The organism is Terrilactibacillus laevilacticus, from assembly GCF_006517395.1.
Lineage (GTDB): Bacteria > Bacillota > Bacilli > Bacillales > Sporolactobacillaceae > Terrilactibacillus > Terrilactibacillus laevilacticus.
Map to the genome: position 1 here is coordinate 1 of NZ_VDCY01000020.1, position 44,613 is coordinate 44,613.

Annotated in this window: 37 protein-coding genes, 1 rRNA gene, 1 pseudogene and 2 other annotated features; of the genes and pseudogenes, 32 read left to right on the plus strand and 7 right to left on the minus strand. The window is 36.7% G+C overall.

The window, feature by feature from the left end; genetic code table 11:
- The first annotated feature begins 276 nt into the window (after positions 1-276).
- From FG390_RS14455 to bcaP, 5 genes are all read left to right on the plus strand, one after another.
- On the plus strand, positions 277-993 hold the full coding sequence (locus tag FG390_RS14455; protein ID WP_141191747.1) for a FadR/GntR family transcriptional regulator: 717 nt from the start codon (positions 277-279) through the stop codon (positions 991-993).
- A 184-nt stretch (positions 994-1,177) separates the two neighbouring features.
- A complete protein-coding gene (locus FG390_RS14460; protein WP_141191748.1) occupies positions 1,178-1,945 on the plus strand; it encodes a (Fe-S)-binding protein in 768 nt (255 codons plus the stop codon).
- Entirely contained in the window at positions 1,911-3,353 is a 1,443-nt protein-coding gene (locus tag FG390_RS14465; RefSeq protein ID WP_141191749.1) for a LutB/LldF family L-lactate oxidation iron-sulfur protein, read from the plus strand. Before FG390_RS14460 ends, FG390_RS14465 begins: the two co-directional genes overlap by 35 nt.
- The gene (locus FG390_RS14470; RefSeq protein WP_181406514.1) at positions 3,350-4,051 is read left to right on the plus strand and encodes a LutC/YkgG family protein; all 702 of its coding nucleotides are present in this window, start codon (positions 3,350-3,352) and stop codon (positions 4,049-4,051) included. Before FG390_RS14465 ends, FG390_RS14470 begins: the two co-directional genes overlap by 4 nt.
- A gap of 612 nt (positions 4,052-4,663) precedes the next feature.
- Positions 4,664-6,070, plus strand: coding sequence for a branched-chain amino acid transporter BcaP (gene bcaP, locus FG390_RS14475; protein ID WP_141191750.1), 1,407 nt, complete (start codon positions 4,664-4,666; stop codon positions 6,068-6,070).
- A 237-nt stretch (positions 6,071-6,307) separates the two neighbouring features.
- Here bcaP and FG390_RS14480 read toward each other — a convergent pair whose 3' ends face one another.
- Both FG390_RS14480 and proB read right to left on the minus strand, forming a co-directional pair.
- Entirely contained in the window at positions 6,308-7,552 is a 1,245-nt protein-coding gene (locus FG390_RS14480) for a glutamate-5-semialdehyde dehydrogenase (RefSeq protein WP_141191751.1), read from the minus strand.
- Positions 7,553-7,572: 20 nt separating this feature from the next.
- Positions 7,573-8,697 carry a glutamate 5-kinase gene (gene proB, locus FG390_RS14485; RefSeq protein WP_141191752.1) on the minus strand — a complete coding sequence of 375 codons (1,125 nt, stop codon included), beginning with the start codon at positions 8,695-8,697 and terminating at the stop codon, positions 7,573-7,575.
- A 76-nt stretch (positions 8,698-8,773) separates the two neighbouring features.
- Positions 8,774-8,994, minus strand: a binding site (T-box leader).
- A 159-nt stretch (positions 8,995-9,153) separates the two neighbouring features.
- On the opposite strand from proB, the gene FG390_RS14490 reads away from it, so the two are divergent.
- From FG390_RS14490 to FG390_RS15860, 7 genes are all read left to right on the plus strand, one after another.
- Positions 9,154-10,530, plus strand: a complete 1,377-nt coding sequence (locus tag FG390_RS14490; RefSeq protein WP_141191753.1) for a M20/M25/M40 family metallo-hydrolase — start codon at positions 9,154-9,156, stop codon at positions 10,528-10,530.
- Between the two features lie 111 nt (positions 10,531-10,641).
- The gene (locus tag FG390_RS14495; RefSeq protein WP_246092854.1) at positions 10,642-11,067 is read left to right on the plus strand and encodes a VOC family protein; all 426 of its coding nucleotides are present in this window, start codon (positions 10,642-10,644) and stop codon (positions 11,065-11,067) included.
- A 228-nt stretch (positions 11,068-11,295) separates the two neighbouring features.
- Positions 11,296-12,486, plus strand: coding sequence for a MalY/PatB family protein (locus FG390_RS14500; protein ID WP_141191754.1), 1,191 nt, complete (start codon positions 11,296-11,298; stop codon positions 12,484-12,486).
- 115 nt (positions 12,487-12,601) lie between these two features.
- The gene (locus FG390_RS14505; RefSeq protein ID WP_141191755.1) at positions 12,602-13,582 is read left to right on the plus strand and encodes a ketoacyl-ACP synthase III; all 981 of its coding nucleotides are present in this window, start codon (positions 12,602-12,604) and stop codon (positions 13,580-13,582) included.
- A 134-nt stretch (positions 13,583-13,716) separates the two neighbouring features.
- On the plus strand, positions 13,717-14,151 hold the full coding sequence (locus FG390_RS14510) for a hypothetical protein (RefSeq protein WP_258311688.1): 435 nt from the start codon (positions 13,717-13,719) through the stop codon (positions 14,149-14,151).
- Positions 14,136-14,426 carry a YxcD family protein gene (locus tag FG390_RS14515; protein WP_141191756.1) on the plus strand — a complete coding sequence of 97 codons (291 nt, stop codon included), beginning with the start codon at positions 14,136-14,138 and terminating at the stop codon, positions 14,424-14,426. The genes FG390_RS14510 and FG390_RS14515 overlap by 16 nt, the downstream gene beginning before the upstream one ends.
- A gap of 97 nt (positions 14,427-14,523) precedes the next feature.
- A complete protein-coding gene (locus FG390_RS15860) occupies positions 14,524-14,673 on the plus strand; it encodes a hypothetical protein (RefSeq protein ID WP_181406515.1) in 150 nt (49 codons plus the stop codon).
- Positions 14,674-15,037: 364 nt separating this feature from the next.
- Here FG390_RS15860 and gabR read toward each other — a convergent pair whose 3' ends face one another.
- The gene (gene gabR / locus FG390_RS14520; protein ID WP_141191757.1) at positions 15,038-16,447 is read right to left on the minus strand and encodes a MocR-like transcriptional regulator GabR; all 1,410 of its coding nucleotides are present in this window, start codon (positions 16,445-16,447) and stop codon (positions 15,038-15,040) included.
- A 107-nt stretch (positions 16,448-16,554) separates the two neighbouring features.
- Between gabR and gabT the strand changes: the two genes are divergently transcribed.
- The 9 genes from gabT to FG390_RS14565 all read left to right on the plus strand — a co-directional run bounded on the left by gabT (position 16,555) and on the right by FG390_RS14565 (position 26,460).
- Entirely contained in the window at positions 16,555-17,871 is a 1,317-nt protein-coding gene (gene gabT / locus FG390_RS14525; protein ID WP_141191758.1) for a 4-aminobutyrate--2-oxoglutarate transaminase, read from the plus strand.
- A 544-nt stretch (positions 17,872-18,415) separates the two neighbouring features.
- Positions 18,416-19,102 (plus strand): RNA polymerase sigma factor, encoded by a 687-nt coding sequence (locus FG390_RS14530; RefSeq protein WP_141191759.1) that lies wholly within the window; start codon positions 18,416-18,418, stop codon positions 19,100-19,102.
- Positions 19,103-19,132: 30 nt separating this feature from the next.
- Complete coding sequence (gene clpP, locus FG390_RS14535) at positions 19,133-19,717, plus strand: ATP-dependent Clp endopeptidase proteolytic subunit ClpP (protein ID WP_141191760.1); 585 nt, start codon at positions 19,133-19,135, stop codon at positions 19,715-19,717.
- Between the two features lie 211 nt (positions 19,718-19,928).
- Positions 19,929-20,156 (plus strand): FeoA family protein, encoded by a 228-nt coding sequence (locus FG390_RS14540; RefSeq protein WP_141191761.1) that lies wholly within the window; start codon positions 19,929-19,931, stop codon positions 20,154-20,156.
- On the plus strand, positions 20,156-22,153 hold the full coding sequence (feoB, locus tag FG390_RS14545) for a ferrous iron transport protein B (protein ID WP_141191762.1): 1,998 nt from the start codon (positions 20,156-20,158) through the stop codon (positions 22,151-22,153). The genes FG390_RS14540 and feoB overlap by 1 nt, the downstream gene beginning before the upstream one ends.
- Before the next feature lie 26 nt (positions 22,154-22,179).
- Positions 22,180-22,380 (plus strand): FeoB-associated Cys-rich membrane protein, encoded by a 201-nt coding sequence (locus tag FG390_RS14550; protein ID WP_141191763.1) that lies wholly within the window; start codon positions 22,180-22,182, stop codon positions 22,378-22,380.
- Between the two features lie 172 nt (positions 22,381-22,552).
- Positions 22,553-22,827 (plus strand) — a binding site (T-box leader).
- 57 nt (positions 22,828-22,884) lie between these two features.
- Positions 22,885-24,525 (plus strand): methionine--tRNA ligase, encoded by a 1,641-nt coding sequence (metG, locus tag FG390_RS14555; RefSeq protein WP_141191764.1) that lies wholly within the window; start codon positions 22,885-22,887, stop codon positions 24,523-24,525.
- A gap of 636 nt (positions 24,526-25,161) precedes the next feature.
- A complete protein-coding gene (locus FG390_RS14560) occupies positions 25,162-25,920 on the plus strand; it encodes a threonine/serine exporter family protein (RefSeq protein ID WP_141191765.1) in 759 nt (252 codons plus the stop codon).
- 84 nt (positions 25,921-26,004) lie between these two features.
- Positions 26,005-26,460, plus strand: a complete 456-nt coding sequence (locus FG390_RS14565) for a threonine/serine exporter family protein (protein WP_141191766.1) — start codon at positions 26,005-26,007, stop codon at positions 26,458-26,460.
- A gap of 446 nt (positions 26,461-26,906) precedes the next feature.
- Here FG390_RS14565 and FG390_RS14570 read toward each other — a convergent pair whose 3' ends face one another.
- The gene (locus FG390_RS14570; protein ID WP_181406516.1) at positions 26,907-27,269 is read right to left on the minus strand and encodes a GRAM domain-containing protein; all 363 of its coding nucleotides are present in this window, start codon (positions 27,267-27,269) and stop codon (positions 26,907-26,909) included.
- A 178-nt stretch (positions 27,270-27,447) separates the two neighbouring features.
- Here FG390_RS14570 and FG390_RS14575 point away from each other — a divergent pair.
- Positions 27,448-27,639 (plus strand): annotated as a pseudogene (locus tag FG390_RS14575) (DUF2188 domain-containing protein); the annotation flags it as partial.
- A gap of 183 nt (positions 27,640-27,822) precedes the next feature.
- On the opposite strand, the gene FG390_RS14580 reads toward FG390_RS14575, so the two are convergent.
- Positions 27,823-29,904, minus strand: a complete 2,082-nt coding sequence (locus tag FG390_RS14580; RefSeq protein WP_141191769.1) for a DNA topoisomerase III — start codon at positions 29,902-29,904, stop codon at positions 27,823-27,825.
- A gap of 584 nt (positions 29,905-30,488) precedes the next feature.
- Here FG390_RS14580 and FG390_RS14585 point away from each other — a divergent pair.
- The 3 genes from FG390_RS14585 (at position 30,489) to FG390_RS14595 (ending at position 34,449) form a co-directional block, all read left to right on the plus strand.
- On the plus strand, positions 30,489-32,246 hold the full coding sequence (locus tag FG390_RS14585; RefSeq protein WP_141191770.1) for an ABC transporter transmembrane domain-containing protein: 1,758 nt from the start codon (positions 30,489-30,491) through the stop codon (positions 32,244-32,246).
- A gap of 62 nt (positions 32,247-32,308) precedes the next feature.
- Positions 32,309-34,039: an ABC transporter ATP-binding protein gene (locus tag FG390_RS14590; RefSeq protein WP_246092858.1), complete on the plus strand. Its 1,731-nt coding sequence runs from the start codon at positions 32,309-32,311 to the stop codon at positions 34,037-34,039.
- A gap of 134 nt (positions 34,040-34,173) precedes the next feature.
- Positions 34,174-34,449 (plus strand): hypothetical protein, encoded by a 276-nt coding sequence (locus FG390_RS14595; RefSeq protein ID WP_141191772.1) that lies wholly within the window; start codon positions 34,174-34,176, stop codon positions 34,447-34,449.
- A 279-nt stretch (positions 34,450-34,728) separates the two neighbouring features.
- Here the strand turns inward: FG390_RS14595 and FG390_RS14600 are convergent, their stop codons facing one another.
- Complete coding sequence (locus FG390_RS14600; RefSeq protein WP_141191773.1) at positions 34,729-35,238, minus strand: spore coat protein; 510 nt, start codon at positions 35,236-35,238, stop codon at positions 34,729-34,731.
- Between the two features lie 189 nt (positions 35,239-35,427).
- On the opposite strand from FG390_RS14600, the gene cypC reads away from it, so the two are divergent.
- Entirely contained in the window at positions 35,428-36,681 is a 1,254-nt protein-coding gene (gene cypC, locus FG390_RS14605; RefSeq protein ID WP_141191783.1) for a CYP152 family fatty-acid peroxygenase CypC, read from the plus strand.
- Between the two features lie 23 nt (positions 36,682-36,704).
- On the opposite strand, the gene FG390_RS14610 is transcribed toward cypC, so the two are convergent.
- Positions 36,705-37,838 (minus strand): mechanosensitive ion channel family protein, encoded by a 1,134-nt coding sequence (locus tag FG390_RS14610; protein ID WP_141191774.1) that lies wholly within the window; start codon positions 37,836-37,838, stop codon positions 36,705-36,707.
- 278 nt (positions 37,839-38,116) lie between these two features.
- Here FG390_RS14610 and lpdA point away from each other — a divergent pair, with 278 nt between their 5' ends.
- The 6 genes from lpdA to FG390_RS15935 all read left to right on the plus strand — a co-directional run.
- A complete protein-coding gene (gene lpdA / locus FG390_RS14615; protein ID WP_141191775.1) occupies positions 38,117-39,538 on the plus strand; it encodes a dihydrolipoyl dehydrogenase in 1,422 nt (473 codons plus the stop codon).
- Positions 39,539-39,705: 167 nt separating this feature from the next.
- On the plus strand, positions 39,706-40,707 hold the full coding sequence (locus tag FG390_RS14620; RefSeq protein WP_141191776.1) for a thiamine pyrophosphate-dependent dehydrogenase E1 component subunit alpha: 1,002 nt from the start codon (positions 39,706-39,708) through the stop codon (positions 40,705-40,707).
- Between the two features lies 1 nt (position 40,708).
- The gene (locus FG390_RS14625; RefSeq protein WP_141191777.1) at positions 40,709-41,692 is read left to right on the plus strand and encodes an alpha-ketoacid dehydrogenase subunit beta; all 984 of its coding nucleotides are present in this window, start codon (positions 40,709-40,711) and stop codon (positions 41,690-41,692) included.
- 36 nt (positions 41,693-41,728) lie between these two features.
- On the plus strand, positions 41,729-42,982 hold the full coding sequence (locus tag FG390_RS14630; RefSeq protein WP_373681556.1) for a dihydrolipoamide acetyltransferase family protein: 1,254 nt from the start codon (positions 41,729-41,731) through the stop codon (positions 42,980-42,982).
- Between the two features lie 122 nt (positions 42,983-43,104).
- Entirely contained in the window at positions 43,105-43,941 is an 837-nt protein-coding gene (locus tag FG390_RS14635) for an alpha/beta hydrolase (RefSeq protein WP_141191779.1), read from the plus strand.
- Positions 43,942-44,529: 588 nt separating this feature from the next.
- A 16S ribosomal RNA gene (locus tag FG390_RS15935) occupies positions 44,530-44,613 on the plus strand; the annotation flags it as partial.

Here is a 44,613-nt window from a genome sequence, read left to right on the forward strand (position 1 = left end):
TAAAACGGAAAGTAGCTCAATAAAACGGAAAGTAGCTCAATAAAACGGAAAGTAGCTCAATAAAACGGAAAGTAGCTCAATAAAACGGAAAGTAGCTCAATAAAACGGAAAGTCGCGCAAATCGTTATCAAATAACTCGTTGTAAACCAACAGTCTAGTATTAAATCCATAATTAATTAATAAAAGAAGTTTGTCCATAGAAAAATACTTAAAATAAGGTTTATAATAATGATATTATCATTAGATCATAAACAATAATATGTAAGGGTGAATGTGGTGTCCTATAAAATTATTAAGAGCAAGAAGATATATGAAGAAGTAGCCGATCAATTGTTGAATATGATTTCAACAGGTGTATTAAAGCCAGGTGATAAATTAGATTCTGTTCAGAAATTATCTGAAAAATTTGAAGTTGGACGTTCAGCAATAAGGGAGGCTCTTAGTGCGTTAAGAGCAATGGGACTTGTAGAAATGAAGCAAGGCGAGGGCACGTTTATAAAATATTATAATCCTCAATCCTTTTCACAATCACTGACCAATCTACTACTTATGGAGAAAAAGGATTTAGAAGATTTGTTGGATGTAAGAAAAATATTAGAATTAGGGGCGGTAGAATCAGCGGCTTTAAAACGAAATGAAGAAGACTTAAACGCCATTAAAGCAGTTTTAAACAATATGAAAGTTTCAACCATGGAGAGTTCAGATATTGGTGAGAAAGCGGATATTGATTTTCACATTGCAATCGCTAGAGCTGCTCATAATCCATTATTGGAGAATCTCATGTTAAGTGTGTCGGAAGCTATTTCAAAATCAATGAAAGAAACGCGACGTATTTGGATTTTTTCAAAAACAACAACGCTTGAAAAGCTCTTTGAACAGCATCAAAATATTTATGAAGCTATAAAAAGAAAAGATGTAGAAGAATCAAAAACACTAATGGAGTATCATTTAAACAGTGTTCAAAAAACATTATTAACGTATATGCATGAATGATTAAGATTGATTTAATCTTAATCTTTTAAATCTAAAAGCTTGATTTTTGAATAAAATATGTATAAATTGTGTATATTGGATGACTTTTTATAATCAGGTCATCAGATGACCTGATTATAAAAAGATGTTAAATATTTGTGGTACAAAACAATCCAATACTAGAGTTATAGAAAGGGTGATTAGATTGAAAGTTTCCTTATTCATTACGTGTTTAGGAGAACTTTTCTATGCAAAAGTTGGGAAAGATGTCACGGAAATTCTTGAAAGGCTTGGTTGTGAAGTTAATTTTCCAAAAGGTCAAATTTGTTGCGGACAACCGGCTTTTAATAGTGGGTATCTAAATGACGCCAAAAAAGCAGCTAAACAAATGATCCGTGCATTTGAAGATGCTGATTATATTGTTAGTCCATCTGGTTCCTGTACGACTATGTTTCGTGAATATCCTAAAATGTTTGTTGATGAGCCAGGTTGGAAATTAAAAGCTGAAGCAATGGCTGACAAGACATATGAATTCACCCAATTTATTGTTCATGTTCTTGGTGTTGAAGATTTGGGGGCAGAATACGAAGCAAAAGCAACCGTTCATACATCTTGTCATATGTCACGTTTACTTGGTGAAAAAGAAGCGCCTTTTAGACTATTAAAACATGTCAAAGGTTTAGAGGTTATACCGCTTCCTAACAATTACGATTGTTGCGGTTTTGGAGGAACTTTTTCTGTTAAAATGTCACCAATATCAGAAGAAATGGTTGATGAAAAGGTGAGACACATTGAAGAAACTGAGGCAGATTTGGTTATAGGATCCGATTGTAGCTGTCTCATGAATATTGGTGGACGAATAAATCGAAAAGGAAAGAAAATAGAAGTAAAGCATATTGCAGAGATATTAAATCACCATGTAAAGGGAGGCTCTCATCATGCCAATGAAAATAGGGAATCAACCCTTCTTTGATCGTGTTGATGAAGGAATAAACAATGATTTTATGCAAAATGCGGTATCTTCTGCACAAGATGGCTTGCGTGGAAGAAAGTTAAATGCAACAATCTATGATAAATCATTGGTAGATTGGGAAATATGGCGTAGTGCAGGTGAAGAGATTAGACGTCATACATTAGAAAATCTTGATTACTATCTTAAGCAATTAAGTGACAATTGGGCAGCAAAAGGTGGCCATGTCTATTTCGCTGAAACGGTAGAAGATGCACAACATTATATCCAAAAAGTTGTCAAACAAAAAAACGCCAAAAAAGTCGTTAAAGCAAAGTCAATGGTAACAGAAGAAATAAGTCTAAATGAAGCACTTGAAGATATTGGATGTACAGTATTAGAAACAGATCTAGCTGAATACATTCTTCAAGTTGATAATCATGATAGTCCATCACACATCGTGGTTCCATCATTACATAAAAATAGAGGACAAATGCGAGATGCACTACGAAAAGTTGGGTATAAAAACTCAGATAAACCAGAAGAGATTGCAGCTTTTGCAAGAGAAACGCTTAGGCAAGAATTTTTGGATGCTGAAGTGGGTGTCACAGGCTGCAACTTTGCCATTGCGAATACGGGAAGTGTCTCACTTGTTACCAACGAAGGAAATGCTAATATGGTCACTTCATTCCCTGAAACACAAATTACAGTCATGGGGATGGAAAGAATCGTACCTTCATGGGAAGAACTTGATATATTAGTAACTTTACTCTGTAGAAGTTCTGTTGGCCAAAAATTAACAACCTATGTAACAGGTATTACTCCAGGGGAAAATATAGAAGATGTTGATAGTCCAAAAGATTTTCACCTCGTGATCGTTGATGCGGGTCGATCAAATGCCTTAGGTACTGAATTTCAAAGTGCACTGCACTGTATTCGTTGTGCAGCATGCGTGAATGTTTGTCCAGTTTATCGTCATATTGGTGGGCATGCTTATGGATCAATCTATCCAGGGCCTATTGGTGCCGTTTTATCACCCATTCTTGGTGGATATGAAGAATACGGAAAATTACCCTATGCATCAAGCTTATGCGCGGCTTGTACCGAAGCTTGTCCTGTGAAAATTCCTTTACATGAGCTGTTGATCAAACATCGTCAGCATATCGTTAATGGTGAAGGTCATGCTCCATTAAGTGAAAAACTTGCTATGAAAGGTTTTGGAATAGGAGCAAGTTCGCCATCGTTATTTAAAATGGCAACCAAATTAGCTCCAAAAGCAATGAAACCTTTAGTTAAGGATGGGAAAATAAGTAAGGGACCAGGACCAATGAAACCATGGACACATGGTCGAGATTTCCCAGCTCCAAGTTCTGAAAACTTTAGAGAATGGTTCAAAAATCATAAAAAGGAAACAAAAAAGGGTGAAGAATGATGCCGGGTACTGTTGAAAATCAAGATACATTTCTTAATAAAATAGCCTCAAAATTAGGCAGAGAGCGAACTCAACAGGTAAAAAAACCAGAATGGAATTTTCAACCTCAATGGGATGTTTATCAATCCTATTCTCAAGATGAACTTTTAGATATTCTTAAGAAATCTTGTAAACCTCTACATACAAAAGTGTATGAGACTAGTCTAAGTGAACTTCCAGATACATTGCAGAATGTCATTCAAGATTATGATGGTGGTCCCATCGTCGCATGTAAAGATGATCGTTTTGATGAATATGGGCTATCAGAAGCCTTAGATAAATTAAATGTATTTACTTGGGATTTGAATGAGGGACCAACAAACATTGAAAAAGCACAGTCTGCAAATATTGGTCTTGTTTTTAGTGATATAACCCTAGCAGAATCTGGAACGGCTATGCTTATGAATGATGCTGAGAAAGCTCGATCAGTGAGTTTATTGCCGGTTACATCTGTTGTGATTATCCCAAAGAGTTCTATAGTTCCTCGTTTAAGTCAAGCCACTCGAAAAATTAACGAGTTTGCAAAAGAAGGAAAATCAATACCTAACTATATTAACTTCATTTCAGGTCCAAGTAACAGTGCCGATATCGAGATGAATCTAGTCGTTGGTGTTCACGGTCCAATTAAAGTTGCCTTTATTATTGTAAATGATAAATAATAATTTAAAGTTTAGAGAGAGCTAAGTGTTTAATTAAGATAATAAACCAAAGGATAGTTAGTCCATAATAAGGACTGATTATCCTTTTTTATTCTTAATTATAAATCAAAATTCTCAATTAGCAAATGACGATTTTATGAATTTTTTATATTAATCCTTATTGTTTCTCAAGAAAATGATTAACCGTTTCTACAACAATATTGTTCATTTATAAAGTGAAACTTCAATCAGTAGGGTTTATTTCATCCCCCACCTAGGAATGCTCGTTTACACTCATTACCTTGAGGTGGGATCTTTACTAGTCGTTAATGTGGGATAAATTGTTAAGTATTTACAATAGACCTTCATTTTGTTTATAAATAATCTAAATTCTAAAATTTCTCTTTACATGTTGTGTCGAATTATGTAGAATACTAACTATTCATGTTGTTTTATTATTGCTTATAGATTTTATATAAAAGATCAATTTTTCAAAAAAAGGCGCCTTGAAGAGATCTTGAAAAATTTATATAGCCTTTATGTTTTGAGAATAATTGGGGAAAATAGGCATGTTAAAGATTCTAATGTACCCTAAAAATTCATACTATTCATACAGCAGTGAGGAGTCATAAAGTGGAATTATTTAGAAAGAAATCGATACCTTATTTAATCAAACAAGGACAAGGAAAATCACAATTAAGTAAATCGTTAGGTGCTTTTGATTTAACGATGTTAGGAGTAGGCGCAGTTATAGGTACAGGAATATTTGTTTTAACAGGTATTGTGGCTGCGACGGATTCCGGGCCGGGAATTATATTATCTTTCATATTATCGGGAATAGCCTGTGTATTTGCGGCATTATGTTATGCAGAATTTGCCTCAATCGTACCTGTCTCTGGTAGTGCATATACGTATAGCTATGCTGCTTTTGGTGAAGTGATAGCATGGATCTTAGGTTGGGATTTAATTCTAGAATATGGACTTGCTTCTTCAGTAGTTGCTAGCGGTTGGTCAGGATACTTTCAAGGATTATTAGCTGGGTTTGGAATACATATTCCAAAAGCCATAAGCAGTGCTTATAATCCGGGAACTGGCACTTATGTGGATGTTTTAGCCATTGTGATCGTTGGAATTATTACACTTGTTTTATTGGCAGGAGTGAAGCAATCGACGAGAATTAATAATATAATGGTATTGGTTAAAATAGCCGTCGTTCTTTTATTCATTGTTGTCGGGGCTTTCTTTGTAAAACCAGATAATTGGACCCCATTTATGCCGTTTGGTTTTTCCGGAGTTTTAAATGGCGCAGCAACAGCCTTTTTAGCGTATATCGGTTTCGATGCTGTGTCTTCGGCAGCTGAAGAAGTGAAAAATCCACAAAAAAATATGCCAATTGGAATCATTTCTTCATTATTAATTTGTACAGTTTTGTATGTAGCCGTTTCCGCTATTTTAACAGGGATGGTTCCTTACACAGACCTTAATGTAAAAAACCCTGTTGCTTTTGCTCTTCAAGTCGTTGATCAAAACTGGGTGGCTGGTTTTGTTTCTCTTGGTGCTATTATTGGTATAACCACGGTACTATTTGTTATGATGTATGGTCAAACACGATTATTTTTTGCCATTAGTCGAGATGGTTTATTGCCAAAAAAACTATCTAAAGTTCATCCGAAACGTAAAACACCTACACTAACCATTATTTTGACTTTTATTATGGCCTCAGTATTTTCTGGCTTAGTGCCACTTAATCATTTAGCCGAATTAACGAATATCGGTACAATGTTTGCCTTTATCGTTGTCGCCATTGGTGTGGTTGTTTTAAGATATACACAACCTAATTTAAAAAGAAACTTTAAAGTGCCGTTCGTTCCAGTTATACCTTTACTAGCCGTTCTTTCTTGTGGGTATCTGATGCTTAATTTGAAATCGGTAACGTGGAAAGCGTTTGGTATTTGGTTCATCATTGGAATAGTCATTTATTTCATTTACTCAAGGAAACACAGTGAATTAAACAAAAATGCAAGTCAACAAAATAGATAACCATTTTTAAAAAGAAGAGTCAAATACAAATCGTGTTTGGCTCTTCTTCAAGTTTTGATCATTTTACAAAAAAAGGCCGATTAAAACCTTTTCAACTCTATAAAATTATAAACTTAAAAAGTAATTAAAGCCTCAATTAGGTAATAGAAAAAGCCATCAGCTAATTTAAATGATATCTAAAGTGAAGGTTTATACTTTAGATATCATTTAAATTTTTTGGATGGCTTTTTACAATCATTATCTTATTTGCCCCTGTCCATTGACGAGATATTTAATGGTCGTAAGGACGGGAAGCCCCATTGGGCCACGGGCATGGAGTTTTTGCGTACTAATGCCAATTTCTGCACCAAACCCAAATTCTTCACCATCTGTAAAGCGTGTAGAGGCATTATGGTAAAGAGTGGATGCATCAACTTCTTGAAAGAAGCGATCAACATGTTCTTGAGTTTCAGAGACAATAGCCTCTGAATGCTTCGTCGAATAGCGATTAATATGTTCAATTGCTTTATCTAAATGTTCAACAATTTTTATAGCGACAATATAGTCGTTATACTCGGTTTCCCAGTCTTCTTCAGTTGCTACAGGAAAGTCAGGGTATAATCCAGCAACCGTTTGATCAAGTCTGCATTCTACGTTTGCATCGGTTAGCTTCTTTAGGAGACTCTCTCCATATGAATCAAACCATGATCGATGAATAATAATCGTTTCGACTGAATTACAGACAGATGGACGTTGTACTTTGGCATTTAAAGAAATTGAAACGGCCATGTCAAAAGACGCACTATCGTCAATATACAGGTGGCAATTACCGGCACCTGTTTCGATGACAGGTACACTTGCTTGATTCAAAACAGCTTGTATCAAGGATGCACTACCTCTAGGAATCAAAACATCCAAATACTTTTTTAGTTGGAAAAATTGAGTGGCAGTCTCTCTACTTACATCTTCAAGTAATTGAACGGCATCAGACGGAATGGCTGTTTTTTTCAAAGCGTTTTGGATGATTTTAACGAGGCACTTATTCGTATTTAAAGCTGATGAACTGCCTCTTAAATAAACGGCATTCCCGGTTTTTAAGCAAAGACCAGTCGCATCAACAGTGACATTTGGTCTTGCTTCATAAACCATTCCAACAACACCGAGAGGGACTCGAACCTTTCTAATTTGCATATGATTTGGATGAGACCACTCTTCGAGAACATCGCCGATTGGATCTGGTAAATTTACGAGTTTTCGCAAAGCATTTGAAATATCGGATATGCGTTCTTCTGTTAATCTTAAACGGTCAAGATAAGAATGATTTGAGCCATTTTCTTCAGCGAGTTGAAGATCTTTAAGATTAGCTTTTATAATTTCTGGTATCGAATTTTGAAGAGCATCTGCGATTTGCAACAACGCATCATTCTTTTCTTCAGTTGATAATTTTGTCATTTGTCTAGCGGCACTTTTTACAAGTGCGGCTTTTTGTAATAAATCACTCATACACTTCACACCTCATCTTTTTAATCTGTCCATTTTTTATAAGAAACCCAATTATCTCGATGAATGACTTCCGGATGCTGTTTAGGGATAAATTCTAATGAATCTTGATTTGAAAGCTGTTTCATGGCTCTTAACGTATCGGATGAATAATTGACTTGACCTTTTCCAAGGACATGGTTATTTCGATCTAATAATTGGATCACCTCGCCAGCGGAAAAATGTCCGTTAATGTGTTTAATTCCCGCTGGTAAAAGGCTTTTTCCTTGTTCAAGAAGGGCTTTCACGGCTCCATCATCAATTTCGATATTACCGGATACTGGAGAGTGTAAGGCAATCCACTGTTCTGGTACCTTTAATGACGGTTTTAGATTTTCATCACCAATATATGTGCCATCGCCATGACCTTGAAGAATTTGAAGACATTTATTTGCTCCTTCTCCCGTCCCAATGAACGTACGGACTCCAAGTGAAAGGGCTGTTTGCGCAGCGAGTAACTTTGATTTCATTCCACCGGTACCCACTTTTGAGCGGGAAGTACTTTTAGCAAACCCAAGTAGTTCATTCGTAATATCTGGTAAAAAGTTATATCGCTTGGCATTAGGATTGTGATGAGGATTGTCATCATACAAACCATTAATATCTGTTAATATGATGAGCAGATCTGCATGCACGAGTCCGCTAACAAGGGCAGAAAGCATATCATTATCCCCAAAAGTTAATTCTTCAAGAGAAACCGAGTCGTTTTCATTAATAATAGGAATGACATTTCTTTTAAGTAATTCTGATAATGCAGAATAGGCATGGGTCATTTGTTCACGTTTTTGAAAATCTTGTCTCGTTAACAAAAGCTGAGCGCAAACAAGGTCGTGTTTCAGAAATTGGGTTGCATATGCATTTAAGAGTCTAACTTGACCAACGGCAGCTGCAGCTTGTTTACCAGCAATGGTCACGGGTCTTGCGGGATAACCAAGACCGCTATACCCACTGGCAACAGCACCAGACGATACAATAATAACGTCATGCCCGTTTTGTTTTAATCGGCTAATTGCATCGGTATGATCTTTTAATTTAAAATCACTAACTTCACCTTGACTGTTCGTAAGTGAACTACTACCGATTTTAACGACGATTCTTTTTTTTCTCATCAGTTCCGTTTCCTTTCAATCTCTGTCTCTAAGGGCATTTTATTAAAGTAAATAAAAAAGTCACTCTTCCATCCTTTATAAGGACGGGAGAGTGACTTACCCGCGGTACCACCTTGATTAGCATTATTGTTTAATGCTCACTTTCATCTCTGTAACGTAGAGGACGATTAGGTTATTTAGCCTAATGGCTCAAGGGGCAGGTTCAATGGGTGATGACAATGGAATCTTTCAGCCGGTGAATTCCAATCTCTTTTGCTCTCAAGGTCGCCATTTACTATTCCCTATCAATGCATTCCGATATCTTATTTTCTACATATTATGTTCAATAATCTTATGGTTGTCAAGTAATATTTTTGTTAGCCAAAATAAATTGACAGAAAAAAAGAAAAGTAAAAGGAATTTATCGTTTTTAAGTCGAAGTCTAAAAAAGTATAATGTAAAAGGGGATTTGACCATATGACGGATAAGATACGCAAGGAAACAAAAAAATTGATAGATCAAGCTTTGGACAAGTTATATGCCTATTTACGTTTTCCCACGATTTCAGCTCAACATACAGCTATTCATGAAACTGTGGATTTTGTAAAAGAAATGATCGAAGAACTTGGTGGAGAGGTAAAAATTCTAGATGATTGCGGAGGAAATCCAGTGATTTATGCCTGTTTCGAAGCAGGAGAAAAAGCAGATTCTACTAAAACTCTCTTATTCTATAATCATTATGATGTTCAACCACCAGAGCCATTAGAGGAATGGGTCACTCCACCATTTGAACCTACATTAATTGGCGATATTCTTTATGCTAGAGGAACATCGGATAACAAGGGATCCTTATTAACTCGTTTATTGGCTATTCGAGTCTTGCAGTCCTTAGATGGCGGTCTTCCCTGTCAAGTGAAATTTCTGATTGAAGGGGAGGAAGAGGTTGGCAGCCCCAGTCTTGAAGGCTATCTTCAAAAATATCAGGATCTATTTCAATCAGATGCTTGCATTTGGGAATTTGGAAGTAAAGATGAAAAGGAACGGGTTGTTATGGATGCGGGTATTAAAGGGATGGCTTACTTTGAGATAACTTGCACGGGTGAAGATATTGATATGCATTCTTCTTTAGGGGCTTATGTAGATAATGCAGCTTGGCGTCTTGTTCAAGCATTATCGAGTATGAAAAATAAAGAGAACGAAATTTTAGTTGAAGGATTTTTTGATGGAATAACAGAACCAACATTAAGGGAAAAAGAGGTCGTAAAAACACTTCCGTTTGATAAAGATACGATAGCTAAAATTTATGGATTGAAACGTCCATTAATTACAGAGTCTAAAGAAAAAGATCCCAGAATAGCCATGGTTTTTGAACCTACAATGACGATATGTGGAATGTACAGTGGTTATACAGGGGAAGGGTCTAAAACAGTTTTACCAAAACAAGCAAAAGCCAAATTAGATTGTCGCTTAGTCCTTGGTCAAGATCCCGAACATGTTCGGGATTGTATTCGAGTCCATCTTGATAAGGAAGGATTTACAGATGTTCAAATTGAACTCATTAATGGCCAAAAAGCCTATCGTTCAGATTATGATCATCCTTTTTTATCACTCGTAAAAAAATCGGCAGAAGATGCCTATCAATCAGACATTGTTCTATGGCCTAATTCAGCTGGAACAGGCCCAATGTATCTATTTGGTGAAAATCTATCTTTACCAATTGTAAGTACAGGAGTTGGTTGGGTTGAATCGAAAGCCCATGCACCTAATGAATCCATACGTATAAAAGACTTTGAAGATTGCGCGGTGCACATGGCTTATATCATGAAAGGTTTTTCTAAAGCACTGGATCAATAATCTGATGTCTATGAGAATTATACACTTAGTTAAGTGGATTTGTTTGGCACTGAAATGATTTTGTATAATAATAAATTGAGTAGGCTATGCTCCTTTTTAGGAAGGCATATTATGTACTTAATACTATTTGGAGGACTTATGAAACGGATTATTCCACATATCATGATTGAAAATTGCAAAGAAGCTACCCGGTATTATCATTCCATCTTCGGTGGAGAAATAAAAAACACGCAATTATCTGATGGAATTGAGATGTTTAAAGGACAAGAAGGAAAATACATCCACGCTGAATTGCACATAAATAACGTCTGTGTCCTATATTTTGCTGATATTTTTAATAGCCATATAAGTCAAGGAAGTCAAATTCAGCTGGCTTTAGATCTTGAAAGTGAATCAGAAATTCGTACTCTCTATGAGGCACTTGCCAAAGATGGCCAAATAAAAATGGAATTACAGGAAACCTTTTGGGGGGCTACCTTTGGTGTTGTGTTGGATAAATATGGAGTAACATGGGAATTGAATTATCAAAAAGAGTAGGTGAATAAAAAGGCGCTGAATGGGGCGCCTTTTGTTTACAATCCAGATAATAGACGATTGACTTTTGTTTGTTAAAAATATCATTTTTAAAACTTTTAAAAAATTTATTCGGGTAGTCATTAACGGTATATCATTTTACTGTTCGCTGTCCACATCTCTTTTAAAATATATGTTATAGTATGTAAAAGAAATAATCCAGTCACCGATGAGACGAATGGGGGAAATGGAATGGTTTACAATTTTGATGAAGTGATTGACCGGTTTGGAACAGGAAGTTCAAAATGGGACAAACTTGAACAATTATTTGGCAGCAAAGAAGTGCTACCGGTATGGGTGGCAGATATGGACTTCCGAGTACCAGAGCAAGTAGTTAACGCATTAAAAGAAAGGGTCGACCATGGGATATTTGGCTATACAAACAACACGGAGCCGTATTTTAATGCAGTGATTAATTGGATGAAAAGAAGACATGATTGGCAGATCAAGAAAGAGTGGATCTGTCATAGTCCTGGGATTGTAACGGCACTAAATCTTATTGTTTCCGGCTTTACTGAACCAGGAGATCATGTTTTGATTCAGACTCCTGTCTATCATCCATTTAAACATGCGATCGAAAATCATGATCGCATTTGTGTCACCAATTCTTTAAAAGTTGAAGATGGTAAATATAAAATGGATTTAGAAGACCTCGAAGACAAATTTAAAAAATACGATGTTAAATGTATGATTCTTTGCAGTCCACATAATCCTGTAGGTCGCGTTTGGACAAAAGATGAACTCTTGGCATTAGCGGATCTTTGTCTTAAATATGACGTATTGGTTGTAGCAGATGAAATTCATGCTGATTTAGTATTTGTAGGTTCGAAGCACATCTGTTTTGCAAGTCTATCCGATGAGATAAAAAATAAGACCATCGTATGTACAGCTCCAAGCAAAACGTTTAATATTGCAGGTCTGCAGCATTCAAATATTATCATTCCAAATCCTAAATTAAGATCACAATTTAAAAAAGAAGCGAATAAATTTGAGTTGTCACAACCCAATTCTTTTGGTCCGACGGCGACCGAAGTGGCATATAATGAAGGTGAAGAATGGCTTGATGCTTGTATTGATTATATTTATGAAAATTACAAGTACGCCAAAGACTATTTTAAAAATAATATTCCGGAATTTTCTATGTCTGAACTAGAGGGAACTTATTTAGCATGGGTTGATTGCCGAAAACTTGGCTTAAATCGAAAAGAACTTGAGCAGTTTATGCTAAAAGAAGCTAAAGTCGGTTTTAATCAAGGAGCTATGTTTGGAGACGAAGGCGAAGGATTTGTTCGGTTTAACTTAGCTTGCCCACGTCAAATTGTTAAAGAAGCCTTACAGCGATTGGAAGTAGCTCTAAAAGCCCAACGTTCGAATTTGGTATAATTTTGTATAAAAGGATCTATCTTAACACATAGATCCTTTTATAAATAGATAATATTAGTACCTAGTCATAATAACTGATATAACGTCTAGATATAAAATATGGATGGTGATCAAAATGAACTCAAAAGCGAGAATAGCGGGTTTAGGAACCTACGTCCCGGGCAATATATTAACTAATCATGATTTAGAAGAGATGGTCGATACGTCTGATGAGTGGATTGTTCGTGTAACCGGTATTCATGAAAGAAGAATAGCGGATCAAAATCAATTTACGAGTGATCTTGCAAAAGAAGCCGTTAAATCGTTGATGAGACAATGTCATGTTACTGTTGAAGATGTCGATCTCATTATAGTGTGTACGACGACACCAGATTTTTCTTTTCCTAATGTAGCTTCACAAATTCAAGATGCATTTAGAATAAAATCGGCAGGTGCGATGGATCTTAGCGCCGCATGCGCTGGCTTTACTTACGGGCTTCATGTAGCTAATGGCTTGATAAGTAGCGGTTTACATCGTAAAGTATTGGTCATTGGAGCAGAAACAATATCAAAAATTACCGATTATACTGATCGTACAACTTGTATTCTGTTTGGTGATGGTGCAGGTGCAGCACTACTAGAGTTTGATGAAGAGCACCCTAGTTTTATTCAAACGATTATGGGAACAGATGGAAGTGGAGGAGAGCATGTCTATCGTTCAGCCATGTCAAATACTATGAACGGGACAACATTAAAGGGAACAGATAAACTTGTGCAAAATGGACGCGAGGTATATAAATGGGCTCTAAAAACCATTCCAGAAAAAGTGACAGAGTTATTAAATTTGGCTAATTTGACAATTGATGATATTGACTGGTTTATACCGCACAGTGCTAATTTACGTATGATAGAAGCCATTTGCGAGAGACTAAATATGCCAATGGAGAAAACGTTATATAGTGTTGATCAATTCGGAAATACATCACTTGCATCTATTCCACTTGCGTTAGAAAAAGGTATTAAATCAGGACAAATTAAGAAAAATGATAAGATTATTCTATATGGGTTTGGTGGTGGCTTAACTCATTGTGGTCAATTAATCACATGGCCATATTAATCACGTTGATGGATTCATAGTTGAAAAGAAGAGACAAAAAGTGAAAAAATAATTTTTTTGAAACCTTTATATTATATTAACCGTATGTATAGGTGTCATATTACTTGTGACTAAATAGAGGAGGATAAATATTCATGATGAAAAAAATTGCTGCAGCGTTTCTTGCTTTAACATTGGTATTTACACCTATTGCAAGTTCCTTTATCTTCTTTGAGCCAAATACGGCAAGTGCCAAAGGCTATCGCTCAGGAGTTAAGTCATTTAAAAGTAATAATAATTCAGGTTCATTCTTTAATAGGAATAAAACTCAAAGAAATAACTCGACCGCAACACGCACAAATGGATCTATGTTTAATAAAGGCGGATTTATGAGAGGCATGTTCCTTGGTGGTTTATCTGGATTACTATTTGGAAGTATGCTAGCGAACATGGGAGCGTTTGGCCAGATGGCAGGGTTATTAATCAATGTACTAGCGATTGTAGCCATCATTGCTCTTATTCGTTACATCTTCTTTGGTCGCAAGCGAAACCGTAGAAATGAGGATGATCGCCCGTGGGGGAACAAATAATAACAGAGCAAGATATTATCAACGCCATTTGTTTGTTCCAAGCAAACAAGAAAGACGTAAGACCTGAAACAGTCGAAGCTGAACTTATATATGATGACGAATATGGATTTTCTGCAGAAACTTATGTAAATGGTAGAAAAATCGTGTTGATTGAGTCCAATCTAATTGAAGCGATACGCTATTGGTTAGACACTGAAATGGGTGTTGATCCATATTCAGCTGCTCTGGAATTGGTTTTAGATGATGATCAAGGCATTATTGCTTATATGAAATAAAAAAACTTGAAGTCGATCATATTCCTTCATAAAGTGATTGTACCCGAATAATTAACCATCTTTCAGTAAAGCATAATATTGAAAGAGGGCAAAAAGTATGAAAGACAAAAAAATGAATCAACCGACCATAGCAGAAGGTATGGACACCGAAGATGAATTAAAAAAACCAGCAACCAAAAGAGAAATTAAAAAAGGTGACTATACAAAAGTCACGACCGTGTCATTAGATGAAAATGATCCAAGCTAGCTAAGTACACCGTAATTGAAACGGTGTACTTTTTTATGAGGTTGCTTGAAAAAGTCACCAAATGATAAGCTGCGAATCTCGTCGCCCGCTCGTTTTTCCGGTCCTCATGTAGTAAATACAAGAGGATCGCTGGCTAAAATCGCTCACGCTGGCGCCTGAAGCCACCACAACGCGAGGAATGCGGGTCCTAATGAAGAAAAAAACTGTCCACCCATACTACGACGCCCAGGACGGGCTAGTTCTGGCGTTTCTTGCAGGATGGCCAGCGTACTTAGCCATTAACCCTTTTCATTTAGCCGCCTTTTTGAACACGCTCTTTAAGTATATTTTCATGGTCATTGACCGATTTTTACTTCGATAATTCCTAACCGTAAATGGCACGATATAGTCGCTTGACACCTTCATGAATGTGCTCTTTAGGTAATTTAGCAAATCCAAGAATAAATGAGGTCTCTTGATTTGATTCTGTATTCGTTAAATAAAAGGGGTTCATGCTATAAAGTTCTATTTTCTCTTCTTTTGCCCGTTTCAAAATGTGTTCAGTCGTTCGACCTGTCGTAAACGTGATTCGAAAATGTAAACCAGCATTAGCGCCTTCAATCGTCATTTGATCACCAAAATGTATTTCTAGGGTTTTAATAAGCATTTCTCTTCGTTCTTGATAAAGCTGTTTCATACGTTTAATATGCTTTTGATATTCTCCAGAATCAATAAATTCTTGCAATGTTAATTGTGTTAACACACTACAGCTTTGAAAAAAGTCGGCATACTTTTTACGAAAAACATATAAGAGATGCTGGGGTAGAATCATATAACTCACTCGAAGTCCAGGCATTAAGGATTTTGAAAAACAACCCATGTAGATAACTTTCTCAAAGGTATCCAAACTTTGCAGGGCAGGTATTGTATCACTTTCATACTTAAATTCACTATCGTAATCATCTTCTAGTATATAGCGATGATTTGATTCCATCGCCCAATTTAATATCTGGACGCGCCTTGCAATAGGCATTAATCGACCAGTAGGAAATTGATGAGAAGGGGTAATATACACGATATTGGGGTTAAGTCGGCGAATATCATTTATCGAGGCCCCTTTTTCATCAATACCAAAGGTTTTGACATGAACTTGTTCATTTTTCAGAAAGGTATAGATACGCTTATACCCTGGATCTTCCATGGAGAATGTTGAATTCTCAGGTAATAAGCGAATGAACATTTGCATTAGAAAGTGTGTACCAGCGCCAAGAACAACTTGTTCTGGAAAGCATTTTACACCTCGGGTTAGAGAGATCAGTCTGCAAATGCTCTCTCGTACAGAATATAGGCCTTGGGGATGCTTAATATTATTCATTTGTTCACGTGAATGTTTAATCACTCTTTGTTCACAATGAACCCAACGATCAAATGGGAATTGCGTCGTATCTGTAGCCATATGTGAAAAGGATATCCAATGTTTCATAGAATTTTCATCCTTTTCAATAAGGTCCTGATGAAGCGGCTTTGAAATGACTTGTTGATTGAATGAATCAATATGCTCAATATAAAATCCACTACGTTCTTTTGAATAAATATAGCCTTCTTCTAATAACTGTTGATAGGCATTATTGACTGAATTAACACTCACACTCAATTCTTTAGCCAAGTCACGTTTAGATGGCAATTGTTGATGTGGCAGGTAATGATGTTGTAAAATTTCAGCCTTGATTTGTTCATATATTTGACGATAGAGAGGTACTTTCTTCTTAGAAGTATTTAGACGAATTGTTAGCATATGATCACCCTCTGGTACCTAAAAAATTTGAAAATTGATACTTTTCATCATATCAAAAATAATGCAAGATGAACATACAGAGAATGATGAAAAGGAGATGATTTTGAATGACAGAAAATTTAGTAAAAAGTTCAAAAACAAAAGAACTTCAAGAAAAACGCGATCGTTATGTCGCTAGAGGCGTTGGGAATGGGAATCGTCGTTTAGCAGCAAAAGCAAAAGGAGCCATTGTAACAGACTTGGATGGTAAACGGTTTATTGATTTTGCGGGTGCGATTGGAACTTTGAATGTGGGTCACTCTCATCCGAAAGTTGTAGAGGCAGTAAAAAAACAGTTAGATGACTATATCCATCCTGGATTCAATGTCATGATGTATCCATCCTATATTGAACTCGCTGAAAAATTATGTGAATTAGCGCCTGGAGAGGATGAAAAACAAGTCATTTTATTAAATTCAGGTGCAGAAGCCGTTGAAAATGCTGTAAAAATAGCCAGGCGATATACAGGAAGACAAGCGGTGGTCACTTTTGACCGTGCCTTTCATGGTCGAACAAATTTAACAATGGGTATGACGGCGAAAGTTAATCCTTATAAAACAGGCTTTGGTCCATTCAGCCCTGAAACCTATAAAGCGCCATTCCCTTATTATTACCAAAAACCAAAAGGTATGACAGACGACGAATATGATGAATTTGTGATTGAACAATTTGAAGCCTTTTTTGTGGGTGTTGTATCTCCTGAATCTGTGGCTTGCGTTGTTATGGAGCCTGTTCAAGGTGAAGGGGGTTTTATTATTCCTTCAAAACGGTTTGTTCAATATGTACGTGACTTCTGTACGAAACATGGTATTTTATTTGTAGCTGATGAAATTCAGACTGGTTTTGCTAGAACAGGGAAAACATTTGCCATTGAACACTTCGATGTTGTACCTGACTTAATGACGATTTCGAAATCACTTGCAGCAGGATTTCCTCTGAGTGGTGTTATCGGAAAAAAAGAATATGTTGATGCATGTAATCCGGGTGAACTAGGTGGAACATATTGCGGAAGTCCTCTTGGATGTGTAGCGGCATTAGCCGTCCTCGATATTTTGGAAGAAGAAAAGCTAAATGAAAGATCTGAAGAGATTGGTGCGTTAATTGAAAAACAAGCACTAAAATGGCAAGAACAATATGAATTTATTGGTGATGTGAGAAGACTAGGCGCAATGGTGGCTGTAGAACTTGTTGAAGACCGTGCAACTCGAAAACCTGGCAAAGAAAAAACAAGTGCTATCGTTAAGTATGCTAATGAAAATGGACTATTACTTTTAAATGCAGGGATTAAAGGAAATATTATTCGATTCTTGACGCCACTTGTTATAACAAATGATCAACTTAAAGAAGGATTCTCTATTATAGAAGATGCATTAGCAGCCCTCTAAAACATTTAAAAGTTCGTCTATCTTGAATACGAATTTTGTTTCGAGTTATTTATTTTAAATGAATGTTTATAACTTTGACATACATGCCATTTTTACATGATGTAAAATGGCATGTATGTCTTTATCTTTAAGAGGTTGCTTGAAAAAGTCACCAAATGATAGTGCGAATCTCGGCGCCCGCTTATTTTTCCGGTCCTCATGCAGTGGATACAAGAGGATCGCTAGCTAAAATCGTTCACGTCCTGTTCCTGTGGAATGCCTGTCCTAAGAAACTGTACCGCTCTTATCCTCCGACGCCCAGGACGGGCTAGTACTGGCATTCTGGCAGGATGCCAGCGTACTTAGCCAGTAACCCTTTTCATTTGTCACCTTTTTGAACACGCACTATGAGTATCACATTTTTTAGGTTGTTTTCTTAGGCTGTTCTCGTCTTCTGATTCATTAAAAGTGTCTTTTATGTAATAAAATTAATATATTACATTTAAGATGTAACAAATGTGGTTAAGAATTCGTTATACATCATGACAGGGTGATTGAAAGGAGGATGATGAAACTGCTATATAAAACAGAGCCCATTAAACAGATTGATTCTAATTCTTTTGAAAAGGCAATAAAAACGTATCAGACACATCTGAAGGGATACTGTGTATCCATAGCTAAATGCAGGTGGGATGGTGAGGATCTTTATCAAGAAACCTTATTGAAAGCTTTCAAAAGATGGAAAAAGGACCCTTCTTTTCAATTAACAAAAGCCTATTTGTTTCGAATTGCCTCAAATTCATGGATTGATCAATGCAGAAAGAAGTCCATAGATATCGATCATCATGTAAATATCCAAAGCATTACATCAAATGAAGGTATTAAAATCGAAGAAATACATGATGTCATGGAACGAATGATGACTGTATTAACACCAAAGCAGAGAACGGTCTTTCTATTAGTTGAAGGATTCCAATTGTCTCATGACGAAATTGCTAAAATGATAAACAGTACAGAAGGGGCTGTTCGTGTGACTTATCATCGCGCCAACAGAAAACTGCAGCAGGATCATCTTATTGATCAATTTCGTTCAAAAGATGATAAATACGTTATCGAGGACTATATTCATGCCATTCATACGAACAACTTAAAAGAGATTGTCCGATTGTATGAAAAACAGTCTGTCCTTCAATTAAAGACTCATAAAATGACGAAGCTAAGTGATTCCTCAATGATGGTGTGTGCGGCTTAATTTAAATCAAAGATTAAATGAGGTGATAATATGGCAGGCTTTATCCCGTATGTGATTGAACGTTCAAGTACTGGAGAACGCTCATATGATATTTATTCAAGATTATTAAAAGATCGAGTGGTATTTTTAGGAAGTGAAATAGACGATCATCTAGCCAATGCTTTAGTCGCACAGCTTTTGTTTCTTGCCGCCGAAGATCCAGAAAAGGATATTTCGCTATATATCAATAGTCCTGGCGGGTCAACAACAGCAGGCTTTGCTATTTACGACACCATGAAATTTATTAAACCTGACGTTCAAACCATTTGTGTCGGTATGGCAGCTTCTATGGCTGCGGTCCTGCTTACGTCTGGAGCGAAAGGGAAAAGACTCGCTCTTCCAAATAGTGAAGTGATGATTCATCAGCCATTAGGGGGAGCTAGAGGTCAGGCAACGGATATTGAAATTACAGCTAAACGTATTCTTAAAACCAAAAAGCATATTAATAAAATTATTGCAGAGACATCAGGTCAACCTCTAAGTAAAGTTGAACAAGATACCGAACGTGATCACTTCTTATCAGCTGAGGAAGCAAAGGAATATGGTTTAGTGGATAAAATTATAACAAATGTATAATAGGGATTTAAAGATGCGAGGATATTTTTTATCCTAGCATCTTTTTAACTATCATAAAGATATTTAAAGAGACGAAGTCACTAAATCTTCTTCGTCATATATTTATCACTAAAAATTCGAAAAATACATATTGTCTTCTGCCTAATTAACATTTATAATTGTACTTGAGAATAATTATCATTTTCATGGCTTGTACGATAGGAGGAACGACATGATCCTAACAGAATTAAAAAAAGGTGAGAAAGCGACCATATTAAATTTATCTGGAACAACAGAACTTGTCCAACAGAGATTGCTTGACTTAGGCATAACTGAAGGAGAAGAAGTTTGTTATAAATGTGCTCTACCCTTTGGCGGTCCATGTATGCTTGAAGTATGTGGTCAATGCATTGGATTAAGAAGAAGAGAAGCAAAAGAAATACAGGTGGTGCGAACCTAATGGAAGTAGCATTACTCGGTAACCCAAATACAGGAAAAACATCACTTTTTAATGAATTGACTGGTTCTTATGAATATGTTGGTAACTGGACAGGGGTTACTGTTGATAAAAAGGTTGGAACATTAAAAAAACAGATTGGCCAATTAATTGATTTGCCTGGAGTTTATGCACTAAATCCGATTTCTAAGGACGAAGGAATTGCAAGTCAATATTTGTTAGAGAATCGTTGTACGTCTACTTTAAATATTGTTGATGCTTCCGGCCTTTCAAGAAACTTACATCTTACAATTCAGCTTCTTGAATTTGGAAAACCGTTAGTTATTGGTTTAAATATGGTGGATGTAGCAAAATCACGTGGCATTGCGATAGATGTTCATCAATTAAGTGAAGAATTAAATGTACCTGTTCTTCCCATAATTGCCCGGACAGGTAAGGGATGCCGTGATATTCTTGACTATTTCTCACTAGAAAATCAACACGTATCCCATTTTTCAATTGATTATGGAGAAAAAATTGAAAAAGCAATTGAAAATATCAGTGATTTATTGCATGAAGAACAACTCAATCATCGCTGGTTAGCCTTGCAATTGTTACAAGGAAATCAGATTGTTCTTGATCATATTAAGACCAATAAAGGGATCGATTTAGAAAGAATACAACGAATCATTCAAGAGCTTGATAAACAAATTGAAGAAGTTGAAAAGTGTTCTCTGGCTCGCGCTATTTATTCGAAGAGAAAACAAATTATTAATGATATATTGGAAAAAGTCATTACAAAAGAAAAGAACAGTGACCGTACATTTACGGATATTATAGATAGTATCGTAACGAATAAATTTTTAGGGATTCCGATTTTTTTAAGCATTATGTATTTTATTTTTCACATGACATTCAATTGGATTGGGACACCTGTTTCTGATTGGTTGGATGGTTTCTTTTCTGGGTCTTTAAGTGAGTGGATAGGTCAAGGACTGCAAGCTGTGCATGCAACCCCGTTTATACGAGCCTTAATTTTAAATGGTCTCATTGCTGGTGTGGGTGGAGTTATTGTGTTTGTCCCTCAGATGATTGTCCTATTTTTCTTTATTTCTCTCATTGAGGATTCAGGATATATGGCACGTGTTGCCCTTGTTATGGATCGGATCATGCAAGTGGCGGGGTTAAATGGAAAATCCTTTATTCCTCTAGTTATTGGTTTTGGGTGTAATATTCCTGGCATAATGGCGTCAAGATCCATTGAACAACCTAAAGAACGTCTAATAACCGTTTTAATTACTCCGCTAATGTCGTGTTCAGCTAGACTTGCGGTTTATAGTTTATTTGCTGGCGCTTTTTTTGCAGAGTACCAGGCTCTCGTTGTACTCTCGTTGTATGTTCTTGGCGTTATCCTTGCTCTTGTTATGGCGAAGGTTTTTTCCTTCTTCCTTAAACATGAACATTCTGTTTTTATTGTAGAGTTGCCGCCATATCGCGTTCCTAATGCAAAAACACTGTTTAGAAGTACATGGGATAAGTCGAAAGGGTTTGTGAAAAAAGCAACAACCTTTATTCTGGGTGGAACAGTGGTGATTTGGTTATTATCTTATGCAGGACCACATGGTTTAAATGTAAATATTGATCAAAGCTTTCTAGCGCTCGTTTGTGGTTATATTGCTCCACTTGTTGCACCACTTGGATTTGGTACTTGGCAGGCAGGAACAGCTCTAGTGAGCGGATTTCTTGCTAAAGAAGCCGTTGTATCAACGATGAGTATCGTTTATCATGCTCCGCATAGCGGAACTTTAACGGGTGTTATTAGTCAAGCATTTACACCACTTCAAGCTTATACTTTCATGGTGTTCTCTTTATTATATATTCCTTGCTTATCCACAGTTCCTGCGATTTATAAAGAAGTTGGAACTCGGAAGTTAACGTGGTTTACGGTGATGTACTGCGTTGCTTTAGCCTATATCGTTTCTCTAGTCATTTATCAAGTAGGTCGTCTGATGGGATTTTAAACAATTTCAAAAAAGGGTGAATGTTAATGCTATTTAGTTATATTTTCGGGATTCTTATTTTTGGTTATGCCGCCTTAACAATAACTCGGTTTATTAAAAAGAGCAGGCAGGGTCGATGTGCCGCTTGTGCCCTTCAAAAAGCGTGTGAACAAAAGCCAAACACTTGCTCAAATATCGTCCAAATACAGAAAAATGAGCCGCAATTAATTAGGAATCAACATATTTGAAGATATTTAAACGTCTGTTTTTATGGGCGTTTTTTTGGTGGGATAGCGATTGAAACTATTAAATATCCAAAATATTCATGATTTATGAACTCCATTTAAATAGATGATATAAATTAGGAGTTGCAATTTATCCTTATATAGGAATATAATATAAAGAAATTATTGGAATAAGTAAAACGCGATGAAGAGAAAAAGTAGATGCTTATTTCTTTTTTACAGAGAGCTTCGATTCGGTGAAAGAAGTAAAGAAAGAGTATTGAAAAATGGCCTCGGAGCGTCGTACCGAGCAGCATCATAGTGCCTGTTAGACTACGACAAGTATTGGTTCTTGTTATCAAAAACCACAGTATAAGAGCATTGATAAGTTGCTCCGTACTTGATGAGGCTAATGATTTAGATCATTAGTGAAAATAGGTGGTACCACGTGGGTTAACCCTCGTCCTTATTATTTTTTTAATAAGGGCGAGGGTTTTTTTATATTATTTTTTAGAAAGGATGAGGAACATGCCAATTTTAATTTCTGGGGCTTGGCCATATGCAAATGGTCCATTACATTTAGGACATATTTCAAGTTTATTACCTGGCGATATTTTAGCTCGTTATTTTAGACAGAAAGGAGAGAAAGTACTCTATGTATCTGGTAGTGATTGCAATGGGACACCGATTGCGATTCGAGCCAAACAGGAAGGGGTTGATCCTAAGATCATTGCGGACCGATACCATGCCTCTTTTAACGATTGTTTTAAACAATTAGGTTTCACATATGATTGCTATACTCGAACAGATCATTCACATCATCATCAAATCGTCCAAAATATTTTCCTTGAGTTATATAAAACTGGATACATTTATCGGAAAACAGTCGAACAACTTTATTGTGAATATGATCAACAATTTCTTCCTGATCGATATGTTGAGGGAATTTGTCCAGTTTGTGGTTCCGATGCACGCGGAGACCAATGTGATCATTGTTCCACTATTTTGGATCCAATGGATTTAATTAATCGAAAGTGTAAGCTTTGCGGCCATACACCTGTTGTTAAAAAAAATGAGCACTTGTATTTTCGATTAAGTGCCTTTCAAAAGCAACTGACCCAGTATGTTGACCACGCAGAAAAAAATAAAACGTGGCGAGAGAACGCGATTCAATTAACCAAACGTTATATTCATGAAGGTCTGCAAGATCGAGCTGTTAGTCGAGATCTTCCTATTGGAGTCAATGTTCCTATTAAGGAATTTGAAGATAAGAAAATTTATGTATGGATTGAAGCCGTTTCAGGATACTATTCGGCAAGTCAATTATGGGCAAAGCAAACAGGTAAAAGTACAGATTGCTATTGGAATGAGAATACCATCTCATATTATGTTCATGGAAAAGATAACATTCCTTTTCATACTGTGATCTGGCCCGCGATTCTATTAGGTATCCACAAACCAGCTTTACCGACACATATCGTTTCTAATGAATATGTCACTTTAGAAAAACGCAAATTATCCACTAGTAAAAATTGGGCAGTGTGGATTCCTGATATCATTAAGCGATATCATCCAGATTCGATACGTTATTTCCTTACCATCAATGCCCCTGAAAATCGTGATACTGATTTTTCATGGCGAGAATTTATATTAAGTCATAATAGCGAGCTGCTTGGTGCGTATGGAAATTTTGTTAATCGAACACTGAAATTTGTTGATAAAATATCAGATTTTAACACTATTCATTATGAACTTGAACCCACGCTTCAAGAGAAAATAAATCGTTTATATAAGAGCGTAGGAAAAAATATTGAAGAAGCGCATTTTAAGCAAGGACTAGAAGACATATTTCGATTTATTCGTGAATCAAATAAGTACTTTGATGATAAAAAACCATGGATACAACTTCAAACAGATAAGAAAGGATGTATATCCACTCTTGGAAATTGTTTATCTATCATAGCCAATTTAGCACAATTATTATCACCATTTATACCATTCTCAAGTAGAGAAGTACAAAAAATGTTAGATTTAGATAACTTTTCATGGCAACCCATACAAAAAGAAATTCTAAAGCCAAAGTTGATTAAAACACTTTTTGAAAGAATTGATCTTGTCCAAATTCAGGAAGAACTTGACAACTTATATAAACAAGAAAAAAATGAATGAACTCACCCGCAATCTGAAACTTCGGAGAATCAGGTGGAGACTTTAACTTTACCTAGAAAACAACCTCTAAAAGAAAAGTTTCAGTAGAGAATTCAAGGAAGTTAGTGAACTATCTAGATAGGGAAAATATTGAAAATGCATTGATATTATCGTTCACATTCGTTAGAATATGTAAACTGATACTTATATAAATGACTATAGAAATTGTTTGTTTCAGAAGATGAATGAGTCATGACTCGGATGACGACCTAAGAAAATCATCCAAATAATTGATCAGAAGAGTAAAATGGTTCTTTGTAGTCGTCTTTTTATATAAGAGGTTGTTCAAAAAGTCACCAAATGATAAGCTGCGAATCTCGGCGCCCGCTTGTTTTTCCGGTCCTCATGTAGCGGATACAAGAGGATCGCTGGCTAAAACCGCTCACGTCCTGTGGCTGGCGCCTGAAGCTACCACATCATGTGGAATGCCGGTCCTAAAACAGCGCCGCTCTTTTCCTTCCGACGCCCAGGACGGGCTAGTACTGGCGTTCTGGCAGGATGCCAGCGTACTTAGCCAGTAACCCTTTTCATTTGTCACCTTTTTGAACACGCACTATAAATATATTGGAGAAAATTTTATTTCTGGAGAGAGACCTTATGATCGCACAACAGTCAGAATTAAAGCAAGATGTCGCAAAAGTATGTATGCTTGCTGGGAAAATAATGTTACAAAATGGAGCGGAAACCTATCGGGTTGAAGATACGATGAATAGGATTGCTGCTAGTTACCATTATCCTGATGCAAATAGTTTTGTTACACCAACAGGGATTATTTTTTCAATTGAAGGCATTAACACGACAAGATTATATCGAATTAAAGATCGCGGGACCGATTTATACAAAGTGACCTTAGTTAATAGTCTATCCAGAGTGATCTCAGAAGGGCAGTTGTCAGTAAGTGCTGCATACGAAAAATTAAAAAATATTGAAGAAAATACAAATACCTATCCTAAATGGCTTCATGTCCTTTCAGCTTCTATCATAAGTGGTTGTTTCCTTATTATGTTTAATGGAACATGGAATGACTTTATTCCAGCCATGCTGTCAGGAGGTATCGGCTATGCAATCAACTTATATACTCATGCTATGATAAAAGTTCGCTTTCTAAGTGAGATGTTCTCGGCTTTTATCATCGCTGTTATTGCTTTTGTCATAGTCGCTATCCATTATGGTACGGGTCTTGATGTCATTATCATCTCATCTTTAATGCCGCTTGTACCAGGTGTATTAATCACAAATGCCGTACGAGACCTGATGGCAGGAGATCTGGTATCTGGCTTATCAAAGGGTGCTGAGTCTATGTTAACCGCACTTGCTATGGGTGTCGGCGTTGCCTTAGTATTTAGTATTTTTTAGTCATAAAGTGAATGGTAACATACAAACCAATGACTGAAAGAGATGAGTAAGGAATTTAGCTAATAATTTAGGGAGAGGTGAGAGATTATTTTACTATCGTTTCTTCAACAACTTGTGACAAGTCTCATCGCAACAGGTGCTTTCGGAATTTTGTTTAATATTGAGAGAAATCGATTAATTCATGGTGGTATCGTTGGTATGATTGGGTGGTTGCTCTACTATTTTTTAATAGAATATCGCGTGAATTCATTAATCGCCATTGTGGCCGCATCTCTTGTTATAGGTGTTATTAGTCATATTTTTGCAAAAAAGTTCAAGACACCTATTATTATTTTTAGTGTCTCAGGTATTATTCCACTTGTCCCAGGGGGACTTGCCTATGATGCTATGCGTCATTTTGTCGTAAATGATTATAATACCGCGATACAACTGGCGGCTCAAGCATTTTTGTTCTCGGGAGCTATTGGATTTGGACTGATACTAGCTGAAGTGTTCAATCAGTTTTTGGGGAAAACACATTTAGCGAACCGAGTTAAATAACGTGTTAGGTTCGTAGGATTTAAGTTCTTTTAGGAAAAAAGAACAAGTGTTCTCATTAATTTTAGATGATTAATATTGTGATTTTCCCAATTTTTTTTCGCCTGTGATATGTTAATATTTATATATAGAGTATTAGATTTTGTGGATTCATGTGCAGGAGTCTTACAATATCAGTAGATTTTTGGGATCTTCATTGAATGACTCAAATTTAACAATGCTCTCTACCCCCATATTTAATTATTTACTCATCCTAATATTGTTAAAATAACAAAGATAAGTTATATCCGTCAGTTCAAGCAACTGACGAATCGATATTTCTTGTACCTTTTGACAATATGATGGATGGGTACTTTTTTGTTTTCTTTAAAATAACTACCAAGAAAAATGAACAGAAAAAACTAATGTTAGTGACAGGAGAAGACCTCCTGTCACATTTTATGATGGGATTAATCGATTATATGAATGTGGTTTTTAAAATTCGTGATCATAGAGTCTAGTGGAGTAGTAGAAAAAAATTCGAAGTAATGTTTTTCGCCTTGTGATGAAACAATAAGCTCGTGTGTGGTTGTTTCCGGTTTAATTTTTAACATACCGAATTCAACATTTTCATAATCGATAAACTGATAATAGGGGGTAATGAGGGATGAGAAAAAAATAATACGTTGATTTGTTAAAAATAAACTTCCATGATAGGGAATATTGTGATTAACAAGATGCATGTGATATGAAGAGGATAATCTTGCTTCAATAGTTTCATTTTCTCTAAGTTTCAAACTTTCAAATTCAAACTCATTTCTTGCTATTGACATAATTTCAACTCCCATTTACTTAACCATACTATTATTATACTAAAGAAATAGAAAAAACATCAAAATTATTTTAGATTGGTACAAAAACAACAAATATCAACTCCAGTTATGAATACTAAAGTTTAAGAAACGATTAATTAGGGAAATCACTTATAAATTGTTTTAGGAGGGTCAACAAATGCCTTGGACGATGAATAATTACCCTAATTCATTTAAAAATTTTGATACCCCCGTTCGAAAAAAAGCAATTGAAATTGCCAATGCCATGCTAGATGAGGGTTATGAAGAGGAAAGAGCGATTCCAATAGCGACCAGCCAAGCGAAAAAATGGTATCGACGAGCGAATGATGATGAAGTGAAACAATATATGAAGGAATGAAACTGAATTGAATACGAATTAAAGCCACAAGTATTATTAAAATGTACCCTTTGTAAGGACATTTAACATAATAATGGATACTTGTGGCTTTTTCTTATACTATTAGAAAGTATAAAAATTTGTGCAACTTGACCTCTGTCTGCGCCTTATAGCACCGTAATCGGCAAGTTTTCTTTATTTTTTCTCCTCTAAAGCTTGTTTTAAAGCATCAGCGAGACTATTACCAACGGTGCTATTGTTTTTCTGACTGTATTTGTTTAACAATTGTCGTTCTTCACGTTTAGAGACTTTCTTTTTCTTTTCGTCTGCTTTTTGAACCACATTACACGGTTTGCATTGAAAATAGGCACCTGCTTTACCTTGATGAAATTCCATTTTTTTATGGCAATGTGGACACCGCCGATTAGATAATTTCGGGCCTTTATGTTTTCTGTGTCCACATTCATGATTAGAACATACAAGGATCTTACCATTTCTTACTTTAATTTCTTTCATGAGTGAACCACATTCGGGACATTTTGAACCAGTTAAATTGTGTAATTTATACGATTGATCACTATGTTTAATATCTTGGATAAGTTGTTTTGTTTGATTGACAATGTCTTTTAAGAAAATATCTGGATTTTCTTTTCCTTTGGCAATGTTTTCTAGTTTCCTCTCCCATTCCGCTGTCAAATCAGGTGATTTTAATGATGGATGCACGAGGTCGATCAATTGTTTTCCTTTTGGTGTCACAATCAATCGGTCATTTGTTCTTTCAATGGTCTCTTGAGAGAGTAATCTTTCGATAATTTCAGCACGTGTTGCAGGCGTACCCAGATGATATTTCTCCATTTTGGATAAAAGATCAGCTTCTGAAAATCGAAGAGGGGGTTCGGTCATTTTTCTTTCTGAATAGACCTCTTGAATAGAAAGCGTTTTTCCGACTCGCCACTGATCAAGTGGTAGAGACGAATCCTCGACTCTTGTCTTTTCTAATTTTTTAAAGCCATCCTCAATAATCTGCTTTTCTTTGAGCTGAAATTGTTCTCCAGCAATCTCTAAATGAACCTGTATCATCTCATATTTAAAAGAAGGATAGAAAAGACATAAAAAGCGTAAGGCGATCAACCGATACAGTTTTTGTTCGTCTGAATCTAAATCACTGAAATATACCGGTTGTTCTGTCGGAATGATCGCGTGGTGATCCGTTACCTTTGCATCATTAAAAACAGATTTGGCTACGACATTTCCTTTGTTTTTTAAAACCGGTTGAACTTCTTGTTGGAATGCACTTGAAACGGCTTTTAAACGATCCAACATCGTTTGTTTCATATCCTGCGATAAGTACCGTGAATCGGTTCGTGGATAAGTGACAAGCTTATGTCGTTCGTATAAGTTTTGTAACACGTTCGATGTCTTTTTAGCAGAAAATCCGAATCGTCGATTGGCATCCCTTTGTAATTCAGTTAAATCATAAGGTAGAGGCTGGCGTTCTGTTTTTGCTTTTCGTGTTATATCCTTAATAACAGCTCGTTGATCTTTTGTTTTCGCAAGAATGTCTTTAACTTCTTGTTCTTGATAAAGATTCTTTTTATAAGTTGCCTTAATCCCTCCAATGGTAGCGAAAATAGTCCAATAGGGTTCCGGTTTGAACGCTTTAATTAATTTTTCACGTTCGTAGTTTAGAAATAAGGTTGGTGTTTGAACACGTCCTGCAGATAAGGAATCATGATACTTTGTTGTCAAAGCTCTAGAGACATTTAATCCGATGAGCCAGTCTGCTTTTGCTCGGCAAACGGCAGATTGATAGAGATCGTGATAATTTTTTGATGGTTTTAAATGACGAAAACCATCGCGAATGGCACGGTCTGTTTGCGATGAGATCCAAAGCCGCTGAATGGGTTTCTTCCATTTTATTTTTTCAAGAATCCATCTTGCTACAAGTTCTCCTTCTCGCCCTGCATCTGTGGCTATAATGAAGTCTTTAATATCCGAACGTTTAGCTAATTGCTGAATGGCTTGAAATTGATGTCTCGTATTTTTTATAGGTTTAATGCCCATGTGTTTTGGAATAATGGGTAAGTCTTCCATTTTCCATGTTTTATACCCGCTATCATAGTCTTCTGGCATTTTTAATTCCATTAGGTGACCAAGAGCCCAAGTGACAATATAACGATCACCTTCTATATAGTGTTTATTTTTTCTATTTGATCCAAGAACCCGTGCAATTTCCCGGGCTACACTTGGTTTTTCTGCTAAAACAAGTGATTTCATAACAATCTCCTTTCGTTACGTCCTATTATACCGAAAAAAGGAAGTAAAAAAAGTTTTTAACTCAAAGTGGTCATGTATAAGACTAAAAGAGGTTGTTCAAAAAGTCACCAAATGATAAGCTACGAATCTCGGCGCCCACTTGTTTTTCCGGTCCTCATGTAGTAAAAACCTACATTCTGGTCCTCAAAACAGCGCCGCTCTTAGCCTTCCGACGCCCAGGACGGGCAAGTAACTGGCGTTTCTTGCAGGATTCTAGCGTACTTAGCCAGTAACCCTTTTCATTTGCCGCCTTTTTGAACACGCACTAAAAGAAAAAAATTCATATTTTTTCAAAATGAACTTTACTAATTTTAGAAATATTTGTATACTTATATTGTGCTAAAAAATCGAAGGAGGTGTGTATCATGATTAAAGTTTTTTTAATCTTTACCAAAGAGCATATAAACAAGTTATATGATACACATCTCCTACAGCTGGTCGAATAAACAGATATTAGTCTGTATAAACGTGAATTGGACTTATTTGCCATGGGAGGTTGCTCCCATGGTTTTTTTGCGTTTTCAGGTAACAAAGGGGGAGTTATTTTGCGAATTTTTTTGGATTTGTGGTGGTTTTTTAAGAAAGAAAAATGGCGGTATATTGGAGGGATTATCACTTTATGCATGTCTAGTTTACTCGCCATGATTCCACCTTATCTCATCGGTGTCATTGTTGATGATATAAGAACGAGAACACTAACACCTAGTCAGCTGATCAAATGGTTACTTTTTCTCGCGGTGATTGGTGTCATGTATTATATTGTTAGTTTTATATGGCGTCAGTTTATATTTGGAGCATCGCTTAGATTATCAAAATTAATGAGAGATCGTCTCTATGCTCATTTTACAAAATTGTCACCTGATTTCTATCATAAAAATAGAATTGGAGATTTAATGGCACATGCAACAAATGATGTATCAGCGGTTGAGGATGCAGCTGGAGATGGCGTTTTTACGTTAGTTGATTCGCTAGTGATGGGCGCTCTGGTCATTATCTCCATGGCATCTTTAATTAGTTGGAAATTGACGATTATTGCTCTTATCCCAATGCCGATTATTGGAATTATGACTAATTACTATGGCTCCTTGCTACATAAACGATTTCATAAGGCTCAGGAAGCTTTTTCAAATTTAAATGATAAGGTTCAAGAAAGTATTTCTGGCACCCGTGTCATTAAAGCATTTGGACAACAAAAGGCTCAAAAGGACATTTTTCAAATAGAATCAGATGATGTCGTAAAGAAAAACCTTGCAGTAGCGAAGGTGGATGCGTTGTTTGATCCGACAATTACGTTTGTTGTTGTCATTTGTTATTTTCTTGCTCTCGTGTTTGGTTCTATGTTTGTGGTTCAGGGTTCTATGACTATAGGGGGTTTAACAAGTTTCACACTGTATTTAGGACAATTAGTTTGGCCTATGCTGGCCTTTGGTTTTCTTTTTAATATTGTGGAACGAGGAAGTGCGTCTTATGATCGTATTCGTAAACTCCTAGCGATTCAACCAGACATTGTCGACCAGGCGGGTGCATCAAAAAACATTCCTTCGGGTGAGGTTACATACAATATTCATCAATTCGTATATCAAGAAAGTGAGTCACCTGCTCTTAAAGATATCCGATTTACGATAAAACAAGGTCAAACGTTAGGTATCGTAGGGAAAACAGGTAGTGGAAAAACAACCCTTCTGAAGGCGATGATTCGGGAATTCGATTGTCTTGATGGTGAAATCACAATTGGAGGGACGTCCATTTATGATATGACGTTATCAGCTCTTCGCGGGGCAATCGGTTATGTTCCGCAGGATCATTTCTTATTCTCGGCTACTATTGGAGAAAACATCGCTTTTGCTAAACCCGATGCCTCAAGAGAAGAAATTGAACATGCCGCTAAACTGGCTCATGTTCATGAAGATATTATGCGCTTTGAAGAAGGTTATGCAACTTTAGTTGGCGAGCGTGGTGTCACTTTGTCTGGAGGTCAAAAACAGAGAATATCGATTGCACGGGCACTCATTATTGATCCAGAAATTCTCATTCTCGATGATTCATTATCGGCTGTCGATGCTCAGACAGAGGAAACTATACTAACTAATCTTAAAGAGAATCGTAAGAATAAAACGACTTTCATTTCTGCTCACCGGTTAAGCGCTATAGAGCATGCAGATTTAATTGTTGTACTCGAAGACGGAAAAATTGTTGAACGAGGGACACATGAGGAACTTATGAAAGATAATGGATGGTATGCGGAGATGTATCAAAATCAGCAACTAGAATCTCTTGTAGAGGAAGGGGGAAAAATCTCTTGAGTACGCCATATACAAAAGAAAATTTATCAAAGAAGAGGGTTGTTTTAAGATTAGCTAGCTATATGAAACCACATAAAAAAGCCCTCATGTATGCTTTTATTATGCTTTGTATCGCGACAGCAGCTGATGTACTTGGCCCTATTTTAATGAAAATCTATATCGATAATTATTTAACGCCACGTAACTTTTCTTGGCAACCCTTAACCGTTCTTGCTGTTTCATTTATTTTGGCTTATATGATATCTGTCGTATTAAACTATTTTCAACTTATTTCATTTCAAGTGATCGCTCTTAAGATCATCCAAAAGCTAAGAATGGATGTTTTTGGGAAAGTTCAGGAGCTTGGTTTGAAATTTTTCGATCAAACACCTGGTGGAAGTATTGTTTCTAGGATAACTAATGATACGGAAGGGATAAAGGATTTGTATGTGAGTGTTCTATCGACCTTTATCCAAAGTACCATATCATTAATTGGAATCTTTGTTGGGATGTTTATCTTAGATGTGAGATTAGCTACTTTTTGTTTGCTTCTTATGCCTTTAATTTTTTTACTCATGCAAACATATCGACATTTTAGTGCTAAAGTTTTTCGGGTTACACGGGAGAAAGTGAGCCAAATGAATGCTAAACTAAGCGAATCGCTTCAAGGAATGAACATGATTCAAGCGATGCGTCAACAAAAACGGTTAAAAAAAGAATTCGGTGCCATTAGTTCTCAGTATTTAGTTTCTCAAATGAAGAATATTCGTTTAATCAGTTTCTTAGTTCGTCCGGCTGTATACTCTTTTTACTTAATCACCATCATGATTATGCTCAGTTTCTTCGGAATTCAATCTTTTGAGAGTGTAGTAAAAATTGGTGTGCTTTATGCATTCGTCAATTATTTGGACCGTTTTTTTGATCCGATAAACTCAGTCATGTTTCAGCTCACACGATTTCAACAAGCGGTGGTTTCTGCGGAAAGGGTATTCGGCTTATTAGATGATAAACGAATGGCTCCTGTAAAAGAAGGCACGAGTGATCCGAAAATTACTGAGGGTCTTGTTGAATTTCGCCATGTTACCTTCTCCTATGATGGTAAGAAGGATGTTTTGAAAAATATATCATTTGAAGCGAAACCCGGTGAAACGGTCGCATTGGTAGGTCATACAGGGAGTGGAAAAAGCTCTATCATTAATTTATTAATGCGTTTTTATTCCATTGAACATGGCGAGATTTATATTGATGGGGAGCCGTTAAAAACTTTTTTCGATCAGGAATTACGAGAAAAATGTGGTCTTGTTTTGCAGGATTCTTTTCTTTTCGCCAGTGATGTGATGGAAAACATTAGACTAGGTAAAAAAAGTATAACAGAAGAACAAGTAATGGAAGCAGCTAAATTTGTTCAAGCTGATCAATTCATCGAAAAACTTCCAGGAAAATATCATGAACCTATTGGGGAACGAGGAGCTACGTTTTCCAGTGGTCAGAGACAACTCCTATCATTTGCAAGAACGATGGCGATTGACCCGAAAATTCTCGTTCTTGATGAAGCGACAGCCAGTGTCGATACGGAGACGGAAGAAGCGATCCAAGAAGCCTTGCAAAAAATGCGTAAAGGGAGAACGACCATCGCCATTGCTCACCGTCTGTCTACTATACAAGATGCAGATCAGATTCTTGTCCTACATCAAGGCGAAATCGTGGAACGTGGAACACATCAAGAGTTATTAAAACAAGAAGGTTTGTATCACAAAATGTATCAACTTCAATTAGGTGATGTGAAAAATCAGTCTGGGTCGGTTGTAAGTTAATTATAAAACTTGAGTTATGTATGTATATTTATACATAATTCGGTTTAATTCCTATAATATTTATTCTGCCTTACGAAAGATTAAATAAGATCATTAATAAGTAAAATCTTGCTATTAAGGTGGATGATGAAAAAATGAAAAAAATACTTTCAATTAAAATACCTATTCATTTCTTTACATTTAAAAGAAGTGTGTCATTATTTGATGTAATGAAAAAAAGTAAAAGTCAACTTTATATGTTAAATAATGGAATATACGAGAAAATGACGAAACGTTCAAAGCTTATTTCCTTCTTATTAAATACAAAGGATGAAGACGTCCTAATCGTTATTGAAGGGGAAGATGCATCAAATATACAGCATCATCTCCAAAAATGGTTAAAACCGGTGTCTCATATTTCGTTTGGTTAAATCTTAGTAGTGAATATGAAAGTAAAAAGCCCCTTCTGTGTGTACTGTACCCTAAAAATTAGAGTAAAAATCTACTTTTGAGGGTCACCTCAGTGACACACACAGGAGAGGGCCTTTTTGTTTGCTTACACTTATACATGTAAAATCATTTTTAATAGTGCGTGTTCATAAAGGTGACAAATGAAAAGGGTCTCTGGCTAAGTACGCTGGTATGCTGCTAGAACGAGAGTAACTAGCCCGTCCTAGGCGTCGGAAGGCTAAGAGCGGCGCAGTTCACCTCTAATAAGGAAAAGAGAGTGCTTTTTTAGCAAGATTCATATCATTTTGAAGTAACCGATTTAAATCGTAGGAAGGATAGAAGCCTCTTTGATACATATAATTAAATACTTTGGCATGTGTTTCGATCGCTCCGAGTAACTGGCGCCTTAGAACATTTCTTAAAGATGGCGTTGCCGTTTCTGTAATGGCAATGGCATAATTCCGTACAGAGGTTTTTGCAAAAGCTAGCAAATCTCCTGAATAAAAAGCCAAATCGTCTGGAAGGGCTCTCTCATCACGTTGCGGGCGGGGTGCCATGGGATAAAAACGAAGAAGTTCGTTAATATTTTTGCTAATACTTTCTATGGTTTGTTTATATAAGCTTTTTAGCACTGGATCTCTTACGTCTGAATATGTTTTCTTTAATTTCATCAGACCAACTGATTGAAAAGCTACTAATTCATGTATTTCCATTGTCTCATGCCATCCTAGATGTTGTTGTCTTTCATCTGATTCTGTATCTGTATACATCTCTTTTCCTCCCGATTGTTAAAATAGTCATAATACATTATTCAAGCGAAAAAATGTGGGACTTTGTCTTATTAAATTTGGGCACGATGTTCAGTTACCAAAAATGAGAATAGCCGTTATATTTTTGGCGCTTTCTAAACATATTAAAGAAGATGTTAGATAGAGGTAAAGGGGCGTATTGAGATGACAATGAATGAGCAAGTTCCAAAGGACAAAACTTTGGATAATACAGTTGCATTAATGCGTGAAGGTTATCTATTTATTAGAAATCGGATTGAAGAATATCAATCTGATATATTTGAAACACATGTCCTGGGACAAAAGGTCACTTGTATGGGCGGGAGTGAAGCCGCTAAGCTTTTTTACGATAATGATAAATTCCAAAGACAGGGAGCCGTGTTAAAAAGAATACAAAAAACATTATTTGGATTGAATGCAATCCAAACGATCGATGGTCGTGCACATCAACATCGAAAACAATTATTTTTGTCATTGATGACACCTCTCCATCAAAAACGCTTAGCGGAACTTGTCATGAAACAGTGGATCGAATCGACGAAAAAGTGGGTGAATCTAGATAAGATCGTTCTCTTTGAAGAAGCCAAAAAGACGCTCTGCCGTGTTGCCTGTCATTGGGCTGGAATTAATCTTCACGAATCAGAAGTAAAGGAAAGAGCCGATGACTTTATGTCCATGGTTTATTCTTTTGGTGCAGTGGGACCGCAGCATTGGAAAGGTAGAATGGCGAGAAATCGGGCTGAAAATTGGATACAGTCTATGATAGAAGATGTGCGAAAAGGAACTCAGAAGGCAGAGAAAGGCACTGCACTTTATGCCATGGCGACGTATCAAGATGCGGAAGGAAATGAGTTTGATCCCCATATGGCAGCCATCGAATTGATTAATGTGATCCGGCCCATTGTTGCTATTTCAACTTTCATTACGTTTACAGCTTTAGCGTTAAAAGATCATCCCGAGTATAAAGAAAGCTTGAAATCAGGTAACCCTTATGATCTTGACATGTTCATACAGGAAGTGAGGCGATATTACCCTTTCACTCCTTTTTTGGGTGCGAAAGTAAAAAAAGATTTTATTTGGAAGGACGTTACCTTCAAAGAAGGGATGTTAGTCTTTCTTGATATATATGGAACAAATCATGATCCAAGATTATGGGATAACCCAAATGAGTTTCATCCAGAACGATTCAAAAATAGGGATGTAGGGTCATTTGATTTTATTCCCCAAGGCGGGGGAGATCCATCCACTGGTCATCGTTGCCCTGGAGAAGGTATTACCATAGAAGTTATGAAAGCAAGTCTTGATTTTCTCGTCAACAAAATAGAGTTTGAAATTCCTGCTCAGGATCTAAGTTTTAGCCTAGTAAAAGTACCGACCTTGCCAGAAAGCGGTTTTGTTATGCAAAATATTTCTTTAAATGCGTGAACGTTATAAAAAAATCAGACCGATCATCGTGATCGTGTCTGATTTCTTTTTTGTTCACCTGTCTGATTTTCCAAAGGATCTTCTATCTTAAGTGGATCACCATTATTCATGATTCGTTGCAAAGGAATGCTAAGTTTTACATTTTCCGATTCTAGAATATCAAGAATGGCTATATTACAGGCTTCTCGTATTCGTGAAGCTTCATTTGCATCAGTCGTTAATGAAAAGAATGTGATGTTTAGTTTAAAGCCATGTGTGATGAATTCGGTAAAATATACGGCATTACTGGCTTTATCAAGGTCGTCTCGATGATCTAGCATATCTCTAATAAGATCAATAACCCTCGTCACTTTTTCAAGAGGTGTATCAATCGCAATCAAAACATCAAATTGATTTCGTTTTTTTTCCATTCTCGATGTATTAATGATAGCTTGGGAAGCAAGTGTTGAATTTGGTACAGTAACCAATGCTTGTTCTGGCGTACGTATTTTAGTTGATCTAAAGTTGATGTCTTCAACCGTCCCTACGATGGTTCCTGATTGAATCGAATCTCCTAAAGTAAAAGGACTCTCAGTGATTATGACGAGTCCACCAAAAAAGTTACTCAAGGTGTCTTTTGCAGCTAATGCCACCGCTAATCCACCTATTCCGAGTCCCGTAATGAGTCCGCCAAGCTGATACCCCCAAAGTCCCAAGATAGCAGCAGCAGTTAGAACGATCACGAGAAATTTAATGATTTTAGCGAAGAAAGGAATCACAATTTCATTAAATTTTAAATCGAGTCGATTACCCACTTCTCCAAATACATAGCTTAGCATATTTGAGAAAACATAAAATCCCCATCCAATACAAAAAATAATGGAGGATCTAAATAGAAGTGAAAAGAAGTGTTTCCACTCTCTAGGTAATGGTAAATACATTAGAGCAAAATAGAGCCCAGTTACAGTCAAGAAAAATTCGATCGGCCTTTGGAAAGATACGATAAGCGTTCGATCGACTTTATGATTCATTTGTCCAATAATTTTTGTTAATAGCTTAAAGAAATACTTTGAAAATAGTTTTCTTAGTATAAAAAATAGCACAAAAATAATAAGTGCGATCGCTCCATCGTAAAACGTGATATTTTTTACCCACTCAAACGCTTTAATAATCGTCATTGAATCACCCCGGATAATAGGATATATTTTTTGATACCCAACATCTTATCATGTTTAACCTTTCCCTGCATAACTAAACAATAGACATCATTGAAATCTATGTAGAGATTATTTGTAAGTTAATTAAAAATAAGCTAAAATGGATAAGAAGTTTAACATGAGATCATGAAATTTTAACATAAATTTGGTTTTCGAGTCTAAGACGTAAATACATACACGAATAACATACTATGTTATAGTATTAACATTCTCAGTTGAGATAGGAGTGTTCTATTTTTATGACCAAAAATTATGACCTGGTCCTATTAGGAGGCGGTACTGGTGGGTATGTTGCTGCTATCCGTGCAAGCCAATTAGGTTTAAAAACAGCCATTGTAGAAACTGAGCAACTTGGTGGAACTTGCTTACACCGAGGCTGTATTCCAACGAAAGCGTTATTACGAAGCGCTGAAGTGTTCGCAACCATCAAAAATAGTGAAAAATATGGGATGCTGGGACATGAAAGCGTCACATTTGATATTAAAAAAGTTTTTGAAAGAAAGAATAAAATTGTAGATAAATTGCATCAAGGTGTCAAAAGTTTAATTAAAAAGGGAAAAATTGATTTCTACAATGGCTATGGACGAATTTTAGGCCCGTCAATCTTTTCTCCAATAGCAGGTGCAATATCTGTTGAATACACCGATGAACGGGATAATGACATTCTTATTCCAAAAAATGTTATTATCGCAACTGGATCAAGACCAAAATCTTTACCAGGTCTTGTCCCTGACGGAGAGAATGTCCTTACATCTGACGACGCTGTTAATCTTAAAAGTTGCCCAAACCGCATCATTATTGTTGGCGGCGGCGTCATTGGAGTCGAATGGGCTTCGCTATTCTCGGATTTTGGATCTGAAGTAACTATATTAGAATATGCAGATTGCCTTGTTCCAACAGAAGATCGCGACATTTCGAAGGAACTTCGGCGTCAATTAAAGAAAAAAGGTGTACAGATTGTTACATCTGCAAAAGTAAAATCCGACACTTTAAATGTAAGTGATGGTGTTTCTATAGATGCGGAAGTTAATCATCAAGATGTCACTTACCAGGCAGATAAAATTCTTCTATCAGTTGGTCGCTCGCCAAATACCGAGGATATCGGGTTAAGTAATACATCTATTGAGCTTGATCATGGTTATATCCAAACCAACCAACATTATCAAACAAAAGAGAGCCATATTTATGCGATTGGTGATGTTATCGGCGGACTCCAACTCGCTCATGTTGCCTCCCATGAAGGTATAAAGGCTGCCCAGCATATAGCAGGTTTAGAGGTTGATAAATTAGATGATTTACTTGTACCAAAATGTATTTATACACGTCCAGAGATTGCATCAATCGGTTTTACTGAGGATGATGCAAAAAGTCAATTCAACATTAAAATTGGAAAAATTCCTTTTGCAGCGATCGGTAAAGCCCTGGTCTACGGGGAATCCGACGGTTTTGTGAAAGTCATTGCAGATAAAGAGACAGATGATATTTTAGGTGTCCATATGATTGGGCCTCATGTCACGGACTTGATTTCGGAAGCGGCACTTGCAAAAGTTTTAGATGCCTCGCCGTGGGAAATATCTGAAACGATTCATCCACATCCAACACTCTCAGAGGTTTTCGGTGAGGCAGGACTTGCTGTTGATGGGAAAGCCATTCACTTCTAAGGAAGACATAATTCAAAAAACACGATCTGTCTTTCTAGTTTATGAAGAGATAAGGATTGAGGAAAGCCAAGGCTTTGAAATAGGAAATGATCCTTTAGCATTTATACCTCATTTCGCTTCTGATGAGATAACCTTTTAATGACATACTTTATGGGAGGTTCGATATTATGGTAACACGACATCAAAAACTAGGTTTAGATGACACGGCGGTATTAAAAATGTATGAAACGATGCTATTAGCACGACGAATCGATGAACGGATGTGGCTTTTAAATCGGTCTGGTAAAATTCCATTTGTTGTTTCATGTCAAGGACAAGAAGCTGCACAAGTTGGAGCGGCTTTTGCCTTAGATAGAGAAAAAGATTACGTAGGGGCTTATTATCGAGATTTGGCATTGGTTTTAGCATTCGGTATGACCTCGAGAGAAGTCATGCTCAATGTTTTTGCTAAATCAGAGGATCCAAATTCTGGTGGAAGGCAAATGCCGGGTCATTACGGTCAGAAAAAAAATCGGATCTTAACGCATTCTTCGCCGGTAACCACACAGGTAGCTCATGCAGTTGGTATTACTCTTGGTGCTAGAATGAAAGGCGATTCAGCGATTAGTCTTGTGACTTTTGGCGAAGGCAGTTCAAACCAAGGAGACTTTCACGAGGCAGCGAATTTCGCGGGAGTTCAAAAGCTTCCTGTCATCTTTTTTTGCGAAAATAATAAATATGCGATTTCTGTTCCGACATCTAAGCAGCTTGCCTGTGAAAAGGTATCTGATCGAGCTATCGGTTATGGCATGTACGGTAAAACGGTCGATGGCAATGATCCGCTTAGTGTCTATGAGGCAGTTAAATACGCGGCTGACCGAGGACGAAAAGGAGAAGGACCTTCGTTAATTGAAGCAGTCTGTTATCGTTTAACTCCACATTCTAGTGATGACGACGATATGACTTATCGGACAAAAGATGAAGTATCTGAAGCTAAGAAAAAGGATGGGGTTTTGACTTTCGCTGCTTACTTACGCGAGGTAAATGTCCTTACCGAAGATATTGAAGCCGCTTTAGAAGAAAAAATAAAACATCTTGTTGATGATGCAACAGATTATGCTGATGCAGCACCATTTGCAGAGCCAGAATCTAGTCTTAAATATGTTTACGATGAAAAAGGAGAGATATAATATGGCTGTTATGTCTTATATCGATGCTATTAACCTTGCTCTTCACGAAGAAATGGAACGAGACGAGAATGTTTTTGTATTAGGAGAAGATGTTGGAGTAAGAGGCGGAGTATTTCTTGCAACAAAAGGATTATTTGATAAATTCGGTGAAAATCGTGTGATCGATACCCCTCTAGCCGAATCAGCTATTGTTGGTGTTGGTATTGGGGCGGCGATGTATGGAACGCGACCGGTAGCTGAAATTCAATTTGTAGACTTTATTTTACCTGCTGTAAATCAAATTGTATCGGAAGCAGCGAAGACACGCTATCGTTCCAATAATGATTGGTCGGTTCCAATGACGATACGGGCGCCATATGGCGGAGGCGTTCACGGAGCCCTTTACCATTCTCAATCATTAGAAGGACTCTTTTCTGGAACGCCAGGTCTTAAAATCGTTATGCCTTCAACCCCATATGATGCTAAAGGTTTATTAAAAGCAGCGATCCGCGATAACGATCCAGTGCTTTTCTTAGAACATAAACGGGCTTACCGGTTAATCAAAGGAGAAGTCCCAGAAGAAGACTATACGATACCTATTGACAAGGCAGAAGTGAAGCGTCAAGGTGAGGACGTTACAGTCATAACATATGGCTTAGCTGTTCATTTTGCCTTAGAAGCAGCTAATAACCTTGAAAAAGAAGGAATCTCCACCCATATTCTCGATTTAAGAACCGTATATCCTTTGGATCAACAAGCGATTATTGATGCCGCTAGTAAAACAGGGAAAGTTCTACTCGTAACAGAAGATAATAAAGAAGGTAGTGTGATCGGTGAAGTGGCGGCTATCATCGGGGAACATTGCTTATTTGAACTTGACGCTCCAATAGCTCGATTGGCAGGTCCTGATGTTCCTTCTATGCCTTATGCACCACCAATGGAGAAATTCTTCATGATTAACCCTGATAAAATAGAAAAAGCGATTCGTGAGCTTGCGGAATACTAGAAAGAGGTGATTTATGTGAGTGAACAGCAAATTACGATGCCTCAACTTGGGGAAAGTGTCACAGAGGGGACAATAAGCAAATGGCTCGTTAATATTGGTGATAAAATCAAAAAATATGACCCCATTGCAGAAGTGATGACAGATAAAGTGAACACAGAAATACCATCCTCTTTTTCTGGAAAAATAAAGAATATAGCAGCAAGTGAAGGAGACACCTTGTCTGTAGGAGCACTCATGTGTACGTTAGAGTTGGATTCACCAACTGATTCGATTATATCCACCCAATCTAAATCAATGAAAACGAATATCGTGATTGAACATCAAATAAATCATGATCATACACAAGGTTCAATGAGGAAACGATACTCACCTGCCGTTCTCAAACTATCACAAGAACATGATATTGACTTATCTCGTGTAAATGGTTCTGGGAAAGGCGGAAGAATTACGCGGAAAGATATATTAAATTTTATTGAAAAAAGACAAGAACAACCTGCTTCTTTCAAGAATGATTCCCTATTAGAACAATCTAATACTCAAACATTGAGTGAGAAAACTCAAATTAAAAATGAGGATCAAGCGGTAAATCCAGGAGATCATGTCATTCCTATTTCAGGGGTACGCAAGGCCATCGCACATAATATGTTAAGAAGTAAGCATGAAATCCCACATGCTTGGACTATGATTGAAGTGGATGTAACCAATTTGGTCAACTATCGTAACACTTTAAAAAACGAGTTTAAGAAAAAAGAAGGGTATAATCTCACGTACTTACCATTCTTCATCAAAGCCGTTGTGGAATCACTAAAGGAATTTCCTCGAATGAATGCGACATGGGCAGGAGATAACATCATTGAAAAGAAAGATATCAATATATCACTAGCTGTTGCTGCGGAAGATGCTTTATACGTTCCGGTTATTCAACATGCGGATGAGAAAAGTATTAAAGGCATTGCTAGAGAGGTGGTAGGCTTAGCCAATAAGGTGAGAGAAAATAAGCTAACCAATCAAGATATGCAAGGCGGTACATTTACGATTAATAATACAGGATCATTTGGTTCGATCCAATCCCAACCGATTATTAACTATCCTCAAGCTGCGATTCTTTCTGTTGAATCGATTGTAAAACGACCGGTTGTTAAAGATAATATGATTGGTATTCGTGATATGGTTAATCTTTGTCTTTCAATTGATCACCGTGTTCTTGATGGACTCGTGGCAGGACGTTTTCTCGCCAGAGTGAAGGAACGGTTAGAAAATATTAAGGCTGAAAATACACCCATCTATTAGGAAGAAAGATATGTCGTAGTCATGTTTGGCGACATATCTTTTTTTCTTATTTTTTAGGTCTCATCAAAGTAACGCCGAAACTAGTATAATAGAAGAAAAAGTAGATGAAGGGAGAAAAGGAAATGAGGACATTAAAAATGGCATTAGATAATAATCATAAGATCTTAACCTGCTATCTATTAGAGAATTCAAATGAGTTTAAAGTCAATGAAAGACGGCCTGCTGTCATTATCTGTCCCGGTGGAGGCTACGACTTCACATCAGACCGTGAGGCGGAACCTATTGCCATGCGTTTTGCGGCAGAAGGCTATCATACCTTTGTTTTGCGATACACTTGCATCAGTGACAAAACTCCGCTTTTTCCACAACCACTTATTGAACTGGCAAAAACCGTCCATCTTCTTTATAAAAATGCGGATGATTGGTTAATTGATAAGGAAAAAATTACTCTATGTGGTTTCTCCGCTGGAGGTCATCTTGTTGCGACTTACGGAACAAAGTGGCATGAAGATTGGCTATCCGAAAAAGTATCTCTTCCATCTGAAGAAAGAAAACCAAGCGCTCTTCTTTTATGTTATCCAGTGATAAATTTAACAAGTGGATGGCCAGGCGATGAAATAAAAAATAAAAAGTATTCTCAACTACTTGGTGAGGAAATAAAATTGGAACAAAAATTAGAGGAATTTGATGCAAGCAAACATGTATCAGTACATACCCCACCAACCTTTATTTGGCATACATCAAATGATCGAGTCGTCCCAGTATCGAATTCACTACAATTTATATCTTCGTTAGATAAAAGTCATATCCCATTTGAAAGTCATATTTTTGAAAATGGCGTACATGGTCTTTCTTTAGCTAATGAGGTGACAGCTAGGGATGATCGGCATATCAATGATGCTGTCAAAGAATGGATTCCATTGGCTCTGACGTGGTTGAAACAAATGAGGCTTAATTAGTAAGGTAAGCGTTCGTTATAAACATAAAACTTGTAGTTTATTTTATTTAAAAAATATATTGACTCGCATAAAAGAACATGGTATATTATTAAACGTCGCTAAATTAAACAATTAAAAACACATAAAAAAGATATTGACATGATTGTTTAATAGACTTATAATGTAAAAGTCGCTGTTACGAAACAGCGATTAGAAATAAAAAACTTATTGACAATAACTTTTAATCTTGATACAATATAAAGGTTGCTGAAATGAGTAGCAAAAAAACTTATTGACAACAACTTTTGTATGTGATAAAATATAAAAGTTACTGTTGAAAAATACTAGATTAAGAGATTGTTCTTTGAAAACTAAACAAAAGCCAAGCGTAATATCAAACGGGTAACACCGATTGATTTCTTTGAAAAAAGAGCGATGGATCAAACGAAACGAGTTAATGATTTGTTCATTATAAATGAACTATGACAGGTTAAGAATCTTCGACTAAAGACGCAACGTCCTGTTGCAACATCGAAGCTCGTACCTGTTATAAGGAAGTCGGTTAAAGACGTCACGTCCTGTGACAACACCGACATTTGCACATCCTGTACTTCGGAGAGTTTGATCCTGGCTCAGGACGAACGCTGGCGGCGTGCCTAATACATGCAAGTCGAGCGCAGGAAGCAAAACAAT

What these genes read in the sequence shown, in the direction of transcription:
- FG390_RS14530 (WP_141191759.1), top strand. Translation starts at nt 18,416, where the DNA reads ATGATGAAACTGCTATATAAAACAGAGCCCATTAAACAGATTGATTCT.
- gabR (WP_141191757.1), bottom strand. Translation starts at nt 16,447, where the DNA reads ATGCTAACAATTCGTCTAAATACTTCTAAGAAGAAAGTACCTCTCTAT.
- FG390_RS14600 (WP_141191773.1), bottom strand. Translation starts at nt 35,238, where the DNA reads ATGTATACAGATACAGAATCAGATGAAAGACAACAACATCTAGGATGG.
- FG390_RS14490 (WP_141191753.1), top strand. Translation starts at nt 9,154, where the DNA reads ATGACGGATAAGATACGCAAGGAAACAAAAAAATTGATAGATCAAGCT.
- FG390_RS14480 (WP_141191751.1), bottom strand. Translation starts at nt 7,552, where the DNA reads ATGAGTGATTTATTACAAAAAGCCGCACTTGTAAAAAGTGCCGCTAGA.
- FG390_RS14505 (WP_141191755.1), top strand. Translation starts at nt 12,602, where the DNA reads ATGAACTCAAAAGCGAGAATAGCGGGTTTAGGAACCTACGTCCCGGGC.
- FG390_RS14620 (WP_141191776.1), top strand. Translation starts at nt 39,706, where the DNA reads ATGGTAACACGACATCAAAAACTAGGTTTAGATGACACGGCGGTATTA.
- FG390_RS14495 (WP_246092854.1), top strand. Translation starts at nt 10,642, where the DNA reads ATGTACTTAATACTATTTGGAGGACTTATGAAACGGATTATTCCACAT.
- FG390_RS14625 (WP_141191777.1), top strand. Translation starts at nt 40,709, where the DNA reads ATGGCTGTTATGTCTTATATCGATGCTATTAACCTTGCTCTTCACGAA.
- gabT (WP_141191758.1), top strand. Translation starts at nt 16,555, where the DNA reads ATGACAGAAAATTTAGTAAAAAGTTCAAAAACAAAAGAACTTCAAGAA.
- FG390_RS14630 (WP_373681556.1), top strand. Translation starts at nt 41,729, where the DNA reads ATGCCTCAACTTGGGGAAAGTGTCACAGAGGGGACAATAAGCAAATGG.
- FG390_RS14550 (WP_141191763.1), top strand. Translation starts at nt 22,180, where the DNA reads ATGCTATTTAGTTATATTTTCGGGATTCTTATTTTTGGTTATGCCGCC.
- FG390_RS14540 (WP_141191761.1), top strand. Translation starts at nt 19,929, where the DNA reads ATGATCCTAACAGAATTAAAAAAAGGTGAGAAAGCGACCATATTAAAT.
- FG390_RS14570 (WP_181406516.1), bottom strand. Translation starts at nt 27,269, where the DNA reads ATGTCAATAGCAAGAAATGAGTTTGAATTTGAAAGTTTGAAACTTAGA.
- cypC (WP_141191783.1), top strand. Translation starts at nt 35,428, where the DNA reads ATGAATGAGCAAGTTCCAAAGGACAAAACTTTGGATAATACAGTTGCA.
- FG390_RS14610 (WP_141191774.1), bottom strand. Translation starts at nt 37,838, where the DNA reads ATGACGATTATTAAAGCGTTTGAGTGGGTAAAAAATATCACGTTTTAC.
- FG390_RS14580 (WP_141191769.1), bottom strand. Translation starts at nt 29,904, where the DNA reads ATGAAATCACTTGTTTTAGCAGAAAAACCAAGTGTAGCCCGGGAAATT.
- FG390_RS14595 (WP_141191772.1), top strand. Translation starts at nt 34,174, where the DNA reads ATGAAAAAAATACTTTCAATTAAAATACCTATTCATTTCTTTACATTT.
- FG390_RS14635 (WP_141191779.1), top strand. Translation starts at nt 43,105, where the DNA reads ATGAGGACATTAAAAATGGCATTAGATAATAATCATAAGATCTTAACC.
- lpdA (WP_141191775.1), top strand. Translation starts at nt 38,117, where the DNA reads ATGACCAAAAATTATGACCTGGTCCTATTAGGAGGCGGTACTGGTGGG.
- FG390_RS14470 (WP_181406514.1), top strand. Translation starts at nt 3,350, where the DNA reads ATGATGCCGGGTACTGTTGAAAATCAAGATACATTTCTTAATAAAATA.
- feoB (WP_141191762.1), top strand. Translation starts at nt 20,156, where the DNA reads ATGGAAGTAGCATTACTCGGTAACCCAAATACAGGAAAAACATCACTT.
- FG390_RS14590 (WP_246092858.1), top strand. Translation starts at nt 32,309, where the DNA reads ATGAAACCACATAAAAAAGCCCTCATGTATGCTTTTATTATGCTTTGT.
- FG390_RS14500 (WP_141191754.1), top strand. Translation starts at nt 11,296, where the DNA reads ATGGTTTACAATTTTGATGAAGTGATTGACCGGTTTGGAACAGGAAGT.
- FG390_RS14560 (WP_141191765.1), top strand. Translation starts at nt 25,162, where the DNA reads ATGATCGCACAACAGTCAGAATTAAAGCAAGATGTCGCAAAAGTATGT.
- FG390_RS14510 (WP_258311688.1), top strand. Translation starts at nt 13,717, where the DNA reads ATGATGAAAAAAATTGCTGCAGCGTTTCTTGCTTTAACATTGGTATTT.
- proB (WP_141191752.1), bottom strand. Translation starts at nt 8,697, where the DNA reads ATGAGAAAAAAAAGAATCGTCGTTAAAATCGGTAGTAGTTCACTTACG.
- FG390_RS14465 (WP_141191749.1), top strand. Translation starts at nt 1,911, where the DNA reads ATGCCAATGAAAATAGGGAATCAACCCTTCTTTGATCGTGTTGATGAA.
- FG390_RS15860 (WP_181406515.1), top strand. Translation starts at nt 14,524, where the DNA reads ATGAAAGACAAAAAAATGAATCAACCGACCATAGCAGAAGGTATGGAC.
- metG (WP_141191764.1), top strand. Translation starts at nt 22,885, where the DNA reads ATGCCAATTTTAATTTCTGGGGCTTGGCCATATGCAAATGGTCCATTA.
- clpP (WP_141191760.1), top strand. Translation starts at nt 19,133, where the DNA reads ATGGCAGGCTTTATCCCGTATGTGATTGAACGTTCAAGTACTGGAGAA.